This is a genomic window from Altererythrobacter sp. C41, from assembly GCF_016803135.1.
GTDB lineage: Bacteria > Pseudomonadota > Alphaproteobacteria > Sphingomonadales > Sphingomonadaceae > Pelagerythrobacter.
Map to the genome: position 1 here is coordinate 280,739 of NZ_JAEVFE010000002.1, position 55,989 is coordinate 336,727.

54 protein-coding genes and 2 pseudogenes (2 of these 56 only partly in view) are annotated in these 55,989 nt (G+C 64.5%); 31 read left to right on the top strand and 25 right to left on the bottom strand.

Features of this window, described 5'->3' with window-relative positions:
- The 4 genes from JNO53_RS05250 to ftsH all read left to right on the top strand — a co-directional run.
- Positions 1-1,807, top strand: the 3' portion of a protein-coding gene (locus JNO53_RS05250; RefSeq protein ID WP_203108389.1) for a DUF3604 domain-containing protein. 158 nt of this gene lie to the left of the window's left edge; 1,807 of the gene's 1,965 nt are visible here — the last part of the coding sequence; the start codon falls outside the window, past its left edge; it ends in the stop codon at positions 1,805-1,807.
- Complete coding sequence (locus JNO53_RS05255; RefSeq protein ID WP_203108391.1) at positions 1,804-2,607, top strand: peptidyl-prolyl cis-trans isomerase; 804 nt, start codon at positions 1,804-1,806, stop codon at positions 2,605-2,607. Before JNO53_RS05250 ends, JNO53_RS05255 begins: the two co-directional genes overlap by 4 nt.
- Positions 2,604-3,587, top strand: a complete 984-nt coding sequence (locus tag JNO53_RS05260) for a HupE/UreJ family protein (RefSeq protein ID WP_338015301.1) — start codon at positions 2,604-2,606, stop codon at positions 3,585-3,587. Before JNO53_RS05255 ends, JNO53_RS05260 begins: the two co-directional genes overlap by 4 nt.
- Positions 3,588-3,674: 87 nt before the next feature.
- Complete coding sequence (gene ftsH / locus JNO53_RS05265) at positions 3,675-5,630, top strand: ATP-dependent zinc metalloprotease FtsH (protein ID WP_203108393.1); 1,956 nt, start codon at positions 3,675-3,677, stop codon at positions 5,628-5,630.
- Between the two features lie 44 nt (positions 5,631-5,674).
- Here the strand turns inward: ftsH and JNO53_RS05270 are convergent, their stop codons facing one another.
- The 3 genes from JNO53_RS05270 to rpoZ form a co-directional block, all read right to left on the bottom strand.
- Entirely contained in the window at positions 5,675-6,754 is a 1,080-nt protein-coding gene (locus JNO53_RS05270) for a DUF3667 domain-containing protein (RefSeq protein WP_203108395.1), read from the bottom strand.
- Positions 6,755-6,793: 39 nt separating this feature from the next.
- Positions 6,794-7,804, bottom strand: coding sequence for a hypothetical protein (locus tag JNO53_RS05275; RefSeq protein WP_203108397.1), 1,011 nt, complete (start codon positions 7,802-7,804; stop codon positions 6,794-6,796).
- A 184-nt stretch (positions 7,805-7,988) separates the two neighbouring features.
- Positions 7,989-8,333 (bottom strand): DNA-directed RNA polymerase subunit omega, encoded by a 345-nt coding sequence (gene rpoZ, locus JNO53_RS05280; RefSeq protein ID WP_203108399.1) that lies wholly within the window; start codon positions 8,331-8,333, stop codon positions 7,989-7,991.
- 111 nt (positions 8,334-8,444) lie between these two features.
- Between rpoZ and JNO53_RS05285 the strand changes: the two genes are divergently transcribed.
- Complete coding sequence (locus JNO53_RS05285; RefSeq protein ID WP_203108401.1) at positions 8,445-9,635, top strand: phospholipase D-like domain-containing protein; 1,191 nt, start codon at positions 8,445-8,447, stop codon at positions 9,633-9,635.
- Positions 9,636-9,693: 58 nt separating this feature from the next.
- Positions 9,694-10,197 (top strand): hypothetical protein, encoded by a 504-nt coding sequence (locus JNO53_RS05290; protein ID WP_203108403.1) that lies wholly within the window; start codon positions 9,694-9,696, stop codon positions 10,195-10,197.
- A gap of 21 nt (positions 10,198-10,218) precedes the next feature.
- Here JNO53_RS05290 and JNO53_RS05295 read toward each other — a convergent pair whose 3' ends face one another.
- Positions 10,219-11,733 (bottom strand): replicative DNA helicase, encoded by a 1,515-nt coding sequence (locus JNO53_RS05295; RefSeq protein WP_203108404.1) that lies wholly within the window; start codon positions 11,731-11,733, stop codon positions 10,219-10,221.
- Between the two features lie 196 nt (positions 11,734-11,929).
- Here JNO53_RS05295 and JNO53_RS05300 point away from each other — a divergent pair, with 196 nt between their 5' ends.
- From JNO53_RS05300 to JNO53_RS05310, 3 genes are all read left to right on the top strand, one after another.
- Complete coding sequence (locus tag JNO53_RS05300) at positions 11,930-12,424, top strand: UPF0262 family protein (RefSeq protein WP_203108406.1); 495 nt, start codon at positions 11,930-11,932, stop codon at positions 12,422-12,424.
- Positions 12,425-12,434: 10 nt separating this feature from the next.
- A complete protein-coding gene (locus JNO53_RS05305; protein WP_203108408.1) occupies positions 12,435-13,136 on the top strand; it encodes a glycoside hydrolase family 25 protein in 702 nt (233 codons plus the stop codon).
- Between the two features lie 138 nt (positions 13,137-13,274).
- Positions 13,275-13,679, top strand: coding sequence for a cytidine deaminase (locus JNO53_RS05310; RefSeq protein ID WP_203108410.1), 405 nt, complete (start codon positions 13,275-13,277; stop codon positions 13,677-13,679).
- Positions 13,680-13,726: 47 nt separating this feature from the next.
- On the opposite strand, the gene JNO53_RS05315 is transcribed toward JNO53_RS05310, so the two are convergent.
- The 3 genes from JNO53_RS05315 to JNO53_RS05325 all read right to left on the bottom strand — a co-directional run bounded on the left by JNO53_RS05315 (position 13,727) and on the right by JNO53_RS05325 (position 16,206).
- Positions 13,727-14,332 carry an outer membrane protein gene (locus JNO53_RS05315; protein ID WP_203108412.1) on the bottom strand — a complete coding sequence of 202 codons (606 nt, stop codon included), beginning with the start codon at positions 14,330-14,332 and terminating at the stop codon, positions 13,727-13,729.
- Between the two features lie 120 nt (positions 14,333-14,452).
- Positions 14,453-15,589, bottom strand: a complete 1,137-nt coding sequence (locus JNO53_RS05320) for a M14-type cytosolic carboxypeptidase (RefSeq protein WP_203108414.1) — start codon at positions 15,587-15,589, stop codon at positions 14,453-14,455.
- A complete protein-coding gene (locus tag JNO53_RS05325) occupies positions 15,586-16,206 on the bottom strand; it encodes a DUF4136 domain-containing protein (RefSeq protein WP_203108416.1) in 621 nt (206 codons plus the stop codon). Before JNO53_RS05325 ends, JNO53_RS05320 begins: the two co-directional genes overlap by 4 nt.
- Positions 16,207-16,317: 111 nt before the next feature.
- Here JNO53_RS05325 and galE point away from each other — a divergent pair, with 111 nt between their 5' ends.
- The 3 genes from galE (at position 16,318) to JNO53_RS05340 (ending at position 18,283) form a co-directional block, all read left to right on the top strand.
- The gene (gene galE / locus JNO53_RS05330; RefSeq protein WP_203108418.1) at positions 16,318-17,361 is read left to right on the top strand and encodes a UDP-glucose 4-epimerase GalE; all 1,044 of its coding nucleotides are present in this window, start codon (positions 16,318-16,320) and stop codon (positions 17,359-17,361) included.
- A 100-nt stretch (positions 17,362-17,461) separates the two neighbouring features.
- The gene (ykgO, locus tag JNO53_RS05335) at positions 17,462-17,587 is read left to right on the top strand and encodes a type B 50S ribosomal protein L36 (RefSeq protein WP_029941846.1); all 126 of its coding nucleotides are present in this window, start codon (positions 17,462-17,464) and stop codon (positions 17,585-17,587) included.
- Between the two features lie 72 nt (positions 17,588-17,659).
- Positions 17,660-18,283, top strand: a complete 624-nt coding sequence (locus JNO53_RS05340; RefSeq protein WP_203108420.1) for an HAD family hydrolase — start codon at positions 17,660-17,662, stop codon at positions 18,281-18,283.
- A gap of 71 nt (positions 18,284-18,354) precedes the next feature.
- Here the strand turns inward: JNO53_RS05340 and JNO53_RS05345 are convergent, their stop codons facing one another.
- Positions 18,355-18,693, bottom strand: a complete 339-nt coding sequence (locus JNO53_RS05345; RefSeq protein WP_203108422.1) for a CC_3452 family protein — start codon at positions 18,691-18,693, stop codon at positions 18,355-18,357.
- Positions 18,694-18,843: 150 nt separating this feature from the next.
- On the opposite strand from JNO53_RS05345, the gene JNO53_RS05350 reads away from it, so the two are divergent.
- Together JNO53_RS05350 and JNO53_RS05355 are read left to right on the top strand one after the other, a co-directional pair.
- A complete protein-coding gene (locus JNO53_RS05350) occupies positions 18,844-19,389 on the top strand; it encodes a winged helix-turn-helix transcriptional regulator (RefSeq protein WP_203108424.1) in 546 nt (181 codons plus the stop codon).
- Between the two features lie 88 nt (positions 19,390-19,477).
- Positions 19,478-20,770 (top strand): APC family permease, encoded by a 1,293-nt coding sequence (locus JNO53_RS05355; protein WP_203108426.1) that lies wholly within the window; start codon positions 19,478-19,480, stop codon positions 20,768-20,770.
- 13 nt (positions 20,771-20,783) lie between these two features.
- Here JNO53_RS05355 and JNO53_RS05360 read toward each other — a convergent pair.
- Positions 20,784-21,119, bottom strand: a pseudogene (locus JNO53_RS05360) (YifB family Mg chelatase-like AAA ATPase); the annotation flags it as partial.
- Positions 21,120-21,287: 168 nt separating this feature from the next.
- Between JNO53_RS05360 and JNO53_RS05365 the strand changes: the two are divergent.
- From JNO53_RS05365 to JNO53_RS05380, 4 genes are all read left to right on the top strand, one after another.
- The gene (locus JNO53_RS05365) at positions 21,288-22,016 is read left to right on the top strand and encodes a TnsA endonuclease N-terminal domain-containing protein (protein WP_203108428.1); all 729 of its coding nucleotides are present in this window, start codon (positions 21,288-21,290) and stop codon (positions 22,014-22,016) included.
- Between the two features lie 327 nt (positions 22,017-22,343).
- Positions 22,344-24,110 (top strand): Mu transposase C-terminal domain-containing protein, encoded by a 1,767-nt coding sequence (locus tag JNO53_RS05370; RefSeq protein WP_203108430.1) that lies wholly within the window; start codon positions 22,344-22,346, stop codon positions 24,108-24,110.
- Positions 24,107-25,012: a TniB family NTP-binding protein gene (locus tag JNO53_RS05375; protein ID WP_203108432.1), complete on the top strand. Its 906-nt coding sequence runs from the start codon at positions 24,107-24,109 to the stop codon at positions 25,010-25,012. Before JNO53_RS05370 ends, JNO53_RS05375 begins: the two co-directional genes overlap by 4 nt.
- Positions 25,012-26,217: a TniQ family protein gene (locus JNO53_RS05380; RefSeq protein ID WP_203108434.1), complete on the top strand. Its 1,206-nt coding sequence runs from the start codon at positions 25,012-25,014 to the stop codon at positions 26,215-26,217. Before JNO53_RS05375 ends, JNO53_RS05380 begins: the two co-directional genes overlap by 1 nt.
- Here the strand turns inward: JNO53_RS05380 and JNO53_RS05385 are convergent.
- The gene (locus tag JNO53_RS05385; RefSeq protein ID WP_203108436.1) at positions 26,214-27,893 is read right to left on the bottom strand and encodes a hypothetical protein; all 1,680 of its coding nucleotides are present in this window, start codon (positions 27,891-27,893) and stop codon (positions 26,214-26,216) included. The genes JNO53_RS05380 and JNO53_RS05385 overlap by 4 nt on opposite strands.
- 641 nt (positions 27,894-28,534) lie before the next feature.
- Here JNO53_RS05385 and JNO53_RS05390 point away from each other — a divergent pair.
- Entirely contained in the window at positions 28,535-29,995 is a 1,461-nt protein-coding gene (locus tag JNO53_RS05390; RefSeq protein ID WP_338015302.1) for a DUF2235 domain-containing protein, read from the top strand.
- A 286-nt stretch (positions 29,996-30,281) separates the two neighbouring features.
- On the opposite strand, the gene JNO53_RS05395 is transcribed toward JNO53_RS05390, so the two are convergent.
- The 4 genes from JNO53_RS05395 to JNO53_RS05410 all read right to left on the bottom strand — a co-directional run bounded on the left by JNO53_RS05395 (position 30,282) and on the right by JNO53_RS05410 (position 34,340).
- Complete coding sequence (locus tag JNO53_RS05395; RefSeq protein WP_203108438.1) at positions 30,282-30,908, bottom strand: Pycsar system effector family protein; 627 nt, start codon at positions 30,906-30,908, stop codon at positions 30,282-30,284.
- Entirely contained in the window at positions 30,905-31,660 is a 756-nt protein-coding gene (locus tag JNO53_RS05400; RefSeq protein ID WP_203108440.1) for an adenylate/guanylate cyclase domain-containing protein, read from the bottom strand. The genes JNO53_RS05395 and JNO53_RS05400 overlap by 4 nt, the downstream gene beginning before the upstream one ends.
- Complete coding sequence (locus tag JNO53_RS05405) at positions 31,660-32,622, bottom strand: adenylate/guanylate cyclase domain-containing protein (protein WP_203108442.1); 963 nt, start codon at positions 32,620-32,622, stop codon at positions 31,660-31,662. Before JNO53_RS05405 ends, JNO53_RS05400 begins: the two co-directional genes overlap by 1 nt.
- A gap of 479 nt (positions 32,623-33,101) precedes the next feature.
- Complete coding sequence (locus tag JNO53_RS05410) at positions 33,102-34,340, bottom strand: hypothetical protein (protein ID WP_203108444.1); 1,239 nt, start codon at positions 34,338-34,340, stop codon at positions 33,102-33,104.
- 723 nt (positions 34,341-35,063) lie between these two features.
- Between JNO53_RS05410 and JNO53_RS15535 the strand changes: the two genes are divergently transcribed.
- On the top strand, positions 35,064-35,303 hold the full coding sequence (locus tag JNO53_RS15535) for a MerR family DNA-binding protein (RefSeq protein ID WP_203108446.1): 240 nt from the start codon (positions 35,064-35,066) through the stop codon (positions 35,301-35,303).
- 249 nt (positions 35,304-35,552) lie between these two features.
- Here the strand turns inward: JNO53_RS15535 and JNO53_RS05425 are convergent, their stop codons facing one another.
- The 7 genes from JNO53_RS05425 to JNO53_RS05455 all read right to left on the bottom strand — a co-directional run bounded on the left by JNO53_RS05425 (position 35,553) and on the right by JNO53_RS05455 (position 43,811).
- Positions 35,553-36,191: a cation diffusion facilitator family transporter gene (locus JNO53_RS05425; RefSeq protein WP_203108448.1), complete on the bottom strand. Its 639-nt coding sequence runs from the start codon at positions 36,189-36,191 to the stop codon at positions 35,553-35,555.
- Positions 36,188-36,559, bottom strand: a complete 372-nt coding sequence (locus tag JNO53_RS05430) for an STAS/SEC14 domain-containing protein (protein WP_203108450.1) — start codon at positions 36,557-36,559, stop codon at positions 36,188-36,190. Before JNO53_RS05430 ends, JNO53_RS05425 begins: the two co-directional genes overlap by 4 nt.
- Before the next feature lie 22 nt (positions 36,560-36,581).
- Positions 36,582-39,845 carry an efflux RND transporter permease subunit gene (locus tag JNO53_RS05435; protein ID WP_203109041.1) on the bottom strand — a complete coding sequence of 1,088 codons (3,264 nt, stop codon included), beginning with the start codon at positions 39,843-39,845 and terminating at the stop codon, positions 36,582-36,584.
- A gap of 58 nt (positions 39,846-39,903) precedes the next feature.
- Positions 39,904-41,013, bottom strand: coding sequence for an efflux RND transporter periplasmic adaptor subunit (locus JNO53_RS05440; RefSeq protein ID WP_338015303.1), 1,110 nt, complete (start codon positions 41,011-41,013; stop codon positions 39,904-39,906).
- 47 nt (positions 41,014-41,060) lie between these two features.
- On the bottom strand, positions 41,061-42,314 hold the full coding sequence (locus JNO53_RS05445) for a TolC family protein (protein WP_203108454.1): 1,254 nt from the start codon (positions 42,312-42,314) through the stop codon (positions 41,061-41,063).
- 488 nt (positions 42,315-42,802) lie between these two features.
- The gene (locus JNO53_RS05450; protein ID WP_203108456.1) at positions 42,803-43,198 is read right to left on the bottom strand and encodes a DUF3703 domain-containing protein; all 396 of its coding nucleotides are present in this window, start codon (positions 43,196-43,198) and stop codon (positions 42,803-42,805) included.
- A complete protein-coding gene (locus JNO53_RS05455; RefSeq protein WP_203108458.1) occupies positions 43,191-43,811 on the bottom strand; it encodes a cation transporter in 621 nt (206 codons plus the stop codon). The genes JNO53_RS05450 and JNO53_RS05455 overlap by 8 nt, the downstream gene beginning before the upstream one ends.
- 67 nt (positions 43,812-43,878) lie before the next feature.
- On the opposite strand from JNO53_RS05455, the gene JNO53_RS05460 reads away from it, so the two are divergent.
- From JNO53_RS05460 to JNO53_RS15540, 6 genes are all read left to right on the top strand, one after another.
- Complete coding sequence (locus tag JNO53_RS05460; protein ID WP_203108460.1) at positions 43,879-44,274, top strand: MerR family transcriptional regulator; 396 nt, start codon at positions 43,879-43,881, stop codon at positions 44,272-44,274.
- Positions 44,275-44,454: 180 nt separating this feature from the next.
- Positions 44,455-46,353 (top strand): KAP family P-loop NTPase fold protein, encoded by a 1,899-nt coding sequence (locus tag JNO53_RS05465; RefSeq protein WP_203108462.1) that lies wholly within the window; start codon positions 44,455-44,457, stop codon positions 46,351-46,353.
- Positions 46,353-47,249, top strand: a complete 897-nt coding sequence (qatB, locus tag JNO53_RS05470) for a Qat anti-phage system associated protein QatB (RefSeq protein WP_203108464.1) — start codon at positions 46,353-46,355, stop codon at positions 47,247-47,249. Before JNO53_RS05465 ends, qatB begins: the two co-directional genes overlap by 1 nt.
- Complete coding sequence (qatC, locus tag JNO53_RS05475) at positions 47,246-48,526, top strand: Qat anti-phage system QueC-like protein QatC (protein ID WP_203108466.1); 1,281 nt, start codon at positions 47,246-47,248, stop codon at positions 48,524-48,526. The genes qatB and qatC overlap by 4 nt, the downstream gene beginning before the upstream one ends.
- On the top strand, positions 48,523-49,305 hold the full coding sequence (gene qatD / locus JNO53_RS05480; RefSeq protein WP_203108468.1) for a Qat anti-phage system TatD family nuclease QatD: 783 nt from the start codon (positions 48,523-48,525) through the stop codon (positions 49,303-49,305). Before qatC ends, qatD begins: the two co-directional genes overlap by 4 nt.
- Positions 49,306-49,588: 283 nt before the next feature.
- On the top strand, positions 49,589-49,858 hold the full coding sequence (locus JNO53_RS15540) for a helix-turn-helix domain-containing transcriptional regulator (protein WP_443111159.1): 270 nt from the start codon (positions 49,589-49,591) through the stop codon (positions 49,856-49,858).
- Between the two features lie 71 nt (positions 49,859-49,929).
- Here JNO53_RS15540 and JNO53_RS05485 read toward each other — a convergent pair whose 3' ends face one another.
- From JNO53_RS05485 to JNO53_RS05500, 4 genes and pseudogenes are all read right to left on the bottom strand, one after another.
- Positions 49,930-50,325, bottom strand: a complete 396-nt coding sequence (locus JNO53_RS05485) for an MbcA/ParS/Xre antitoxin family protein (RefSeq protein WP_203108470.1) — start codon at positions 50,323-50,325, stop codon at positions 49,930-49,932.
- A gap of 2 nt (positions 50,326-50,327) precedes the next feature.
- Complete coding sequence (locus JNO53_RS05490) at positions 50,328-50,777, bottom strand: MbcA/ParS/Xre antitoxin family protein (protein WP_203108472.1); 450 nt, start codon at positions 50,775-50,777, stop codon at positions 50,328-50,330.
- 24 nt (positions 50,778-50,801) lie between these two features.
- Complete coding sequence (locus JNO53_RS05495; protein WP_203108474.1) at positions 50,802-51,440, bottom strand: hypothetical protein; 639 nt, start codon at positions 51,438-51,440, stop codon at positions 50,802-50,804.
- A 963-nt stretch (positions 51,441-52,403) separates the two neighbouring features.
- Positions 52,404-53,585, bottom strand: a pseudogene (locus tag JNO53_RS05500) (YifB family Mg chelatase-like AAA ATPase); the annotation flags it as partial.
- Positions 53,586-53,742: 157 nt separating this feature from the next.
- Here JNO53_RS05500 and JNO53_RS05505 point away from each other — a divergent pair.
- From JNO53_RS05505 to yidC, 5 genes are all read left to right on the top strand, one after another.
- Positions 53,743-54,453: an alpha/beta hydrolase gene (locus JNO53_RS05505; RefSeq protein ID WP_203108476.1), complete on the top strand. Its 711-nt coding sequence runs from the start codon at positions 53,743-53,745 to the stop codon at positions 54,451-54,453.
- Between the two features lie 66 nt (positions 54,454-54,519).
- Positions 54,520-54,654 carry a 50S ribosomal protein L34 gene (gene rpmH / locus JNO53_RS05510; protein WP_203108478.1) on the top strand — a complete coding sequence of 45 codons (135 nt, stop codon included), beginning with the start codon at positions 54,520-54,522 and terminating at the stop codon, positions 54,652-54,654.
- Positions 54,655-54,798: 144 nt separating this feature from the next.
- The gene (gene rnpA, locus JNO53_RS05515; protein WP_203108480.1) at positions 54,799-55,167 is read left to right on the top strand and encodes a ribonuclease P protein component; all 369 of its coding nucleotides are present in this window, start codon (positions 54,799-54,801) and stop codon (positions 55,165-55,167) included.
- Positions 55,164-55,373: a membrane protein insertion efficiency factor YidD gene (gene yidD, locus JNO53_RS05520; RefSeq protein ID WP_203108482.1), complete on the top strand. Its 210-nt coding sequence runs from the start codon at positions 55,164-55,166 to the stop codon at positions 55,371-55,373. The genes rnpA and yidD overlap by 4 nt, the downstream gene beginning before the upstream one ends.
- 45 nt (positions 55,374-55,418) lie before the next feature.
- Positions 55,419-55,989, top strand: partial view of a membrane protein insertase YidC gene (yidC, locus tag JNO53_RS05525; RefSeq protein ID WP_203108484.1) — the 5' end (the start) only. It continues 1,199 nt past the right edge of the window; 571 of the gene's 1,770 nt are visible here — the first part of the coding sequence; it begins with the start codon at positions 55,419-55,421; the stop codon falls past the right edge of the window.

A 55,989-nucleotide genomic window follows, 5' to 3' on the forward strand; every position in this document is an offset into this window, starting at 1 on the left:
CCACCTTCACACCGACAATTCCATCGACGCCTTCGGCTTCGGCACGCGGCTGGGGCCGGAAGAGGCGCTCAAGTTCGCGCGCGGGGACGAGGTGACCTCGAGCACGGGGACCAAGGCCAGGCTTTCGCGTCCGCTCGACTTCCTCGTCATCGCCGACCATTCGGACGGGCTCGGCGCCATGCGCCGGCTCTACGACGCGCCGCGCCTGCTGATCCGCGATCCCACGCTGCGGCGCTGGCACGACATGATGCACGAGAGCCCCGAGCAGTCGCAGCGCGCCGTCGCCGAGCTGATCGACGCCGCGGCGACCGACTCGCTGCCCGAGGCGTTCCGCGATCCCGAAGGCCGCGAGGAGAACATGCGCGAGATCTGGGACGCGCACTTGCGGCTGATCGACCGCTACTATCAGCCCGGCGAGTTCACGCCGCTCGCCGGCTTCGAATACACGCTGATGCCCGGCGGCAACAATCTCCACCGCGTGGTCATGTTCCGCGACGGCTATGCGCGGACCAGTCAGGTCCTGCCCTATCCGGGCCTGCAGGGGCCGGTCGACGACTTGTGGGACTACATGGATGCCTACGAGGAGGCGACCGGCGGCAGGACGCTCGCGATACCGCACAACTCCAACCTCTCGAACGGCCTGATGTTCGAGCTGACCGATTCGCAGGGCGGGCCGATGAGCGCCGACTACGCCCGGCGCCGCGCGATGCGCGAGCCGGTGGTCGAGGCGACGCAGATCAAGGGCGACAGCGAATCGCACCCGTTCCTCTCGCCCAACGACGAGTTCGCCAGCTTCGGCGACGCCGGGTGGGAACTCGGCAACCTGCCGCTGACCGAGCGCAAGGCCGATACGATGCTGGCTGGCGAATACTTGCGCGAGGCGCTCAAACGCGGCCTCTCGATCGAGCAGCGCACGGGGGTTAATCCGTATGCCTTCGGCATGATCGGCTCGACCGACAGCCACACCTCGCTCGCGACTGCGGACGAGGACAACTTCTTCGGCAAGCACACCGGCAACGAACCGGCGATCGAGGACCGCGCGCTGGAGCCGCAGGACCTCGGCACCGAAGTGGGCCGGTTCGGCTGGCACTACATGGCGGGCGGCTATGCCGCGGTCTGGGCGAAGGCGAACACGCGGGCCGAGATCTTCGACGCGATGATGCGGCGAGAGGTCTACGCCACCACCGGTCCGCGCATGACCGTGCGCCTGTTCGGCGGGTTCGACTTCACAGAGGAGGATTGGAAAGGCGACTGGGTCCGCGCCGGCTACACCCGCGGCGTGCCGATGGGCGGCAAGCTGGTCGACGAAGGCAAGGCGCCGACCTTCATGGTCTCCGCGCTCAAGGACCCGGAAGGCGCGCACCTCGACCGGGTGCAGATCGTGAAGGGCTGGATCACCGCCGATGGCGTGCTGCACGAGAAGGTCCACGACGTCGTCTGGTCGGACATGGGCGAGCGGCCGATGGCGGGCGGCAAGGTGCCCGCGGTCGGCGATACGGTCGACCGCGAGACGGGGACCTATGCCAACACGATCGGCGCGCCGGAACTGCGCGCGGTCTGGACCGATCCCGATTACCGCGAGGGCGAGAGCGCGTTCTACTACGTCCGCGTGCTCGCGATCCCGACACCGCGCTGGACGCTCTACGACGCGGTGCGCTTCGGGATCGAGCTTCTGCCCGAAGCAATGGCGGACGCGGTGGCGCAGGAGCGCGCCTATACCTCGCCGATCTGGCTCGGCCCGGCAGACCCGGCACCCCGCGCCGAGCGGCAGGCCGGCTGGTTCGCGCGCGCGGGGCTTCGCGGATGACCCTGCCGCGCTGGACCCGCGAACCGATGGTGCATTTCCTCGCCGCCGGAGCGGCGCTCTTCGCCCTGTTCGCCTGGCAGGGCGAGCCCGCCGATCCGGCGAGCCGCACGATCGACGTCGGTCTGGAAGACCGCGCCCGGCTCGCGCTGCAGTACGAGCGGACCATGAAGCGCCCGCCGACCGACGCCGAGCTCGATACGCTGACCGAGCAATACGTGCGTGAGGAAGTGCTTTACCGCGAGGCGCTGCGGCTCGGGCTCGACCGCGACGATGCCGTGGTGCGCAAGCGGATGGCGAACAAGATGGACTTCCTCGCGCAGAGCATGGCCGAGACCGTCGAACCTTCGGATGAGGTGCTGGCCAAGTGGCTGACGGATCATCCCGAGCGCTTCGCGCGCGAGGTCCGCTACGGTTTCGACCAGCGCTTCTTCGCCGATCGCGCCGCGGCGGAGGCGGCGCTGGGCCGCTTGCGGGCGGGCGATGTGGTGGAGGGCGAGCCGATCTCGCTCCCGCTCTCGGTCGAAGGCGCCTCGCGAAGCCGCGCGGCCGAGCAATTCGGCGAAGCCTTCGTCGGCGCGCTCGATGCGGTGGAGCCCGGCGACGGCTGGTCGGGCCCGGTGGCCTCGGGCTTTGGCTGGCACGTGGTCCGCCTGCGCACGCGGGAGGCCGGCGAAGTGCCGCCGCTGGCGGAGATCCGCGAGCGGGTCGAGAACGACTGGCGCGCGGAAACGATCGCGCGGCGCCGCGACGAGGCTTATGCGCTGCTGCGCGGCGCCTACCAGGTTACGATCGCGCGGTGAGGTGGCTCGCCGCCCTGCTGCTGGCGCTCTCGGCGCTGATCGCCGCGCCAGCCAGTGCGGACGAGCTGCGTCCCGGCTACCTCGAGTTCACCGAGACCGCTCCCGGCGAGTGGCGCCTCGCGTGGAAGGAGCCGTTCACGGCGCCGCCGCTCGAAGCACCGCCGCCGCCCAACCTGCCTGCGAACTGCGGTTATTCCGGCGCGGTGGCGCAGGGTGTCGCCGGCCTCGCCATCGTCGGTACGGCGGAGGCGCGCTGCGACGGCACGGTGCGCGGCGGCATGATCGGTATGCCGGGGCTGATCGGGCAGGCCGACATGCTCGTGCGCGTCGCCCCGCTCGGCGATCCCGTTCAGGCGCTGCGCCTCACATCGGCCGAACCGCGCGCGACAATCCCCGCGCGGCCCGACCGGATGCAGGTGCTCGAGAGCTATTTCGTGATCGGGGTCGAGCACATCCTGCTCGGCTGGGATCATCTGCTGTTCGTGATCGCGCTGGTCCTGCTGCTGCGCCGCTGGCGGCCGGTGGTCTTCGCCGCGACCGCCTTCACCGTGGCGCATTCGATCACGCTCGCGGGCGCCTCGCTCGGGCTGCTCGGCATGCCGCAGCGCCCGGTCGAGGCGCTGATCGCGCTGTCGATCGTGTTCCTCGCGCTCGAGATCGTGCGGCTGCGCAAGGGGGAGGAAAGCTGGACGCTGCGCTACCCCTGGGCGATCGCGTTCGCTTTCGGGCTGCTGCACGGTTTCGGCTTCGCCGGCGCGCTTGCCTCGATCGGCTTGCCGGAGGGGGAGATCGCCGCTGCGCTGCTCGCTTTCAACCTCGGGGTCGAGGCCGGGCAACTGCTCGTCGTCGCGGCCCTGATGGCGCTGCTCGCCGCGCTCGACCGCCTTGCGCAGCCCGCCATGGCGACCGGTTTGCGAGTCGCCGTCTACGGCATCGGCATCACCGGATCCTACTGGCTGATCGACAGAGTGATCGGCTGACGCGCCGCCCTGCGGCAGACGGGCTCCCGTTATCTTGCCATTCACCCGCCCGCCCCTACATTGTGCGGCGAAAGGATTCCTGTTCCGATGAACGACGACAAGCAGCCTGGCGACCCGGAAGGCAACGGTCCCAATCCCTGGATCAAGAGCCTCATGGTCTGGGGCGGGATTTTCCTCGCGCTCGTGCTCCTGGTGTCGATGTTCGGCAATGCCGGGCAGCCGGCCGGCACGGAGATGGGCTATTCGACCTTCCGCGAGAACGTGGAGGCGGGCCTGGTCAAGAACGTCACGATCTCGCCCGAGCAGATCACCGGCACGCTCGACAACGGCGAGACGTTCAGCACCGTGCCCGTCACCAACGACACGCGGCTGACCGAGCTGCTCGACGCGAACGGCGTCGAATATACCGGCACCGCGCCCGAGCGGATGAACATCCTGCTCGCGGTGCTGATCCAGTCGCTGCCGTTCATCCTGATCCTCGGCATCGCCTTCTTCGCGCTGCGCCAGGTGCAGAAGGGCGGCGGCGGCGGCGCGATGGGCTTCGGCAAGTCGAAGGCCAAGATGCTGACCGAGCGGCAGGGCAAGGTGACCTTCGACGACGTTGCCGGCATCGACGAGGCGCGCGAGGAGCTGGAGGAGATCGTCGAGTTCCTCAAGGATCCGCAGCGCTTTTCCAAGCTCGGCGGCCAGATCCCCAAGGGTGCGCTGCTGGTCGGCTCGCCCGGCACCGGCAAGACCCTGCTCGCCCGCGCCATCGCGGGCGAGGCGGGCGTGCCGTTCTTCACCATCTCCGGCTCCGACTTCGTCGAGATGTTCGTCGGCGTCGGCGCCAGCCGCGTGCGCGACATGTTCGAACAGGCGAAGAAGAACGCGCCGTGCATCGTGTTCATCGACGAGATCGACGCCGTCGGCCGCCATCGCGGCCACGGCCTCGGCAACTCGAACGACGAGCGCGAGCAGACGCTGAACCAGCTCCTCGTCGAGATGGACGGGTTCGAGGCGAACGAGGGCATCATCATCATCGCGGCGACCAACCGCCCCGACGTGCTCGACCCGGCGCTGCTGCGCCCGGGCCGCTTCGACCGGCAGGTCGTGGTGCCGGTGCCCGACGTCGACGGGCGTGAGAAGATCCTCGCCGTGCACATGAAGAAGGTGCCGCTGGCGCCCGACGTCAACCCGCGCACGATCGCGCGCGGCACGCCCGGCTTCTCCGGCGCGGACCTCGCCAACCTCGTCAACGAGGCCGCGCTTCTGGCGGCCCGGCGCAACAAGCGCCTGGTCGCAATGCAGGAGTTCGAGGACGCCAAGGACAAGGTCATGATGGGGAGCGAGCGCCGCTCGATGGTCATGACCGACGACGAGAAGAAGATGACCGCCTATCACGAGGCCGGTCACGCGCTCGTCAGCCTCAACGAGCCGGCGTCGGACCCGATCCACAAGGCCACGATCATCCCGCGCGGCCGCGCGCTGGGCATGGTCATGCGCTTGCCGGAGCGGGACAACTACTCGTATCACCGCGACAAGATGCACGCCGACCTCGCGGTCGCGATGGGCGGGCGCGTGGCGGAGGAGATCATCTTCGGCCACGACAAGGTCTCGAGCGGCGCCTCGTCCGACATCCAGTATGCGACCAAGCTGGCGCGCAACATGGTCACCAAGTGGGGCATGTCCGACAAGCTCGGTCCCTTGCAGTACGAGGAGAGCCAGGAAGGCTATCTCGGCATGGGCCAGACCGCGCGCACGATGGGTTCGAGCGAGACCAACAAGCTGATCGATGCCGAGATCCGCCAGTTGATCGAAGGCGCGCACAACCGCGCGACCGAGATCCTCAAGACGCAGGAGGACAAGCTCCACCTGCTCGCCCAGGCCATGCTCGAATACGAGACGTTGACCGGCGACGAGATTCGCGAACTGCTCGACAGTGGCAAGATCGACCGCCCCGACCAGCCGGTCGGCCGGACCGTTCGGCCGGTCACCGGCTCGGCGATCCCGAAGGCGGGCAAGCGCTTCGGCGGCAACGAGGGCGCCCCGCAAGGCGCCTGACCGTCAGGACTGTCGGATAGCTGGCCGGCCTCGCTCGAGGCCGGTCAGTGTCCGGCCATCCAGCCGATCGCCATCAGGAAGAAGCTGATCGCGATCCAGGCGAACAGGCTCAGCGCCAGCATCCGCCACAGGGCGCCGAAGCGGCTGGTGCCGTAGGCGCCGCGGATCTGCCGGTACATATGGTAGGGCGCGTAGAACAGCAGCAGCCCGCCGATGCCCGGCATGCCGAAATAGAACAGCAGGCTCGACAGCGCGGCCAGGGCGATCATGAAAGCGATCGAATAGGTGGTGAAGACCGTGTGATCGTAGCCCTTGAAGCGGCGCGCAAACGGGAACAGCAGCCAGACGAAGGGCACGCTCAGCGGAATGAGCATCCAGCTGAACTTGTAGGCGTTGGTCTGCAGCTTGTAGATCGTGAGCTGCGGGTTCTCGGTCGCCTTCTTCCACGCGGCGGTGAGGGCGTTGCCTTCGGGAAGCGGGTTGTTCTCGAACCCTTTCCTGAAATTGGTCTCGAACTCGCTGCCGACCCCGCCGATGACCATTTCCAGGCCCTGCTGGTCCTCCTTGAGCTCGGCAATGCGCTCGTCGATCTCGGCCAGGTCGGCTGGGTCGTCCAGGTTCCGCTCGCGCTTCCCCTGCAGTTCGGCGAGCTCTTTCTGATTGGTGGCGTAGGCCGACTTGACCTGCTCCATCCCGCTGACGTCGGGCGCGAACGCGGTCGATCCGCCGAGCGCGCTGAACAGGGCATAGCTCAGGAACACGACGAACAGGAACAGCGCGATCGGGCTGACGTAGCTGGCGCGTTTGCCGTCGATATATTCGCGGGTCAGCTTGCCCGGCTGCCACACGAGCAGCGGCAGGGTGCGCCAGGTCTTGCCTTCGAAGTGGAGCACGCCGTGCAGCAGATCGTGGAAGAAGGCCCGCAGCGTGCGGTGGACGTGCGCCCGCTGGCCGCAGTTGTGGCAGTGCGGCCCGGCCAGCGCTGCGCCGCAGTTGAGACAGGCGCTCTCGTGCGTATGGCCGTTCGCTCCGGGCGACGCCTCCCCGCGGTTCGGTTCGACCGCGCGCGCCGCCAGAGCCCCCGTGGCGATCTCCGCCATCCCCTCGCCGATATCCCCTGTCATGCGCGCGTTCTAGTCCTGCGCGGGCGGTGATGGAAGAGGTCAGTCCAGCTGCCCGATCGCGGCGTCCAGCCATTCCAGGGCCCGGTCGAAGCAAGCGCCGTAGCGTTCTTCGATGAATTCGTCCGCGCGCGCATGGATCGCGGGCTGGAACGGGCTGGACGGGTCCTTCGTGTGACGCTTCATCAGGATGGCGGCGCGTTCCGGCTCGGGCGGGAGCACGGGCAGGCCGAGTTGCTCCTGCGCCTGCTGCACGATGCCTTCGGGATTGGCGACGATGCTCTCGAAATCGATCCGCACGGCATCCGGCCAGCCATTGCGCGCTATGGCATCGTCGAACAGCGTTTCCTGAAGCCAGTGAAGCAGTGCCATGATCCGCGCCATCCGCTCGAACGGATCGGGCGTGTTCCCCATCGCGGATTGCATCAGCGCATTGCCGCCCCTTACGACCGGCGCGATCTGGCTGGCGAGACGAGCGCAGAATGCCAGCCGATCATTGCCGCCGCGGAATGTCGCGCCGAGGTAGCGCCGCCGTTTCATCGAGACGAACACGGCATGCTCGATCCGGCCGGGCGCGCAGAGCTCGGGCAGCAGCGAATTGACCCAGTTGGTCGGCTTGACCACGACCGATATCCCGTTGCCGCCGACTTTACCGAGTTCCGACAGCGCGTAATCCAGCAGGGGTTCGAGCGGGGCGATCGCCTTGCCCGCGGCGATCAGTTCGCGCTGTCCGGCGATGTCGGCGAGGCACTGCGGTTCCTTGAGCGCAGTGACCTGACCTGGCCAGTCGAGCAGCCGCGCCAGCAGCGTCGAGCCGGCAAAGCCGACGTGGAACACGAACCGGGTCGCCTTCTCCGCGCTGGTCGGCCGCAAGTCGAGCGGGCGCAGGGCCTGTTCTCGCCAGAAGGTCTCCCGCCCGTCGAGAAAGCTCGCGCTGGCGAGCCGCGACCGGTCGGTCGACACCACGATCGCTTCGCCTTCGACGCTGTCCATGCGATGGAGAAACGCGATCTCCTCGCCCACGGGCGCTCCGTCGATTCGATGCGAGCTCATGGTTGGGCGCTTGGCAAATCGGCGTCGGCGCGCGAGAGATAATCGTCCAACGGCATTGCAATCCGTCGAAGCCCGTGAGCGAATCGACTAACGACTTCGGCGACCGATTCGCGTTCAGGGACTCGGCGCATACGAAAAGGGCCGCCCCTGCGGACGGCCCTTTCGAAGGTTTCGGGAGAGCGGGTCAGCCCTCGTAGTCGGAGCCGATCGAGGTCGAGCGGGTCGGGGCGGACGCGGTGATGCGCAGCGCCTCGGCCGACTGGCTCAGCGAGCCGATCTCGTCAGCCTCGTCCTCGTCGTCGGGCAGGATTTTCTGCAGGCCGGTGACGAGCGATTCCTTGAGTTCCTTCGGCCGGATCGACTGGTCGGCGATTTCGCGCAGGGCGACGACCGGATTCTTGTCGCGGTCGCGGTCGACGGTCAGCTCCGCACCGCCGGAAATCTCGCGCGCGCGCTGCGCCGACAGCAGTACGAGATCGAAACGGTTGGGGATCTTGTCGACACAATCTTCGACAGTAACGCGCGCCATGTGGCACTCCGATGTTTGCGAATGGGTTGTTCGGAAAGCGCGCGAGCTAGGCGGTTGGGGCGCGAAAGTCAAGGATTTGCGCCCGGGCGCGGCTCGCCCTAAGGCTGGGCGATGGCCGATGCGCAGACCTCGGGCGATATCGCGGATCGTGCCGCTTTCACCGATCCCGATCCCTTCTCGATCCATGCCGGCGGCCAGGACCTGACGTTCTACCCGGCCGGCAAGGACCGGCGCGAGGCGCTGTTCGCGATGGTTCGCACGGCGCGGCGCTCGCTCAAGCTGTGCTTCTACATCTATGCCGAGGACGAGGTCGGAACCGCACTGCGCGACGCGCTCGTCGAAGCCGCGGGGCGCGGGGTCGCCGTCACGCTGATCCTCGACAGTTTCGGCGCGGCGGCGAGCGACGCGTTTCTCGCCCCGCTCCGCGCCGCGGGCGGCACCGTCTATTGTTTCAGCCCGCGCTGGACGCAGCGCTATCTGATCCGCAACCACCAGAAGATCGTCATCGCCGATGACCAATGCGGGATGATCGGCGGCTTCAATATCGAGGATTCCTATTTCGCTCCGCCCGGCGAGGACGGCTGGAACGACCTCGCCATCCGCATCGAGGGACCGGCCGTGCGGGGGCTGGCCGACTGGTTCGCACGCCTGAGCGGCTGGTGCGACGTCGACGACCACAAGTTCCGCTCCATCCGCCGTGCGGTGCGAAGCTGGGACTGGGCGGAGGGCGGCGCGCGCTGGCTGGTGGGCGGGCCGACCAACGGGCTTTCGACCTGGGCGCGCTGCGTCAGCGAGGACCTGCTGGAAGGGCAGCGGCTAGACATGCTGATGGCCTATTTCTCCCCGCCCACGCGGCTGCAGCGGCGCATCGGCCGGATTGCGGCGAAGGGCCAGACGCGGCTGGTCATGGCCGGCAGGAGCGACAATGCCGCCACCGTCGGCGCGACGCGCTCGCTCTACAGCTATCTGCTGCGCAAGGGCGCGCGGATCTGGGAGTTCAAGCCGTGCAAGCTGCACACCAAGCTGATCGTGCTCGACGACGTGGTCTATCTCGGCAGCGCCAACTTCGACATGCGCAGCCTCTATCTCAACCTCGAGCTGATGCTCCAGATCGAGGATGCCGCGCTGGCGGAGCGGATGCGGGACTATATCACCCACCACATCGAAGCTTCGGAGGCGATTACCCCGGCGCTCCACCGCAAGCGCGCGACGCTGTGGAACCGCGTGCGCTGGAACGTCGGCTGGCTGCTCGTCTCGGTGCTCGACTACACGGTAACGCGGCGATTGAACCTCGGTCTCTGACGGCGGTTCGGACCCGCACGACACTCCGGCGCGTTGGTGCGCAAAAGGAGAATCCTCGATGCGAATTGCGATCCTCGCCACCGCGCTCGCGCTGACGGCCTGCGGCGATACCGGCGAACCGGCGGGCGAACCGGCCGCCACCGGGCAGGCGGCGGCGGTCGAGCGGGCCCCGACGCTCGAGGAACTGGGCGAAGCCGACCTCGCGGATACCGCTCTCGAGGGAGAACTCGCCTGCGCCTTCCGCCGCACGGAGGGTGCCGCGCCGATCTTTCTCGGGCGCGGCAACGTGCTCGAAGACGCCGGTGCCGAGGCGGCAGTGAAATATGGCGGTTCGGTGCGGCGGCTCGCGATGGAGGGCACGGGCGGCTACGACGCGATGGCGGATGGCGCGCGCTTCTCCGGCGAAGGCCTGACGCTGACGATCGCCAGGACCGGCGATGCGCCGATCGCGGAAGAACCTCAGGTGGCCATGGAATCGCCGGTTTACCCGGCGACGCTGACCGTCACCGTCCCGGGCGAGACCGGACAGGTGATCGAAGGTCTGTTCGAATGCGGGCCGTAAAGCCCTGGAGCGGAAAGTGCTCTAGTCGTATTCGCCGGTGCGCCGGTCTTCCTCGGCAAGGTCGGAGAAGCGCGTGATCCGCGGCTCGAAGCGCAGGCGCACTTTGCCGGTGGCGCCGTGGCGCTGCTTCGCGACGATCAGCTCGGCGAGGCCGAAGACGCGCTCCATTTCCGCCGCCCAGGCGCTGTGCGCCTCATGCACTTTGGCATCGTCACTCTCGACCGGCCGCTTCGGCTCGCGCGAGGCGACATAGTAGTCCTCGCGGTAGATGAACCAGACCATGTCGGCGTCCTGCTCGATCGAGCCCGATTCGCGCAGGTCGGACAGCATCGGTCGCTTGTCGTCGCGCTGCTCGACCGCGCGGCTGAGCTGCGAGAGCGCGATGACCGGCACGTCGAGTTCCTTGGCCAGCGTCTTGAGGCCGCGGCTGATCTCCGAAATCTCGTTCACGCGGTTGTCGTTTGCGCGCCCGCTGCCTTGCAAGAGCTGCAGGTAGTCGACGATCACCAGCCCGATATCGTGCTTGCGCTTGAGCCGCCGGGCGCGCGTGCGCAGAGCCGCGATGGTGAGCGCCGGCGTGTCGTCGATGAACAGCGGCAGTTCGGCGAGGCGCTGGCTGGCGAAGCTCAGCTTCTGGAAGTCGTCGCGGCTGATCTTGCCCATGCGCAGCGCTTCGGAGCTGATGCTGGCCTGCTCCGCCAGGATACGCGTGGCGAGCTGGTCGGCGCTCATCTCGAGGCTGAACAGCGCTACGCCGGCACCCACCGACTTGCCTTCCCCGATCTCGTCGCGCCGGTCGCGCAGCAGGCGGTCGGCGCAGTTGAAGGCGATGTTGGTCGCGAGCGACGACTTGCCCATGCCGGGGCGCCCGGCGAGGATGATGAGGTCGGAGTTGTGCAGGCCGCCGCACTTGTCGTTGATCGAGGTGAAGCCGGTGGTCTTGCCGGAGATATGCCCGCCCGAGTTGATCGCCAGTTCGATCATGCCGAGCGCCTTGTTGGTCGCCATGCCGAAGCTGGAGGCTTCGCTGGTGCTGGAAGCCCCTTCGGCGACGCGGAACAGGTCGGCCTCGGCCTGCGCGATGCGGTCCATCGGAGCGACGTCCTCGCTCGTGTCGAGCGCGCCTTCGACGAGCGTGCGGCCGACGCTGACCAGCTCGCGCAGCAGCGCCAGATCGTAGATCTGCTGCGCCAGTTCGCGGGGGGCAAGCAGGCCCTGCCCGTCGGCGGTAAGCTGCGCGAGATAAGTGATGCCGCCGAGTTCCTTCAGCGCCTCGTCGGCCTCGAAATAGGGCTTGAGCGTGACCGGCGTGACCACCGCATTGCGGTCGAGCAGGGTCAGCACGCGCTCGTAGATGCGCTGATGGACGGGCTCGAAGAAATGCTCGGGCCGGACCGCGACGGGGAGCTCCTCGATCACCCGATTGTCGATCAGGACCGCGCCGAGGAACGCCGCCTCCGCCTCGATATTGGCCGGCAGCGCACGGCCTTGCGCGGTTTCGGATTCGGGGCGGGTCAGGAGGTCTTGGTCGGCCATCGGCGGCCTTGTGCGCAGGGGTGCGCGGCGATGGCAAGAGCAGCAGTGGCGCGGCCGCTTGTGGATAGCGGGGATGAAGCTCGTAAAGGCGCCCGGTTTCGCGAATCCTTGATGCCTTCGCCCTCTCCGCATCTCGGCGGCCGCCATATTCGATGCTTGCCCCGGCCCCTTCGCATCTGCGAAAGCAGCGCGGATCATGTCTGCTCCCGACAATCCATGGCGCATCGCCCACATCGCGCTCGATCAGGAGACGATCCTGTGGCGCAATGCCGATGTCGAGCAGGAACGGCGCGTCGCGATCTACGATCTGATCGAGGAGAACAGGTTCAAGCCCGTGCGCGCGGCGGCCCGGGGTCACGAAGGGCCCTGGCGCCTCAGGCTCTCGGTGCAGGACGGGCGGCTCGCGCTGGACATTCGCGACATGGGCGAAGCCCCGGTGGAGACGATCGTTCTCGGCCTCGCGCGTTTCCGCCGGCCGATCCGCGAGTACTTCGCGATCTGCGACAGCTATTATCAGGCGATCCGCAAGGCGACGCCGGCTGAGATCGAGACGATCGACATGGCCCGCCGCGGCATCCACAACAACGCGGCCGAGCTTCTGCTCGAGCGGCTCGACGGCAAAGTCGAAACCGATTTTCCCACCGCACGGCGGCTGTTTACCTTGATCTGCGTCCTCCATATCAAGGGGTGACGGGGGGCTAATGGCACGCAAGGCGAGACGAATCGGATGGCGCGCGCGCGCGCTCGGACTGCTGCTGCTCGCGGCGCTGGCGGGCGGCGCGTGGCTGTGGTGGGACCTGCAGCGCTGGCGACCGGATGAAACCGCGTTCCCCGATCAGGGCGCGCGGGTGGGTGCGGGGGACGGCGCGGTCAATTTTCGCACCTTGCGGGCGCTGGGCGCGAGTTTCGTCTACGTCGACGCGAGCGACGGCGCCAAAGGGCGCAGCTCGCGCTTCGGGAGCCAACTTGCCGAAGCGCGCGCGGCGGGGCTGCAGGTCGGAGCGGTCCACCGATTCGATCCCTGCACCATGGCGGACGGGCAGTCTGCCAACTTCGTTACCATGGTGCCGCGCGATCCGGCGCTCCTGCCGCCAGCGATCGAGCTTTCGCGAACCGCCGACGACTGCGCCGATCGCGTGAGCGACGCCGCGGTCGAAAGCGAGCTTATGACGCTGATCAACCAGATCGAGATGCACGCGGGCAAGGCGGTGATCCTCAAGGTCGATCCCGGCTTCGAGAAACGCTACCACCTTGCGGGCATGCTCGAGCGCCACCTCTGGCTCACCCGCACGCGCTTCCAGCCCGAATACGCCGGCCGGCCGTGGCTGCTGTGGACCGCAAGCACCTCATTGCAGACCGAAGCTGCGGAAGGGCCGCTGCGGTGGGTGGTGGTGCAGCCTTGACGCTTTACTGTCGCCCCTGCGAAGGCAGGGGTCTATCCGCGGTGGCGGGACCGCAAGACAACCGTTTTGCCGCGCCGCCGGCCGTATCTGGACCGCTGCTTTCGCAGGGGCGACGATGCTAGGATTCTCGAGATGACAATGACCGACGAAGACCTCATCGCCGCCGCCCGTGCCGCGGCGGACAATGCCTATGCGCCTTATTCGCGCTTTCCGGTGGGCGCTGCGTTGCGCTTTGCCGACGGGAGCGTGGTGACGGGGGCGAATGTCGAGAATGCGAGCTACGGCCTTGCGCTTTGCGCGGAGACGGTTGCGGTGGCGAAGGCGATGGCGGAGGGTGTACGCGGAGGGCTGGTGGCGGTGGCGGTGACCGGGCCGGGCCGCGAGCCGCTTACGCCCTGCGGGCGCTGCCGGCAGGTCCTCAACGAACTCGCGGCGCTCGGCGGGACGGACCCGGAGGTATTGTGCGTCGGCCCGGAAGATGTTCGCCGGACCACGCTCAGCGCGCTTCTGCCCGACGCGTTTGGGCCGGCGAGCCTGGGCTAGTATCGGGAAGAAGAGGCCGCCCGTCGGCGGGCGGCCTCCCGTTTGCGTCAGAAGCGGACGCCGAGGCTTGCCACGGCCTGGTCGGTCGTCGCGTCGCCATAAGTGCCGTCGGCAATGTCCTTGTAGCGCGAGCGGCGATATTCGAGGCGCCCTTCGAACGGGCCGGGCAATTGCACCTGCACGCCGCCGCCGAAGCGCAGGCCGCCGGCATTGTCGTCGAGTTCATCGAGCGAGCCCGAGGAAGTGAACGCCGTCGTGTCGAGCGAGGTGTAGCCGATCTTGCCGTAGGCGGCGATACCCGGCGTCAGGGCGACGCCGGCGCGGGCGCCGATGTAGTACTGGCCGTCGGCATCGAGGCCGTCGCGCGCGCCCGAGAAGCTGTCGGGGAAGGTCGTCGAGCCGCCGCTGGTCGAAAGCTCGCCCTCGACCCCGACGAAGGCGCTGCCGAGGCTGATATCGTAACCCGCCGTGATCCCGTAGACCGCCGAATCCGCGTCGGCGCTGACCGAACCGTCGGCCGCTTCGACGTCGATCCCCTCGTAACCGGCGATGGCGCCGACATAGAGGCCGCCGGGTGCGGTGTTGTCCTGCGCCATTGCGGGGGCGGCGGCAAAGCCGGCCCCGAGGGCGGCGAGGGCGAAAACTCTTTTCATTGCTCGTCCTTTCGCGTGCGTTGAAATGCACGCCGCCGGTTCAGCCCGCGCATCTTGCCCGGGCATGAACCGGCGGACGGCATGAGTGCGCGGCGCGACGGATCGCGGCCGCTCTTTCGGTCAGTCGGCGCCTTCGAGCCACTCCAGCAGAGCGCCCAGACAGTCGCGGCCGAGTTGCTTGCACCGCTCGGGCGACCAGTTCTGATCGGGATCGGGCAGGTCGTCGTTGTCCTTGTAGGGCATCTCCAGCGTCATCGCGGTGCAGCCGAAGCGGTGCGCGACCTGGGTCGTGCTCATGCTCATGTTCGCCTCGCCCGGGCGGGAGACGACATAGCCCTTCTCGGTCTGGAAATCCGGCGTGCGGCGCTCGAGGATCGTGCGGTAGCGGGTAAAGCCGGCGAGGTGCTCGTCGGTCAGGCCCGGAATGCCTTCGTAACCCGCGACGAAGACCGCCGGGATCGCCTCGTCCCCATGCACGTCCATCGCGAAGTCGACCCCGGTCTCGTCCATCGCATTGCGGATGGCGAGCACTTCGGGCGAGTTCTCCGCAGTCGGGTTGTCCCACTCGCGGTTGAGGTTCACGCCCTTGGCATTGGTCCGCAGATGGCCGCGGCGCGATCCGTCGGGGTTGCAGTTGGGCACGACGTGGAACCGGCAGCGAGCACGCAGCGCGCGGGCGATGGGGTCTGCGGGGTCGGTCAGACGTTCGAGCGCGCCTTCCATCCACCATTCGGCCTGGGTCTCGCCGGGGTGCTGACGGGCATAGAGCCACACCTGCTTCTCGCCTTCGCCCAGTTCGAGGCAGTCGATCGGCTGTCCGTCGAGGCTGGTGCCGAGACAGCGGTAGGAGACGCCCTCGCTCACCGCGCATTCGGCGACGAGATCGTGATGCCGCTCCATCGAATAGGGCGCGAAGTAGGCGAACCAGGCAAGGTCGCTGGCGGGCGCATGGCGGATCGTGAGCGTGCCGCCGTCGGCCTGCCTGTCGTAGCTGGTCGAGGCGGTCGCCCAGTAATCGCGGTCCTCGCTCACCCGGCAGTTGTAGTCGGGCCAGCCGAGCGGATAGGCCGAGCCTTCGAGCCCGGTGATCTTCAGCACCAGCTCGCGCCCCGCCGCCCCGCTGACACGGAAATGGAACCACTGCCGGAATTCCGACATGTGATCCTGGCGGATCGTCAGAGTGGCTTCGGCGCCGCCGACCGACAGCACCTCGATGTTGCCGCTGTCGAAATTGCTGTCGATCCGGATGTCGTTCACTCGCTGACCCTTACTTCTATCGTTTCGCCGTTGTTGCCCGGGAAGCCCCGGAACAGCGCGTCGGCAATTGCCGAGGCATTGGCACTGGTATCAGCATAGGGCGAATTGTCACTTACTGAAAATTGCGCGCGACCTTCCCAAAGTGTCGTGCCGCTTTGCTTGTCTTTTATCATGACCCCGATCTGGGTATCGAGCATCTCGCGCGGCCCGCCCCCGCCGAGATTGATGCCCACGCCAAGCCCGACCCCCGAGCCGTAGCTGCCGGTCGAACCGCCGACACCGACGTTGACCGGAGATCGCTCGCGCCCGCCCCGGCCGGTAACGAAGCGCTCCACGCGCACTTGCGCGATGTGCGCCGCTGCAGCGCGCGAGGCTTCGCGGTAGCCGAGTTCCTCCAGCTCGCGTGCGACCGCCTCCTTGTAGGGCGACAGCGCCAGCGAATCGCCTTCGACCCCGGGCGCTCTCTCGACGAAGACGGTGCCCTGCCCGAGCCGCGCCTGTGCGGCGGGGTCGAGGAAACGGGTCACTTCGACCGGACTGGTGACGGCCGGGGTGGCGCATGCGGAAAGCGTCGCCAGCGCGGCAGCGGCGGCGATCGCGGTGGGAAGGGTTCTCATCGGCGGGGCTCCTTCATCGGTCGCGCCATCAACGCGCGGATGCGCCCATCTGTGCCCGGCGCGCGGCAGAAGCAAACGGTTCGTTTACCGTGCATGGCCTAGCACGGTTCGATGGAATCCAAGCCCCCCGTCCTGGTGACCGGCGGCGCCGGCTATATCGGCAGCCACGCGGTGCTCGCGCTGCTCGATGCCGGCTGGCCGGTCGCGGTGATCGACGACCTTTCGACCGGGTTTCGCTTCGCCGTGCCCCCGTCGGTGCCGTTCTACCACGGCGATGTGGCCGACGGTGCGCTGCTGGCGCGCATTTTTGCGGAGCAAGGGACCCGGGCAGTCATGCACTTCGCCGGTTCGGTCGTGGTGCCCGAATCGGTCACCGATCCGCTCAAGTACTACGACAACAACACCGCCCGCAGCCGCGCTCTGATCGCCGCGGCGGTCGCGGCGGGCGTGCCGCACATGATCTTCTCCAGCACCGCGGCGACTTATGGCATGCCCGACATCTCGCCGGTCACCGAGACGACGCCGCAGAACCCCATCAACCCCTACGGCTGGTCGAAGCTGATGACCGAGCGCATGCTCGCCGACGTCGCCGCCGCGCACCCGATCAACTACAGCGCGCTGCGCTATTTCAACGTCGCCGGCGCCGATCCGCAGGCGCGCGCCGGCCAGTCGACCGCCGGCGCCACGCACCTGCTCAAGGTCGCCTGCGAGGCGGCCACCGGCAAGCGCAGCCATGTCGACGTGTTCGGCACCGACTACGCCACGGCCGATGGCACCGGCGTGCGCGACTACATCCATGTCAGCGACCTCGCTGCGGCTCACGTCCTCGCACTGGAGGCGCTGATCGCGCAGCCCGGGCGCTCGCTGGCGATGAATTGCGGCTACGGCCGCGGCTTCTCGGTGTTAGAGGTGCTCGACGCGGTCGACCGGGTCACCGGCGGCGCGATCGAGCGGCGCTTCGGCCCCCGCCGCGCGGGCGACCCGGGCGCGCTGGTCGCCGACCCGACTCTGATCCGCGCCACGCTGGCGTGGGAACCGAAATATGCCGATCTCGAACAGATCGTGTTCCACGCGCTGCAGTGGGAGCGGATGCTGGACGAGGTGCACCGGGAAACGCGCGATGCCGCTCCTCTGCGCGTCATGCCCGCGGCCTGAGCGTGCTTGACTTTGCCGCCTGCCGCCCTTAGGTGCGCGGCTTGATTTTCCGGCATCGGGGGACGATCTCCGGTGCCGATTTCATTCCCGGGAAAGACCAATGAAGATCCGCAACAGCCTCAAGTCGCTCAAGGACCGCCACCGCGATTGCCGCGTCATTCGCCGCCGCGGGCGCACCTATGTGATCAACAAGACCAACCGCCGCTTCAAGGCCCGCCAGGGCTGATGCCGGCCGCGCCGCGAGTCGCTCGCGGCCGCGATGGAGCGAGAGGCCTCCGCGAAAGCGGGGGCTTTTTGCATGTCCGCTAGGCAGGCGAATCGGGTCGACGCCGTCGTGTTCGACGTCGGGCGCGTGCTGATCGAGTGGGATCTGCGCGCGCTGTTCGCCAAGCTGATCGAGGATGCCGAGGAACTCGACTGGTTTCTCGCCAACGTCGTGACCCAGGAATGGCACTTCCAGCACGACGCCGGCCGCCCGCTGGCGGAGATGGTGCCAGAGCGGAAGGCCGAGTTCCCGGAGCATGCCGCGCTGCTCGACGCCTATGCCACGCGCTTCCTCGAAACGATCCCCGGCCGTGTTCCTGGTACCGACGCACTGGTCGAGCGGCTGGCGGAGCGCGGCGTGCCGCTGTTCGCGATAACCAATTTCGGCGCCGAGTTCTGGGCGCAGTTCCGCCCGACCGAAGCCCTGCTCGACCGGTTCGCCGACATCGTGGTCTCGGGCGACGAGCGTATCGCCAAGCCCGAGCCTGCGATTTTCGCGCTCGCGGCCGAGCGCTTCGGCCATGCCCCCGAACGCATGCTGTTCATCGACGACAACCGCGCGAACGTGGATGCGGCCGCGGCGCTCGGCTGGCAGGTCCACCACTTCACCGATGCCGGCAAGCTCGAGCGCGACCTTGCGGCGCGGGGCCTGATCTGAAAAAGGGCCCCCGGCGCGTGCCGGAGGCCCTTGCAGTTGCCACCCTGTGATGGAGAGGACGGGGTGGAGGATTACTTGTTGCAGCGGGCGAGGTCTTCGGCGTCAAGCGCTTCGCCCTTGGCCGTGAAGCCGGTCACTTCGCCGAGCTCGCGCGCGACGCGCTGGCATACGACGAGGGCACGCGAGTTGCTCTTGGCCGCGGCGCAGTTCGTGCCTTCGCACTGCCAGGCGACGCCGCTGATGATGTTGGTCTGCTTGGCCGCGGGTGCCGCGAGCTCGGCAGTGTAGAACGCGGCGCCGTTGGCCTGGGCAGGCACCGGCGTCACGGCGACGCCGAGGGCCAGCGCGCTGCAGACGAGCGCAAGCGAGGCGGTGCCGATGTTGCGGAGGAGGGGAGAGGAGAGATTCATCGATCTTGTCCTTTGCGCGAGGGGCTTTCAAACTGGTTCAGTTTCGATTAGCAACCTAACGAATCGCAAATTAGGTTGCAAGAGAAAACTTAGTTTCAATTTTGTGACGGCGCCCCTTCGCGTTACACAGGGCGCCGGGAGAATGATGCGATGGGCGACCTCAGAGAACCGCTACGCGAACTGACCTCTTGCGGGTTGCCCGAGGCGCTGGAAGTGATGGGTGAGCGCTGGAGTTTCATGATCCTGCGCGCCAGCTTCAACGGCCTGCATCATTTCGAGGAGTTCCTTAGCGAACTCGGCATCGCGCGCAACATCCTCTCCAACCGCCTCGCCAAGCTGGTCGAGCACGGCATCCTCGACCGCCAGCCCTGCCCCGACGACCGTCGGCGGATCGAATATCGCCTGACGGAAAAGGGCTACGACCTGCTCCCCGCGATGGTCGCCCTGCGCCAGTGGGGGCAGAAGTACGGCTCCGAAGTGGTCGAGGACCCGATCCTCGTTGACGCCCTCGACCGCTTGCCGATCGGCCCGACCTCGATCCTCTCCCACGACGGCCGCATTCTCGGCCCGCAGGACCTCCGCCTCGTCAAACCCGACCGCCTCGGCCAACGCGAAGACGGCACCCGCGCGAAGCCGGGCGAGACGCTGGGCCGCGGCGACCTAGCCTACGGCGACCGGGTGCAGGCGGCGGAATAGGGCTGCCGGAAGCACGAAGGCGGCGGTGCCACCGGCGCGGCCCGGGCAGATTGCATCCCCGGGGCAGATTACGTCATTGAGGGCTACCATGAGCCCGACTCGGTCCAATCGCCTCAGGCGCGAACTCGGCCTCGGCGGCGCCACGATGATGGGCCTCGGCTCGATGATCGGCACCGGGGTGTTCGTCAGCATTGGCATCGCTGCCGGTGTGGCCGGGACGGCCCTGGTCCCTGCCATCGTCCTCGCTGCGCTGGTCGCGGCGTGCAACGCGCTATCGAGCGCCCAACTTGCCGCCAGTCACGCCGTCAGCGGCGGGACTTACGAGTACGGCTATCGTTACCTCAACCCGACGCTTGGCTTCACGGCCGGCTGGATGTTCCTTTGCGCGAAGTCGGCATCGGCCGCGACCGCCGCGCTGGGCTTTGCCGGCTACTTCCTAAGGCTGATCGGCGGCAGCCTCGATGCGATGCCGTTCGTGGCAGCCGGAGCGGCGGCGTTGTTCACGCTGCTGATTCTGGGGGGAACCAGGCGGTCGAGCCGGGCCAACGTCGCCATTGTCTCCGTCACCCTGTTGGCCCTCGTTGCCTTTATACTGATCGGCGCGTCGAGAACGTTTGCCGAGGGCGCGGCGAATCCGCTGCTTTCCTTTCTGCCTCGGGAAACGAGTGCTTCGGCTTTCCTCTATGCGACGGCGCTGATGTTTGTCGCGTTCACCGGCTATGCGCGCATCGCGACGCTCGGCGAGGAGGTCCGGGACCCGGAAAGAACGATTCCGAAGGCGATCATCGTCACGCTCATCGTTGCGGCGATACTCTATGTCGGCGTCGGGGCGGTCGCGATTACCGGCATCGGGGTGGATCGGTTCGCGAACGCTCCGGGCGCGAAGGTGACCCCGCTGGAACTCGCGGCACGGGCGATGGAAGCCCCGCTGCTCGCCAGGATCGTGGCCGTCGGCGCGATCACAGCGATGCTCGGGGTTCTACTCAACCTGATTCTCGGCCTCTCGCGCGTCGCTCTCGCCATGGGACGGCAAGGCGATCTCCCGCCGATGTTCGGCCGCGTAACGACGAGCCGAACGACGCCGGCGGCCGCCGTCATCGCGGTCGGCATTCTGATTGCCGGACTTGCCTCTATCGGAAGCATCGAAACAACCTGGGCATTCAGCGCGTTCACGGTCCTGATCTACTACGGGATCACCAACCTCGCTGCCCTGCGTTTGCCGGACGATCAGCGGCTCTATCCAAAGTGGATCGCCATCGCGGGGCTGGGCGCGTGCATCTTCCTCGCCTTCTGGGTTCCGATCCCGATTTGGGGGGCGGGACTGGGGTTGATCCTGGTCGGACTTGTGTGGAAGCGCTTCGCGCCGGTCCTGTGGCGCTAAGGGCCCTTCGCGTTCAGGCGCGCGGGGGCTGGCGTCGATAGGAAAGGGCTTCGGCCACATGAATGCGGCCGATCTGCTCGGCGCCCGACAGGTCCGCGATCGTCCGCGCGACGCGCAGCATTCGTGTGTAGCCGCGCGCCGATAGCCGCATGGCTTCGGCGGCCTGCATCAGCAGCTTTCGGCCCGCCTCGTCCGGCGTGGCGAAGCGTTCGAGGGGATCCCCGTCGAGCTCGGCATTGGTGCGGGCGCCGGTGTCCTTCGCCCGCGCGGTCTGGATGGCGCGGGCGCGGGCGACGCGTGCGGCGACTTCGGCCGAGCCTTCGGACGGGGGCGGAAGCGCGAGGTCGGCTGTGAATCACGAAAGTACACGGGAATTTTGAGCCCCTTATTAGGCCATAATCCGACAAGCTAGATGGAATATCAGCAAAGCTAGCGAGACTAGTTGACATCAAAGGACAAGCTTATGCGACCACTTACACGTGGCGGTAGAGCTGTAATCTATTCTAAGGTCGGACTTATGGTCCTGCGAGAACACTTCCAGCAGCGAAAAATCGAGTCCACCTTCGGATCATTCCGCAGCCTCGTTCCTCTCAACACCCCGTCCGGCCCACAGGAAACGGAATCCGAACTCGAAAGCGAACTGCTCGATCAGCTCGCCTTCGCACCAGGCGTGTACGACCTGCTCACCCAGCCGATCATCGAGTACGAGGTCGACGGCAAGCGGCGCACCTACACGCCAGACATCATCGTCCAGCTTCACGCGTCGGGAGACCTGTCAGCGGCGAGATACATCATCGAGGTGAAGCGGCGCGCCGATCTTATCGCTAATGCGTCCAACTATGCGGCGAAATTCGAGGCCGCTCGCCGAGCTGCCGACAATCTGGGCGCGGCATTCCGTATCATGGACGATATTCGGATCAGGACACCATACCTACGTAATGCCCGAATGCTCAGCCAGCACCTCGAAACAGATCCGGAAATGGTGAGCGTCGACATCCTGCAGGACGCTGTCGGCCATGAGGCGATCAAAGTCGCTGACGCGATTGCACTCATGCGTCAGAACTGCGTCGAGGAGCCCGATGCCAGGGCGAGCATCGAGCAGTGCGTCGCCTGGCGCAGGCTGACCTGTGACCTCTCACTCGAATTCGGTGATCATTCGGTCATCCGGGTCCGCGATCTGGGTGAACGGGTCCTACGTCTCGATGACCCGATCCTGCGGTCCCTGGATGAAGCAGATGCAGCGTGATCGGTAGCTCCGACCAATAGTCGCTGTTTGCCGCCTCCAATAGAACCGTTCGGCGCGTCGAGCGCAGGTGTCCCCCATGGAGATTCTTCGTAAACATTTAGGGAACAAATGCTATAGACTCGGGTCCAGCACGATTTACTGGAGCCGCATCGCTTGCTTATTGGGACGAGAAAAGGGGACAAGGTCAGTTACGGTGGTGCACCGATGCGGGTCATCGGGGCACGCGACATGGACACGCTCGTCGTCGCCAGCGTGGAAGGCGAGATCTTCAACGCGCCGATCAAGGAACTCGAAGCGGAGGCAGCCAACGCGAAGGTGAAGGACGGAGTGACCGTCGATCCCATCCGCGCTTCCAAGATCGACGCCTATCTCTCCGCATTCGGTCCGCTGCTCGACAAGGACCGCAACACGAAAGCATCCGTTCAGCAGGCTGCCGACAGCCTCGGCATATCTATCTCGTCGGCCTACAAGGCGCTGGCGCGCTATCGCGAGACCGGCAGGACCGATCATCTCCCTCCGCCCACCAGGCCGGGAGGCAGGGGCAAGCCACGCATCAATCATCGGGCGCAGCAGATCATCGAGGAGGTGATCGAAAAGGTGGTGCTGACAAGGCAAGGCGCCTCGCCCCGCAAATTCTATCGCGAGGTGAAGCGCCGGCTCGAAAATGCCGGGCTGCAGGTATCGCAATCGACGCTAGCGGACCGCTTGTCCCGGATACCCGAATACAGGTTCACGAAGGCGCGCAAGGGCTATAACGAGACGCGGAAGACCCACGATCCCATCCTCGACCACTACCCGGACGTCCGGCGTCCGCTGGAAGTCGTCCAGATCGACCACTGGAAGGCCGACATCGAAATCCTGTCCGAGGACCGCACCGAGGTCATCGGGCGGGTGTGGATAACACTCGCGATCGATGTCTTCTCGCGGATGGTCTTCGGCATGCATGTCGGACTCGACGCGCCGAGCACGATGACCTTCGGCATGGCCATGATAAACGGCATGACAAGCAAGGACGCGGTCGCGAGCGAACATGGGATCGAGTGGGACAATCCCATCCGAGGAAAACCCGTCAGGCTGGAGGCCGACAACGCCGGTGAATTCACCGGCAAGTCCGCGCGGGCCTCGGCCAAGCACTTCGGCATTCGTCTCAAATGGAGGCCCATCGGCCAACCGCAGTACGGCGCGCACATCGAGCGCCTGAACGGAACCCTCGCGACGAGGTTCAAGGATCTCCCCGGTGCGACAGGAGCGACCGCCGACCAGCGCAAGCAACTCCGTCCCGAGATGACCGCCGCGTTCACCCTGCAGGACGTGACCAAGCACGCCTGGCTCATGGTCGACGAGTATCACAACGAGGTTCACACGGGCATCGGCAAGACGCCGCTGGAGAAGTTCAAGGGCTACTACTTCGGCCCCCACGGTCAGCGTCACCGGCTCCCGCCGGTCTTCGTCGACAATCTCCAGTTCCGGATGCATTGGTTCCCGCTCGTGACCCGGACCATCCAGCGATACGGCATCCGTATCGATCACTTGGACTACTACAGTCCGGCACTTCGGTGGCTGGTGCGGAACCGCAAGAACTACGGCCCCGTCGAAGTCAGGCGGCATCCATTCGACGTGCGAGTCATCTATGTCCGGCATCCCGACCGGAAGACCGAGAGCCCGGACAGCGACGATAGCGACGAGTGGATCGCGGTTCACATCCGCCAATTGAGCTTCCCGCTCGCCAGCATTTACGAACTGCAGCAGGCGCGCCGCGAGGCCCTGAGACGGTCGCGCGAACGCACGCCCGAAGTGCTGGCCAAGATCATTACCGAACAGCAGAAGCACATCGAAGAGGCCAAGAAGAAGACCAAGACCGCCCAACGCGAAGCTGCACGGAAGATGCATCATGACCGGATGAGGGAAGGTGCCTCCACTCCTTCTGTGCCTGTGGTGGACACGGCTACAGGGAGGGATTCCATCCAGACCCCGCCAGACCCGAAACATCTGGGTCCAGCCGCACAGCCGGTTGCCCCGAAATCTGACGAGGGCAGCCTAGCGGCAATCCTCGCCGACATCAGCGATGAGGAACTCGACGAGGTATTCGAATGAGTGGCTACTACGAGAACGGGGCTCTCAGGCCCGAGATGCAGGAATTCCTGGACATCGACGGGCGGGAGCGCCTCTATCGTTGCTGGGACAGGGTATGGGTGCCCACGCCGTCGACGAAGGAGGCGTTCCTCGCTCTCCAGGACTGCATGAACGCGGCTCCGTCGACGAAGCCACGGGGGCTGATCATCGCGGGCGAAGCTGATACGGGCAAGAGCAGAACCCTGACCGCGTTCCGGGATCTCCACCCGCCGCAGATCGATCTGCGAACGGAATATGCCGAGTTCCCGGCAATCTACTTGACCGCACCCGACAACCCGGATCCAGTCATCCTGCTCAAGAAGATCCTGATCGAGCTCGGACATCCCCTGCGCTACAATCCATCTCCTGCCGATCTGCGCAGCCACGTCATCATGATGCTGAAGTCTTGCCGTGTGGGCACGGTGATGATCGACGAGGTCCACGACATCCAGCGTGACAACCGGATGAACTCGAAGCTCGTCGACTTCCTCACGTTCATGAAGAGCCTGATCAACGAAACCGGGCGGCCCTTCGTCGTCGGCGGAACGCATGAGGTCCGCGACCTGATGGCGAGCGACGACCAGATCGCGGGGAGGCTGAATAGGGTCGTGAAGCTGAAACCGTTCACTCTTGCGGAATTCGTGAAGGTGCTACTTTCGTTCGAGCGCATGCTGCCATTGCGCCGAGCATCCGTCTTCCGGTCCAGCGAAGACGTGATCCAGGCCCTCTATTCGCTTTCACAGGGCTACATCGGTCGGCTCAACTACCTGCTGCACGATGCCTGTCAGGTGGCCATCGAAAGCGGTGAGGAGCGGATCACCGCCTTCACGATCGACAAGATAAAGGACCGCAGCATCGTATCAGTCGGTCGCCGGGCCGCCTGATGGTTTCGGAAAGGCTCACTCCACGGCGCAGACATCTCGAGTTGCCGCCCTGGCCATACCAGCCGAAACCGCAACCCGACGAGCTGCTCTCGTCCTATCTCTGCCGTCTCGCGGCCGGTATGGACCTGAAGCCGATCACGTTCCTCAACACGATTTTCGGATCGAGGAAGAACCTGCTCGCCCAAGACCTCGACAACTACGCTCCGGATCGGATCATCGAACGGATCTCGATCGGCACGCAACGCTCGCCGGACGAGATCGCCGCCTGCACGCTGCCATCATTGGTCGGCACCCTGCTCACCACGCACAATCCGAAGGGGAGGAACCCTTGGCTGCTGCCGACCACCATCGACAACAACCTCAGGCACCGTTTTGGCCTCCAGTACTGCGCAGACTGCCTGACCGAGGACGATCGCCCACACTACCGCAAGGTCTGGCGGCTGGCGTTCGTCACGACCTGCACAAGGCACGGAAAGATGCTTCGCGACAGGTGTCCCGAATGCGAATCGCCGCTGCACCCCCATGCTGCCGCTACGGCGATGCACTGCTTCAGGTGCGGAAGCGACGTGCGGGAAGGGAAACAGGCATGGACGAGGCCGGATCACGTTGTATGGCAGTCCCGTCTAGAGCGCAGCCTCCGCACGGGCTGGTTGCAGCTCGGGGACGAAACGCTGAGGTCGCACGTGGGCTTCGCGATCGTCCGGCAGGTCGCCACGCTCTTCGTGAACGGCAGGAAGGCGGATGCATTTCGCAACGCCGTCGCACGCGACTGGGACGGGGATCCGGTTCCGTATGCGAAACCGACTGCCCGTCAGCCGATCGAATACCTCTCGATCGAGGAACGTCATCGCCTGTTCGATCTGGTGGAACGCGTCATGGCCGGTTGGCCCTTCAGGTTCGTCCACTCCTGCGCGGAAGCCGGCATCCAGCGTTCCCATGCCATCAAGGACATGCGTTCACCGCCCTTCGCCTACGAGACCATCCTGCGATCGTATCTGGATTCCAGGCCCTACTACCCTAGCGAGCCCGAAGTCGCCGCCGCTGCCGGTTGGTTGCGGCGGACCAAAGGCAAAGCGACGTACCGTGACCTCAAGATGATCTGCGGCGAGAGCCGCGCGGCGATCTACCGGCACATGGACTACGAGAGGAAGCAGGCCAGACCGTCCAGGTGGCGGGTCGAAGCCATGGCGGATGCGCCGAACTAACGTCGGGCCTTTTCCAGCACCGTTTCCAGCCGACGAATCATCGCGTCCCTGAACGCTCCGGCATCGCCCCACAAATTTTGAGCTCGGTTGACGGACACGATATCAAACACGTCGGACCTACATCTCGGCGAACGCCAACGCCCGCCGATGGCATCGCTGGCCTTGCGAGCGGCATTGGCTAGCACTCGGTCTGGCGTCGAGCCATCTCGTGGGATCAGAATGCCCAAGCTCACCTCATCACCCGACGGAGAGCCGCGATCGACCACCAACAGCCTGATGCCGTCCGAGCGGATCTTGGCCACGAGTGGCTCCCGTTCGAAATCTAGGCCGCCGTAGGGAGAGCTTGCCCCGACAGGATCATGACGTGGCAAGGCAATCATGTTCCAACCCTGCTGTTCGCAAGCGGCTTCGAGGGCCGTCCATGTCTTTCGCAATGCTTCCACCATAGAACGCGATGGCTGATTGTCTTCGATCATCTCACCGCGCCGGGTAACGGCGGACCCGATCTCGGGATCGGCTCCTGGCTGTCGACCACCCGTGCCGAATAGCGCGTCCACACGACGCTGCTCACCGATGATGTTCTCGGTTCCCCGACTTCCGCCACCCACATCAATGTGGGCCACTTGGATTCCAGTAGCGTCGATCTTCCCACTTGTACCGGTCTGGACGGTCAGAGGATGACGGGAAGGAGACGCGGCCCTTCCGGTGGCGAGAGCTGGGCGCATCGCATTCGAGAGGCGCATGCGGCCACCGGCGGCGGGTTGCGAGACATCCGTCACGCGGGATGATCCCGGATAGCGGACCTCGATCCGTTCGAAATCGAAAGGAACCGTTATCTCGTCGATGTGCGACACGACGAACCGTCTCAACCCGTTTGTTCGCCGGATCCACCTGCCCGAGACCCTCATCGGGATTGGGTCCTTCCAAGGCCAGGCCACATTCACGTGAACCGCTTGCGCATCCCTCCATGCAGGATTCACGCTCAGCTGCTGATAGACCTGACGATGCAAGGTGCGCATGGCCTCGTCGAACAGCACCGCCGCAACGACGAGCGCCCTGTCATCCGTCATGTCCTTACTCGACGCGATGATGGCCGTACCGTTCGTATCGATGAACGATCGACCTCGGTCGATCGGGGAGCGGTCGGGCGCAGCCGGCCCTCCGTGCAAACCGTCGAAGAGTTCGAGGAGCACGTCGTTGCCGACGCCGAAGAGGCAGCGGATGAGCTCCATTTTGGGCAGAAGAATCACGCGCCGCTTCGCTACGCGGCCGTCCGCGCCGGCGGCTTCGAGGAGAAAGCAGGGTGCATCGGCGATGCCGAGGGTTGGAAAAGGTCGGCAACCCGGTGGCTGAACACGATCGCCCAAACCGAGGGTCTCGTCCCTAATCTTATGGAACTGACCAGCTTCGGCCCTGGTCGGGCCGCTGCCAGCGTATGCTCCATTCTCCCACCTAGTGCCCGGCACCAGAAGATCTAGCTGTCCACAGCCGACCCATTTCGAGACCGCATCCATATCAGGGTCGAAAGATGGTCGGTCCATATCGATAGCCAGCATCACTTGGCACTCGACTTCCTGGGCACCACCGGTTGGTTGCCGAACACGCCCGAGGCCTACAATCTCACCTACTCCGCCGATATCTTTGAACTCGCCGATCCTCGGCGTCCGAATCGTCATCGGATAACCGTAGCAAAGTCATGGTAAACATTTCGGGGCCGGCATACGCGTCGTAGAAACAGTTGCTTTGCAGGATGGTCGCAAGACGCCCATACGCGATCGGGATCGTCAGCACGTACCTGATCGTCCACGGCACGGCGGACCACGGAAAGGCCAAGCCCAACACCGAAGCGGAAACATCTTCTCGCCGGTCGCTCCGGCATGGTCATCCTCGGCGAGGGGCACAAGACACGGGGGCGCAACCGCCAGGCGCGTCCGAACGCAGCCCCAACAACCTGCTATCCTTCATGACCCACATCGCTGAAGGCACTCGGTACGCGCTGATCGATCAAAGCGAGATACGCCAATGCCCGGGTCGACGACGACACGAACTGGAGCGAGGCGTCGTTCGTCCTCGGATCACGTTGAGAAATTCCTCTCCCGGGGCTGGACGGAAAGATAGAGCGGCAACGTTCGTTACGACCAAGTAATCATATGGTCTCCGGGGATATCTCACCTCGCGCAGCTTGAGACGATCCTTGTTCGCTCTATGTTCAGGTCCGCGGGGTGTTTTCTCTCCCGGGAAGCGTAGTTCTATCCTGAAGCCTCCCGCACCAATGGACGGACCCCCATAAAATGCGCATGGACAGGGGGCTGGATTAGTGGAGGAAAACGTAGATCAGGGCGCCGTAATCGCAGGCAGCGGTGGGAAGAACATCATCATCTTCTCGGACGGCACCGGGCAGTACGGCGGCGTCATGCCCGACCAACGATTGTCCAACATCTACAAGATGTATCGGGCCATGCGACCCGGCACCCAGACCGGCATCAACCCTGCGGAGCAGGTAGCCTACTATGACCCTGGGCTGGGGTCGGGAGAGCTGGGCGGACGCATCCGCAACATCCTTGCCGCCGCGTTCGGAACAGGAATCAGCGAGAACATAGTCGACTGTTACGAGGCGATCCTGCGACACTACGACGAAGGAGACCGGGTCTTCATTTTCGGCTTCAGCCGCGGCGCCTACACCGCGCGCTGCGTGGCCAACGTCATGAATCTCTGCGGCATCCCTCGTCAGAATGCCGATGGAGGACCGCTGCCTGCAGGCGGTGTCGCACTGCGCAGGATCGCCGAAGAAGCGGTCTACAGCGTCTACGAGCACGGATCAGGCCACGACCGCGCCGAATACGAACTCGAACGCGAGGAGAAAGCTAGGCGATTTCGGGCCAAGCACCGCAGCGAGGGCACCGGGACGCGCGGTGAGGCGCAGGGGAATGTCGCACCGACCTTCATCGGCGTATTCGACACCGTGGCTGCCCTCGGCACGGTAATCGTTCGACGGATCCTCGCAGCTCTCGCCGCAATAAGCATCTTCCTGGGCCTCGTCTCGGTCTGGGCGGGCTGGGATGCGCCGTGGTCATTCCTTGCCTGGCTGCCGGGCGGCCTGCTTGTCGCCAGCTTCCTGTGGGCGACCAAGAAGCAGTTCAAGTGCATCACGGACCCGCCACAGGGAGGACGGTTCAGCTGGCATTTCGCCGCGTGGAATCTGAAGAACTACGACCGCTTCCTCGACAGCAGCGTGGGCTATGCGCGGCATGCGATATCGATCGACGAAAACCGCAAACGGTTTCCACGCGTGGGCTGGGGCCACAGCGACGACACGAGCCAACAGAATCGTGGTGATCTGGCATGGCTCAAGCAGGAATGGTTCGCGGGCAACCATTCCGACATCGGCGGAAGTTACCCGGAGAGCGAGTCCCGTCTGTCGGACATAGCACTGCGGTGGATGGTCGACGAACTCATGACCATTCCCGATCCGCCAAAAATCGACGAACGGTTCGCGCGGACCTTCCCTGACCCGCTCGGGCTGCAACACGATGAAGTGAAGGCGAGCCTGGAGCTGTGGCCGAGATGGTGGCCGAAATGGGCGAGGTTCGGATGGGCCGAAACAAGCCGTTCGATCAAACCCGACGCCGAACTGCACGACACGGTCTATCAGCGGCTGTCCGCCTCACGTGTGCCGCAATTCGACAAGCAGAGCCCTTACAGACCGGTCGGCCTTTGCTCGCATTACAAGGCTCAAGCACTTGCCGGCCCGTTCGCAGATGGGAAGGACGTCGACTGATGATTGAAATTGATTTCGGTGAGGCCGCTGACCACAGGCCGTCGCCCAGCCACGTCTGGGTAGGGCGGATCTCGTAGACCACGTCAGGTTCGGTCGCCCCGGACCTCGGATCAGCGCTACACCCGCCACGATGGGATAGCTTCCATGCTCTCGCCACGGCTTTTCAGCCCAGTATGTTATTCAGTCGAGAATCGTGGCGGCCGCTGAGTGCACATGATTGTGGCCCGGAGATCAAAACGGGGCATTCGAGCGTGCTCTTGGCCGTTAGCCGCTAGGCGCCTGCTGGCTAAGCAGCCTGCGTGAGCATGTAAAGCAGCGCGAGTGCGAGCCCGGGCAGGCCAAACCAGATCGATTTTTTGAGAGAAGCGTACTTCTTGGAGCAGACGCTGGACACGTCATAGCAGTGCTTGAGGCGAGCTGCGGTTAAGTCCGCCGGCTTGCGCTGGGCGACCTCGCCAACATAAAGAGCGGCGCTGCCTTTTTCGGCAACCGCACCGAAGAAAACGATGCCTTCGGCCGAGGGCGACGATAGTCGTGGCGCGACAACGCGGAACGCGAAGAAGGCAGATAGACACAATGACAGCACGCTTGCGGCGAGCAGGGCGTAGTCAAGGGACAATGCCGGCGACAACAGCCCTCTGCGTACGTTGGATTGCCCGAAGAGATAGACGAGGACGCCGGATGCGATAGCGAAGGTCCATGCGGCCTTGGTGTCCGCCAAGCCGATGTAATGGCGCACGTAGGATTCCTGGAACTCAGCAAAATTCGCGTGATGCCCATCGAGCGTCATCGCGCCTACCGCGGTCACTTCGGCATGGCCTTTTTCCATCACGCCGATTGTCGGCGCAGCTTTCACGTCGGCAGGGACTGGGCTGAGTACTGTCTCATCGGCTTGGTGGCTGGTATCGTTCATAGGCCTGGAAGGATCCACCTGCCATTATACTGCCAGAACGCATAAGGCATTCCAGTATCCGCGTAGATCCACCCCGTATCGGCAGTCTTTAGTGCGGTGAATTTGGTCTGCCAAGCCAAGGGAAGCCCGGTAACCCCTTTGCTGCCGATCAGGATGGTGTTCGGTTCGGCAAATGCAAGCATCTTGCAAGCTATGTTGGCAGTAGCGCCGATCGCCACTATCCCGTTGAACCCGCGCGCGACACCGACCTGAGCAACGGTGATCGGTCCATGATCTAGACAAACTCGGAAGTCGATAGGTTCAAGGTTCGAGTTGATGATGAGCGGATTTATGATGTTCTGGGCGGCCGCAAACATAGTGAGGGCCGCGGCGATCGCGCGCTGTTGGGGCGATGCGTCATTGCCAGCCTGCTTGGTGAAATAGGCCATCAAGCCATCGCCGGTGTTCTTCTCCACGGCGCCCCCGTAGTCTTCAACAATCCGGATCATCTCTGTAAAGAACAGCGATAAGATCTGGAGTAGATTCTCCTGCTCCGTCTCTGTCCATGAGGGTCTGGCTGAAAACTTGCAGATGTCGAGGAACATGACCGTGGCTTCGATGCGCCTACCGGCATGGATCGGCAGATCTCCGCTAGAAGGGATTACACGCCCCGTGGCGAGCGCACTGCGGGTCCGGATCTTGTCAACGACAGATAAGTTCCGCTCGATCTGCTTCTTGAAATAAGACGAGGTTAGTTGGTCCACGTTCGCCATCAATTTACCTTGTATACTTGGTATCCAAGGATGCCGACTTCCTCGCCATTGAACGCTGTTTCTTTGCAGCGCTCGAGCCATTGCACATGCACAAGCTCGTATAGCCCCCGTCCGATGCGCAACTCGCCGGGCTTAGCACATTGCTCAATCTTGACGGCGCGATTGAGTGCGTCACTTGCGATCTCCACCTGTTCGAACCCCGTGGCCGGAACGGAAATGCGACGGATCGTGGCAGCCCCGCAGTCTGCCCCAACGCGGATCTGCAACTGCGGCAGACCCGCGTTCTCCAGCTCAGGGTTAACGGAGCGGTTCAAGACGGCGAGGAACGTCAGTCCCAGGTCAACCGTGTTGTCGCACTGTGTTGTGAAGCCCTCGCTGTCGATGTACGCAATAAATCCGTCGCCTGTGGTTTTAAGGATGCGGCCATGGAAATGCCCCACCGATGTCGCCAGTTCGCGAAGGAAGATTCCGTAAGCCTTCTCGAAGCCGGCCGGCTCCTTTCGGCGAAGCGCACTGCTCGCGCAGATGTCGACGGAAAGAAAGGTTAAGAAGCGGGTGCCGCCGGCTTCGTTCAAGGGGGCGTGCGGCTTGGCTCTCTCTGCGGGGGGCCGATAGGCCTCGCCGGAAAATTCCGCGTTGAGGGCTTTCTGCCTAGTCTCCGTATATTCATAGGCTGAGCTGATCGAAGGCGGATTGTAGATGATCGGCACGGCTTGCTGTTGCTCCACCATCATCTTGATGATCTCCGCTTCGGGAATGATCTCACTAAGATAACGATCGCGATAGTGGCGCTCGCCCTTCACGGTAATCAAGTCGTATCGCCTGGAGTGCGGCGTGGTTCGGACCACAATCGCCCCTGCCTGCTCATCCGACATCATCGTCTCGAATTCGAAGTCGAACCGGCGGCGCACCTTCCCGTGCTCGTCCTTATCGCGCCAGTCCTGCTGTGCCGGTGCTACCATAGATCAATCTCCGAACCCACAATAGCAGCATGGCCTCGTTCCGCATATGTTCGTCGACTCTATCTCGGCCAGCTTTTCCACATCGATGTGACGCTAAGGGAACGGACAGTTGTAGGAGCAACGATCCGCTGACGGGATGACAACAATTGGCACGAAGCAGCCGAAGGGTGCCTGGTTGGCCTATGTCTGCTTACCGCAATTTCGTTCCGAATTCGGACTGTCACAAAGGTTCAACGAAGTAGTCGTTCGTTGCGCTCAGAGAGTTGGTTTGAACGAAGGGCAGCTTCAGCCACCTGGCAGGTGATTCCGGTCAGTCCCCCTCGTCGGAGACTCCGGAACGTCTCCTCTCAGAACCGCGGCTTGGAATAGCGGACGTTCCTAGCCGGAGTTGGCGAGTCAGCTTCGCGCCCTCATCTCAGCCGTTCATATCAGTTCGATGAAATCCCGAAAGCCGCCGTTCGATTGGGCCGGCGATATGCTCAGGCGCGCTCGGTTTTATCGGAATCGCGCCAATAGGGCCTAGCAAGCGAGGTACGAAACTGCCGTATTAGCCGCTTAGCCTCGGCGTCCTCGACATGAAGGCGAATGCAATGCGAGGTTGAAACATCGATCTCGGCCTTGGTGCCACGCAGTCCTGCCAGGATCGGGGCTTTCGCGGTCGCGAGCGTATTCGCCTTGCCGAACAATTTATGGCCTTCGATGTGCGCGAGATAGGCTTCGATACTCTCGTCCAGGCCGCGTCCGAAGAGCGTGGGCAGCCCCTCAAGAGTTTGCAGCGCGGCGTCGCCCGAGAACTCCGAACCAAGATGTTCAAGGTCCTCGAAAACTTCGTTGGGATCGACCGCAACATGCATCGCCTCGAAGAGCAACTGGTCGAGCCGGGCGACGGCCTTCGTGACCTGGACATTCGACGCATCGGGGCGTTGCCGAACCTCATGATAATAGAGGCCGGCGCCGGCGAACCCGTCGCCCATTGCCGGCTCGTAACGGACCAGGTCCATGAGTTTGGGCACCACGACGCTCCAGACCCCACTGACCGCTGGTCCCTGGTCCTCGGTGAAGAGCGAGGGCACCTTGATCAGCGTTGCCCGACCTGCTGCTGCGAGGGCATGGATTCGTGCCGCATAGGGCTGACGCATGGCAGCGCCATTTTCATCGAGCAGCAGAATATAATGGATCTGGTCTAGGCCTTCGGCCTCGAATCCCTCAACGATCTCGCAGACCGCGCGACCGGAGACGACCGTGTCGATGAACAGGAAGCGCTCACTCTCCATCCGCCATTCGAGCGAGTCATGATGGCCGACCTGACACACCTCATCGCGCACGAAGCGGAAGAAACGGTAGTGCGGATTGTCGACCTGTCGCCGCACGATCGCCGCGACAACGCGCGCCCAAAACCGCCGGATATGCGCGGATTTTAAGCCCTCGACACCGATCCGCCCTGCGTCGGCTGTGAAAGGTACGTCGAGTGCGAGTGTCAGGGGACCAAAGCGTGCCTGCATGCCTTTGGTGAGACGGTCGTCCTGCGGCATGCAGGAGATGACGAGTTGGCGGTAGTATGATTTGGCAACCCGCAGAAAGGGCACCGCGCCGCGGCTCGGCACGATCATGCACTTATAGCCGTCGTCGCTCAGGCGCTGTGCCGCGCGGGCGACGTCGATCCCGGCCTTGGCGTACGCCAGCACGTTCGGCTTGTTGATGATGTCCCGCAATCCCATGACAGGCTTATAGCAAACCGCGTATGGTTGGGCACTACCGGGCGCCGCGTCAGCGGCGGCTATCCAGGCTATGATGTCTTCTTAGCTCCGAGCGAAAGCCCTCGCACCCGCGCAGCGCAAGCGTTCGCCACGCCAACCGTGACTGTGCGCTGAGCGGCCAGGTCGGTTAGAAAGGGGCGGAAGCAGGCGCCCCCTCAGTCATCGGGCGCGGTACCTATGGAAAAGTCGATCAACCCCTTATCAGATTGCAAGAAGAGCCTACGGCATCACCTCGACCGAGGTTGCCGAGCAGACGGACACGATGCCCAACAATACGTCGGTGCACCTGTCGGTCCTGCGCAATGCCGGTCTGGTTTCGTCAACGAAGGAGGGGCGCTCGGTGACCTACAGGGCGGAACGCGGAGCGCTCCGGAACCTGGCCACCTTCCTGTCGGAGGCCGCCAAATAGCACCGCGTAGACAGGATTGCGATCGGTAGCTCTCGGTTCAATCTTATCCCTAGCGAACCTGAGGGGCGATCAGCCTTGGACTTTGTCCGGCGGTCGTCTGGCCAAGGGCTTCCATCGGGGATGTGGAAGGTGAGAAATACTCTCTCGTTTGCTCGTGTCCGCGCACGTCGCGGGTCGGTAGCTCCGGGCGTGATGAGCAACCTTCGGTCAGCCGGACCAGTTGGCAGCCCAGTGCACTGGGCGAAGAGCGCAATCGCCTTGTCGCAGACTGCGCAATGTCCCTCGCAGCAATCGCGCATAAGAAACGCGACGAGACCCCCTGCTCTGAAGCGCGGGATATCGCCGCTTCACATCTGCGATCGGTCCGGTCGAAATTGGCAGAATTGCAAGCACTCGAAGCGTCGCTTGCGGCGTTCGTTGCGACTTGCTCCACCACATGCGCGAGCGGAACCGTCGACGATTGCACCCTCTTCGACGATTTGGACCGAGGGCCGATAGCGAACCGCTGCGGGTGAGGACGCTTCAGCAGCAAAGTTGTGGGGCGGCGCATTCAATTCCGTGCCGAACGTCAGCTTCAGTCTTCGGCGAGAGAAGTGGAGGCGGCTCGCTTGCGGCCAAGCTCACGCGCCATGGATGTACGGCAGCTATCGGCGAGGCAATTTATGCCTGTAAACGGCCGCTTTGTCAGCGAAGCTGGTCGGCAGAAGTGCGCCCTTGAAGCGGCCGTGAGCAGCTGTCGGAAAGCGGACGGCGCTGGGCCTAGTTCAGCGCCAAAACTCATCGCCTCTCTCGTGCTCGGTGCCTTCCTCGTCATGGATGTCCATGTGGGCATCACGCAGGATCTGGATGCCGCCGTAGAAGGCGATACAGGCCACCGCGATGCCCACGAGAAGGTCGGGCCAGTTTGCGCCCGTCAGCATCACGATCATGCCCGCGACGATGATGCCGCCATTGGCGATGAAATCGTTGAAGCTGAAGGTCGTCGCCGCGCGCATGCTGACGTCCTTCTCCTTCGTCCGCTGGAGCATCCGGAGGCAGACCAGATTCACGACTGCGGCGACCGCAGCCATGGCCAGCATCATGAAGCCGCCCGGATCCGACCCTTCCAGGAACCGGCGCACGGCATCGGCGATGACACCCGCGGCGAAGACCAGGAGCATGATGCCGGAGAATCGTGCAGCACCCCGCTGCCAGACGCGCGAGCGGGTCAGCGCCAACAGGCTCAGCGCATAGACGATCGCGTCAGATGAGTTGTCGAGCCCATTCGCCAGAAGCGCATTCGAATCCGCAAAGTAACCGACCACGAAGAACCCGATCGCGATGGCGACGTTCAGCCAGAGGACGATCCACAGTGTCCGGCGCTTACCGGCCGAGCCGAGATCGATGTCGTGGTCCCCGCTCATGTCGTTCCCCTACTGGCCCGGGCCCACTCTTCGGCGTTACGAAGCTCAGAGGACTGGAAGAACTTCATTTCGGCCCGAAAGAGCGGATCGGAGAGTTTGGTGCCCCATTCCTCCCACTTCGCATCGCCGACGATGGAGATCCGGCCGAAGCTGTCCGGGTGACGCGCGTCGAACTTGAGATCGCGCCAGAGTCCGGCGAGATCCCAGCCCGCGAAATCGGGCGCGAGCTCGATTACCATCGGCAGCTTGCCGGGCTCTCGCCCGACAAGCTGTTCGAATCGAGGCACGAAGGCGTCGTAGTCCGACCTTTCGAGTTTGCCACCGGCGCGTATCCGCGCCAGTCCGTCCTCTTCATCTATCTTCAGCATCGTGTTCTCCTTTCCCTGACCATCATGCGATGTCCGTCAGCTCGCGTCGCTCGTCGCTGGTCGCGTTCCGGCGCAGGCGATCCCACCACTTCTCGCGCCAGCCGCGCTCGTCATCCGATCGATGGAGCACGAGCCGCGCAATTGCGGGCAGGACGAAGAGCGTGAGCGCGGTCGCGGTGATCAATCCGCCGATCACGACCGTTGCCAGCGGACGCTGGACCTCGGCGCCGGTGCCGGTGGCGATCGCCATCGGAACAAAGCCGAGCGAGGCGACCAACGCTGTCATCAGCACCGGCCGCAGCCTGGCCAACGCACCGTCGGAGATCGCTTCGTCGAGGGACATGCCCTGGTCCAGCCGCTGGCGTATCGCGGTCATCATCACGAGCCCGTTCAACACGGCGACACCCGAAAGGGCGATGAAGCCCACCGCAGCGGAAACCGAGAACGGCATCCCCCTAAGGGCGAGGGCGAAGACACCGCCCGCCAGCGCCATTGGGATGGCGCTGAATACCGCGAGAGCCGGAACCCAACCGCCGAGCGCCATGAACAGGAGCAGCAGCACCAGCGCGAAACAGACCGGCACGACGAGGGCGAGCCTCGCCTGTGCAGCCTGGAGGTTCTGGTATTGCCCGCCCCATTCGATGAAGGAGGCAGGTGGCAACTCGATGCTCTCGGCGACGCCTGTGCGCGCCTCCTCGACGAACGAACCGAGATCGCGTTCGCGGACGTTCGCCGATACGATCACCAGCCGGCGACCCTGTTCGCGCCGAACCTCGGCGAGACCATCGACGACCCGGAAATCAGCCAGCGTTCGAAGCGGAACCGTGACCCCGCCGTCCAGAACGATGGGAAGGGCGCCGAGCTGATCGAAATCGTTCCGGTTCGCATCCGCGAGCCGGACGACCACTTCGAAACGGCGGTCACCCTCGAACACCAGTCCCGCCGGGCGACCGCCCAGCGCGATGGCCACGGACTGTGCAACGTCCTCTACGGTCAGGCCATAACGTGCGATCGTCGGACGATCGAACGCGATGTCCAATGTGGGGAAGCCCGTAACCTGCTGGACCTTGACGTCCGCAGCGCCCTCGACCCCGCGAAGCACTTCCGCCACTTCTCCGGCAGACCGGGTCAGCGCGGTGAGATCGTCGCCGTAGAGCTTGACCGCGACATCGCCGCGGACACCCGCGATCAGCTCGTTGAAACGAAGTTCGATCGGCTGGCTGAACTCGTAGACGTTCCCGACCAAGCCGCTGAGAGACTCCTCCATCTGCGCGACGAGTTCGTCCTTCGGCAGATCGGGATCAGGCCATTCCGCCCGCGGCTTCAGGATCACGTAGGCGTCGGACGCGTTCGGCGGCATCGGATCGCTCGCGACCTCCGCCGTGCCGGTGCGCGAGAACACCAGTTCGACCTGCGGGAAGGTCTCGAGCCGGTCCTCCACCCGTCTCTGCATGGCGAGCGAGCGTTCGAGCGAAGTCGAGGGTATCCGCAGCGATTGCACCGCAATGTCCTGCTCGTCCAGCTGCGGCGTGAACTCGCTTCCGAGGAAGGTGAACACGAAGGCGGCGATGGCGAAGATGCCGGCACCCGCCCCGATCACCGGCCATGGGCGTGCGATGGCGCGGCGCACTGCCGGGCCATAGCGTTCCTTCGCCATGCGGACAGGCTTGACCTCCTTCTCGGTCAGCTTCCGATTGAGTAGCACCGCGATCATCGCCGGGACGAAGGTCAGCGACAGCACGAAGGCGGAGGCGAGCGCCAGCATGACCGTGATGGCCATCGGCGAGAACGTCTTCCCCTCGACGCCCGTGAAGGTGAGAAGCGGAGCGTAGACCAGCAGGATTATGGCCTGGCCATAGACGGTCGGCTTGATCATTTCCTGCGCGGCCAGGCGGGTCTCTGTCAGCCGCTCACCGAGGCTGAGCAGTCTTCCCTCGCGGTGCTGTCTGGCGGCGAGCCGCGCGACGCTGTTCTCGACGATGATGACCGCGCCATCGACGATAAGCCCGAAGTCCAGCGCCCCCAGGCTCATCAGGTTGCCGGACACACCGAGCCTGTTCATGCCCACGGCCGCCATCAGCATGGATATCGGAATGACCAGCGCTGCGATAATCGCTGCACGGACGTTGCCCAGCATGAAGAACAGGACTGCGATAACGAGGAGCGCACCCTCGACTAGGTTCTTCTCCACCGTCGCGATAGTCGCGTCGACTAGAGACGAGCGGTTGTAGACGATCTCGGCGACCACGCCGGCAGGTAGCGAGGCGCGCACCTCGTCCAGCCGCTCCGCCGCGGCTGCCGCCACGGTGCGACTGTTCTCCCCGCTACGCATCAGAACGGTGCCGACGACCGCCTCCTCACCATTGAGCGAGGCGGCGCCGGTCCGCAGATCGCCGCCGATGCGCACCGAGGCGACATCTCCGGTCCGGATCGGAACGCCCTCGCGGGTCGTGACGACGGCCTGCTCGATGTCCTGCGTGCCACCGAGGCGCGCATCCACGCGAACGAGAAGGGCCTCCCCGGCACGGTCGACGAAGTTGGCACCCTCGGCGAGGTTCGCCGCCTCCAATGCCTCGATCAGGGAGTCGAACGACAGGCCGTAGCCGGTGAGGCGGGCGGGGTCGGGCTGCACGAGGAACTGCTTCTCGTAACCGCCGATCGAATCTACGCCTGCCACGCCATCGATCGAACGCATCAACGGGGCGACGACCCAATCCTGGACCGTGCGCAGGTAGGCTGCCTTGGCGACCTCGGTGTCGAGGCGGTCACCTTGCTCGGTGATGAAGCTCCCGTCCGACTGCCAGCCGGTCCTGCCGCCTACGGGTGCGCCGCGACCTCCAGGATACTCGTATTCGATCGTATACATCAGCACTTCGCCGAGACCGGTCGAGATCGGCCCCATCGCGGGCTCCGCCCCTTCCGGCAGGCTTGCGCCGATCGGGGCAAGCCGTTCGTTCACTTGGCTGCGCGCGAAGTAGATGTCGGTGCCTTCCTCGAAGATCGCGGTGACCTGACTGAAGCCGTTGCGCGAGATTGAGCGCGTCATCTCGAGCCCCTCGATCCCCGCCAGACCCGTCTCGATGGGGAAGGTCACCTGCGTCTCGACCTGCGAGGGCGAGAGCGCCGGGGCGCTGGTGTTGATCTGCACCTGCGTGTTGGTGATGTCCGGCACCGCGTCGATCGGCAGGCGCAGGAGGTTCATGGCCCCGTAGATCGCGGCGCAGACGGTGAGGACGATCACCGCCCAGCGGAACCGCACGGCGATGTCGAGGATCGCCCCGATCAGGCCGTGGCGATGGCTGCCCGTATCGGAGTGGGTCTCCACATGAGGCGTCGGCTCTGTCTTAGTGTCCATGCGACGCGCCCTCCTTCTCGAGTTCCGCCTTGAGCAGGAAGGCGTTGCCAACGGCGATGCGCCATCCCTCCTCGAGACCGGAGAGGATCGTCACCTGCCCGGCGGACCGGGTCCCGACCTCGACCTCGCGAGCCTGGAAACCGCTCTTTGTGCGGACGAACACGACGTCGCGTCCTTCGAGAACCTGGACGGCGTCCTCGGGCACGGTGATGCGGTTGCGATCCACCTCGCCAAAGGGTCTGATCCGTGCTTGGAGGAAGGCGCCGGGCTGGAGGCCCGGAACACCGCGCGAGAGCGACAGAACCGCAGTGGCACTGCGGCTCTCCGGATCGAGCGAGGGAGTGACCGAACGCACCCGAGCTCCGATTTCGCGGCCGTCGCCGACGATCAGCACGGCCTCGTCGCCAGGTTGGATGCGAGAAGCTTCGGCCGAAGGCAGCGCCACCTCGATTTGAAGCCCGTTCGGATCGACGACGCGATAGAGTTCCTCGCCGGCATCCACGAAGGACCCGAGCACGATCGGTGCGGCGGTGACCCTGCCCGACAGGGGTGAGGTGACGGCCAGCGACCGTCCGTCGCCGCTGACGCCGGCCGCTGCGACCGCGGCCTGCGCCCGTTGCAGCTCTGATCGCGCCACACTGAGATTTGCCTGCGCGGCCTCCAGATCCTGCCGGGCCGTCACATTCGCCTCGAACAAGCGCCGTTCGCGATCGTAGGCGGCGGACAGCTCCGTCACCCGGGCGCGCGCCGCGCTGAGCTGCGATGCGAGAGCAGCTGCATCCGCGCTCTCGATGCGGGCGACGGTCTCGCCGCGCGAAACGTGGTCGCCCAGCGTCTTGCCCACCGAGCGGACCACCCCCGAGGCGCGGGCGTCGATACGAGCGGAAGCCGTCGGGCTGGCCGCGACCGTTGCCGGAAAGACGAGTTCCACAGCAGCTCCGGCCCGCACAGCTGCCAGCTGTATCTCGGACTGCCTGATCTGCTCATCGCTCAGCGTGACCGCCCCCTCAGGTGTTTCCGCCTCGGCTTCCTCCTGCGCATGGGTGTCGACCTCGGAGGTCGGCCAGAAGATCAGGGCCAAAGCACCGATCGCGATCACGATACCGACGAGGATCGCCAGCTTTCTGCGTGTCATGGATATGTCCTTCATTGTGCGGCCAGCCCGATGAGTTCGGCGGCGGCCCGGCCCCGTTCCTCGCGGGCGGCGATGAGCGCCTCGCGGATTGTGTCGCGTGCCTCGGCGGCAGCGAGCACCTCGATCAGGGGAAAGCGTCCATTGCGATATCCGATGCGGACGAGGCGCAGCGCCTCCTCCGCCTGCGGGAGCGATGTCTGCGAGAGTGTCTCGACCCGGGCCTCGGCCCCGAGATATCTCGCGCGAGCCGTGGCTACCGATTGCTCGTAATCCGCGAGCGCGACGGCTTCGCGCGCGTTCGCCGCCCGAAGTCGGGCTTCGGCGGCGGCAATGTTGCCCTGGTTCCGGTCGCGAAAGGGCAGAGGGATCGACACCCCGACGAGGAATGCGTTGTCACCGCTCTCCTCGAAGCGCCGCACGCCGGCGGAGACCGTCGGATCCGGTATACGCAGGCTTCGCTGCCGCTCGATCTCCGCCGCTGCGGCCGTGCTCTCGGCGCGTGCGACCCGATAGGTCAGGCTCTCGGTTGCCTGGGACATCAACGACGCGGGCGGGACGATGTTCGGGAACTCGGCCGGAACGAGCGGTGCTTCGCCTCCGGCCCACAACGAGGCGAGCGCCGTGCGAGCTGACAGACTCTCCGCCTCGACCTCCACCAGACGCGCACGCGCCTCGGCGAGGGCCGCATCCGCACGCAACGCCCGCAGAGGCGGCTCGCGGCCGACCTCGACCAGGACACCGGCTATGCGGGCGAGTTCCTCATTGCGCGCGACCACGTCCTGCGCGAGTTCGACCCGGGCGGCTGCGGCAACAGCAAGCAGGTAGCGCTCGCGCACCAATTGGCCGAGTTCGACCGCAGTCAGATCGGCTCTAAGGGAAGCCAGATCCGCCTGGGCCTGGGCCGCACCAACCCGTGCGGAACGCTTTCCGCCCAGCTCCAAGCGCTGGCCGACAGAGAGCGTATACTCGGTCGACTCGAGGCCGGAGAACGCGCCGCTGCCGGCGACGTTCTCGACTTCGAAGGACACCTCCGGATTAGGACTCAGGCGAGCCTGGTCGACCAGAGCCGCAGCCGCGTCGGTTTCCGCGCGGGGTCCCACGAGGCGGGGGTTGGTGACGGGGGTGTCGGCTTGCTCGGCGACCCCGCTGAGTTCGAGCGCATCATCGAGCGTGACGATACGCGGGTCCTGCGCGCTGGCAGGTCCCGAGGACAGGGCGAGTATCAGCCCCCAGAAGGGGGCCGCTCGCCACGATATGGCGAACATGGATGGGAATTCCTCTGCTGACGTTCAGTTCGGCGTCGGAAAAGGGTTCCGACGCGCGGCGAACGTCAGGCGCGAGGAGGGGGTGTGATCAATTCCGCTGGACCGGAGGCGAACCAGGGCTGGTCTGCGGCGTGAAGCACGCTCACAACCGATCTCGGGGCAAAGGGCTCCGAAGACCTGCCAACGGCCTGCGATGCATGATGGCAATGGCCATGAGCACAGGCACCGTGCTTCTCCGGCCCCCTGTCATCATCGCCCGGATCGTCATGCTGCTCGAGCTGGGAGGCTACCGGAGGCTCGTCCGAACATTCGGCCGCTTCCGCCACCGGTGCCCAAAGGAAACCGAGAGCAGTGCACAGCGTGACGAGCTGCAGCACAAGGCAGCGGGCGAAGAGCCGGGTCATCGGCCGTCCGCTAGCAGCAGAAGCTTCGCGGCGAAAGAACAATCTTGAGTAGACGAAATGTGATTTCATAACAAGAAGATCGATCTATGCGACGGTGTTCTTTGACGAGCGATCACTTCGACTTGCCGATAGGCCGAGCACGCGTTTGATCTCCGGCTCTATTTCCATCCGAGCGAAGGCGCTCACATTCGAACGACCGTTGTTTCCAATCGGGAGCCGGCCCGTGACATTGCCCAAGGGGGCGAGGACAAGCCTGAAGATCTGGCCTCGAATCTCCCGCCAGTTCTGCAGTCGCCAGGCAAGCCGAAGCATCCGCAGATGGGAGCCGCAGTGCGGTCCCAAGCGGACCTGTGCCACGATGTGGGCTCGCTCGAGGTGATGCCATGCGCTACCGATATTCCCGGCACGTCTCGCAGCTTCTGACCGATGATATTCCTCGGCAAGGAAGGCGTCCATTCGGGCGATGGCGTCGCTATTCATGAGCCAGCTCCTGACGCGCCTGCCCGAATACCTCGATGCTGCCCCAGAACGCGAGGCCGGCCATGACCGAGGCGACTAGCAGGTCGGGCCAAGCCTGTCCCGTGCCGAAGACGCCGAGAGCAGCCCCCAACACCGCGAGGTTGCCGATCGCGTCGTTGCGCGAGCAGATCCAGACCGATCGCATGTTCGCGTCGCCCTCGCGGAAGCTGAACAGCATCAGTGCGACGATAACATTGGTCGCCAAGGCCAGGACGCCGACCATACCCATCGTCGCCGGCTCCGGATCGGCACCCGCTATCAGGCCATAGACGGCATAGCCGATCACCCAGACACCGAAGGCGAGCATGGTCGCGGCTTTCACCAGGGCAGCTCTGGCTCGCCAGGCGAGCGCCATTCCTGCAACGCCCAAGCTGATCGCGTAGTTCGCGGCATCGCCGAAGAAGTCGAGCGCATCGGCTTGGAGCGAACGGGAATCGGCAGCGACACCGGCCACCATCTCCACCATGAACATGGCCGCATTTGCGCTAAGCGCGATCCAAAGGACGCGGCGCCAGCGCAGATCGTTGTGCGCGGTGGTGTCGGGTTCCGGTGTCTGGCAGCAGGACTTCGCCATGCCACTCTCCTTGCAACGTTCGAGTCGCAGCTACATATGCACCTTGTAGCAACTACAGGGTCAAGCGGTGCGTATCGGAGAGTTGGCGAGAGCCACCGGCATCAAGGCGGAGACGATCCGCTATTACGAGCGTGAAGGGATACTGCCGGCTGCGGATCGCACCGACAGCAACTATCGCGACTATTCGGACAGCCACTTGGCAACACTGACCTTCATTCGTCGCGCCCGCCAGCTAGGGTTCGGCATGGCACAGGTGCAGGAGCTCCTCGCTCTGTCCGATCGTGCCGACAAGCCATGTCAGAATGTCGATGAACTGGTCCGTGACCAGCTGGAGGAGGTGGAACGCAAGATCCTAGACCTTTCGTCACTTCGGGACGAACTGCGGCTCATGCTGCGCTCGTGCGAAGCCAATCGCATAGGCGAGTGCCGAATTGTGGAGAGCCTTGCGCGCCCGCTTATATAGAAATCGATCCGGTCCTGTCAGAAAAGCTCGTATTCGCGCGTTTAGCGATACGGATCAGGCCCCTTCAGCGTGGATAAGTCCCTGCATCCGGTGGGATCGTTGCTCGGTATGCGGGGCCATCGACTTGACGTCGAGTCCACGCCGTAGGAACGTGGCCCCCGGGGGGAGACGTTTCCTGAAATGTGGTCAGATAATGAAACCATTCGCGACCTGGTAAACTTCTCGCAGGTCGCCGACATCGCGGCCGAGAGAATCGTGGGCGCTCGCGGTGAACCCCTGTCCATGGGGATCTCCGGTGACTGGGGCGTCGGCAAGTCCTCGATGATGAAGTTACTGCGAAACTCCCTCGAGGAACGTGACGAAATCGATGTTCGGTTCGTCGAGTTCAACGCTTGGCTCTATCAGAACTACGACGACGCACGCGCCGCGCTCATGGAGGCCATTACGGCAGCGGTCGTCGAGCAGGCGATCGAAAAAAAGGACACTCTGGCCAAGCCAGTGCTGGAAAAAGCCAAGGGGCTGCTCAAGCGCGTGAAAAAGTTGCGACTGCTGGGCCTCGCTGGCTCCGCAGCGGTCGACTATTTCACCATGGGGACGATGACACCCCTGGTAGCTGGCGGCATGGCTGCGTTGAGCGGCTTCACGGACGGAAACGTGACCGGTGAGGACATCAAGCAAGCAAAGGATTTCGTTGCAGAGGGTATCTCAGGCGGGAAATCCCTCATCGATGAGGAAAAAGACGAGGAAGGGGCCGAGCCAGCCGAAGAAACACCACGAAAGGCCATTCAGGCGTTTCGCGATGACCTTGAAGCGACCCTCGAAGAGCTCGGCATCACCTTGGTCGTCCTCATCGACGATCTCGATCGCTGTCTGCCGAAGACCGCCATCGCGACGCTCGAAGCCATGCGGCTGTTCCTGTTCCTCAAGCACACCGCTTTCGTCATAGCGGCCGACGAGGGGATGATCCGCCAGGCTGTGCGCTCCCATTTCGACGGGGCCGACCTCAATGATGATCTGGTCACCAATTATTTCGACAAGCTGATCCAACTCCCCATTCGCGTTCCTCCCCTCGGCACGCAGGAGGTGCGGGCGTACCTGATGATGCTGTTCGTGGAGAACGATACCGAGCTCGATAACGCTAAAAAGGATGAGTTGCGGGCGGCTGTCTGCAAGCGATTGGGGCGATCCTGGGAAGGACAGCGCGTCGACAAGGCCTTCATGGTCAAACAGATCGGCGAATGCCCGACGGGTCTGCTCAATCGGCTGGCGCTCGCCGAGCGAATTGCCCCGATCCTTACGACGTCGCCCAAGATCCAAGGCAATCCAAGGCTGATCAAGCGCTTCCTCAACACGCTCTCGATGCGGATGTCCATGGCTCGTATCCAGGACGTGAACGTCGATGAGGAGGTCCTGGTCAAGCTCCTCCTATTTGAACGGTGCGGTGACAAGGAGGCCTACAGCGAACTGCTACGCGCGGTAAACGAAGCGGAAGACGGTCACCCCATGCTGCTCGCCGACAAGGAGAGGCGGGTGCGAGGTGACGATGAGGTTCCGCCGCTGGAGAAGCCGTGGAGCGATCCCTTCCACTCGAACTGGCTCGCTCTGGACCCGCCTTTAGCCGATCGCGATCTGCGCGGTGCCCTCTACGTCAGCAGGGAAACCCACCCAATCATATCCCGGGCAGACGAATTGTCTTCGGACGCGAAGAACGTGCTCGACATGCTTCTCAAGATGACTTCGGCCAGCACCACCGTCAACGAGGAGGTCGCCAAGCTCTCGACGCAGGAACTAGCCCACGTCACCGATGCTGTCGTCTCGAAAGCGCGTCAGGAGACCGCGTGGGGAACGCCGAATATCCTCAATGCCCTCCAGTCGCTCGCGGGCGCCTCCGCTGCTTCCGCCTCACTCGTGGTGGCGTTTTTCGCCGAGGTACCCACGAGCCAGATCAAGGCGTCGCTCGTGCCACGCCTTGCCAATGCAGAATGGGGGAAGCAGGTCCTTGTCTCGCTCAACGCACGCGACGACCTGAAAGGCCCCCCGCGCAAAGCGATCCAGGCCGCGATGAAGGGAGACGACTGATGGGAACGTCCGCCTCGAGCAAGGGGCCGGGTTCGGGACCCGATATTCCCATCGTTCCGCCTTGGGTGGATGATCCGCCGAAACCAGCGCCTCAACCGGCGGCACCGAATATGCAGCCCACCTCCCCCTTCGGTCCGGGCGGTCCGGGCTCGCCTTCACAACCGGGAACGCCGAACGCTCCTCAGGTTCCACAGCAGCAGCCGCAATCAGATCCATCACCACCAGGGCGCTGGCGCGGCACTCGAACTTCGCTTGGCAAATTCGCCGGCGGTGGCTCCGATCGGGAGCGCCACCTCAAGCGGGGTTTGGGTCACTACTCGAAAGGCGGAATGGGCGGGAGCCGGAATGCCGCGCGGCGTCTACGTGGATCCTCCCGATCAGCCGGCACCCTCCACGCTGCACTGACCTCGCTTTCGTCCGGCGCCCCGCTGCCTCCAGATCTAGGGATCGATGCCCAAGCTCTTGCCGCACTGCCACCGGACCAAGCCGTCGATGCGCTGGTCGATGCCATCAGGCCAATCGATGGCACGCAGGACGCGGAGGCCACACGGGATTCCGCAGCCCGCGCCCTTTCCGAAATACTTGATCAGAACCCGGATCTCACCAACCTCACACCTGCACAGATCGACCAGGTGACGGCCTCACTTCTCGGCCACGATGTCGCACACAGGATCGAGCTCGATGTCGGCAAAGCGGTCATCGACAAGGCGCCCACCAAGGGAGAGGGTCTGGAGAGGCTGCAGGAGATGAAGGACTACGTGCGCGAGGTAGTCGCCGCCGAATACACTGCCGAGCGCGCCAAGGCCGGAACGGTCGGCAAGGCAGCTATCGAGCGCATCTCGAACAATGCCGTCCAGCAGACCTTCGAGGTGTTCGAAGACGAGGCCGAACTATGACAGCCATCGCATGCCTGCCCGAAGACGTGGCAGACCTCCCCGGTTCGGATATCCGGTTCGACCTCTATTCGAATTCGCGCCGCGGTATGCGTGGCCGCGTCGGAGACTTGGTGCCGGCTCACCTGCGACGGCAAGGGCTGCGTCCTTCGGCGCGTGCGTGGGATTTCACCTCCTTCGCGCTTGCCGCCGTAGCGGCAGACGAAGCGGTATCACGCGAACGGAGCCCAGATGGTTGGACGCGAGAGATCGAGCTTACTGTAGCGGTCACGGATCCCGATCTCTGGGATACGCAGCGCGGGCGCCTCATCAATGCGCTTCGGTTCCTGTCGGGTGACATCTGGACCCTCGATTTTGTGGGACACGGCATCGTGCCACCTGGCCGCGGGAAAGAGAGGGTGCGCTCGGAAGATCTCGTCTGCCTCCTCTCCGGGGGCATGGACAGTCTGGTGGGAGCAATCGACGTCGCGGGTGAAGGACGCACGCCGTTGTTTGTCAGTCAGATCGCCAAAGGCGACTCTCCCACGCAGAAGTGGTTCGCGCAGTCGATCTCGCCGACGAGCCTCCATCTCCAGATGAATCATCATGCCCGGCCGCCCGGACCATCGGAGCGATCACAGCGGGCGCGCTCGCTCGCGTTCCTCGGTTTCGGCGTGCTGGCCGCCAGCTGCCTGGCGAAGCACCGCGACGGTAGCCTCGCCGAACTGCGAATTCCCGAGAACGGCTTCATAAGCCAGAACGTCCCCCTGACCCCCATGCGCACCGGAACGCTCAGCACAAGGACAACCCATCCGTATTTCCTGCGCCTGATCCAGGAGACACTCGATGATGTCGGACTGCGGGTTCAGCTCAACAATCCGTACGAGGTCGCCACGAAAGGCGAAATGCTCGGCGGTTGCACGGATCAAGGCCTTCTGTCCCGGTTGGCCGGGGCCTCCACGAGTTGCGGGCGCTTTTCACGCACGGGTTTCCAGCATTGCGGACGCTGCGTGCCTTGTCAGGTGCGACGCGGTGCATACCTCGCCTGGGGCAAACCCGATGATACGACGAAGGGATACAAATACGACGACCTGAGCCTGAGCGACAGGAAACATGCAAGGTTCGATGACGTGCGCTCAGTGGCCATCGCGATCGAAACTGTCCGTGCCGGCGGGATCGACGAGTTAATCGGGGGCGCTATGAACGGTCGCCTCCTTGGCGATGTCCAGCCCTACCGCGACGTTGTCGAGCGTGGCATCGCGGAACTTGCCGCCCTTCACGCTGATCTGCGCGTCCCATGATTGATTTCCATTGTCACCTCGATCTCTATCCGGACCCTCAAGAGGTCCTTCGCGGGATCGATGCCCGCGGCACCTATGTGCTCGCCGTCACTACCACGCCGAAAGCCTGGCGCGGTACCAAGAAGCTCGTCGGTGAACGCAAGCGGGTCAGGGTGGCGCTTGGACTGCACCCGGAGGTCGTGGGGCAACGACACCAGGAAGTAGCGCTGCTCTGCGGCCTGATGCCGGAGAGTCGCTACGTCGGCGAGATCGGTCTCGACGGCAGTCTGCAACACAAGTCGACGCTGGATCTGCAACAGAAGGTGTTCACGCGAATTCTTGCGGAGAGCGCGCGTCTGGGCGGACGCATCATGACGATCCACTCCCGGGGCGCCGCTACCGCAGTGCTCGACGCACTCGAAAGCGAGCCACGCGCCGGGGTCCCGATCCTGCACTGGTTCAGCGGGACAAAGAGCGAGCTCGACCGAGCCATCGCCTTGGGATGCTGGTTTTCCGTGGGCCCGGCCATGATGCGATCGAGCAAGGGGCGGGAGCTTGCGTCGCTCATGCCTCTGGACCGAATGCTCACCGAAACCGACGCGCCATTCACAAAATCCGGTCCGGCTCCCCTGATGCCGTGGCAGGCGTATGACTGCCTTTCCGCAGTCGCAGCGGCAAGAGAGATTGCCGAGCATGACCTCGGCGGGATCATCCGACGCAACCTGCGACGGATCACGCAGATGAACTCTCCGTTCGAATTGTTACACCATGACAAACCCGTTCTCACCCCAAACTATTGACGCTCTCGTTGCGGTGATCTCAGGTGGGAGCGCGAATAGTAGCGAGCCGCCCATCGGTCACCGAGAAATGCCCCGTCCACCGTACTCTCCATACGGGAGCGACGATTGAGACGAAGGGACTCTGCCGCAATCAATCCCTTTACCGGATATCGAAGGCTGGCAGGCCCGCGCTTCGGCAGGTAACCTCGCTGGAGAGGGAAATGGATGATGGCCAAGGCTGACACCACTAGGTTCGGCGCCGCGGATTACCTCAACACCGCCGAGCATGTCGTCGCATACCTCGATGCCCTACCTCGAGGACGGATCGCCTGAGGAAATTCGTGCCGCGCTCGACACTGCCGTCCGTTCGCGTGGCATTTCAGAATTGGCCAAGCGGATCGACATGTCGCGCGCCGGCCTTTCCAAAGCCCTTGGCGCGAACGGAGGTCCGTCCTTCGAAACTGTGCGGAGCATGCTGCACGCGCTTGGTCTGCTGTTGACGGTCAAAGCTATGAAGCAGGCTAGCCGAGTCCCTAGTCTATTCTTCGAACATTCACTCTCGCTAGATAGCTGAACGTCTTCGCGAGAGGTATCAAGAGACTCCCGCGCATCGGTTGTCGAGGAGCGCGAGGCAAGTCCGTCTTCTCAGTTATGAATGCGCCCCAGGAGATACCTCGCGACGCGTTCAAGATCTTCAAGCTCGCCGCTGGTTATCAGGGCCAGCGGAGTTCTGCGCCGGAATGTCGAACCTGTGTTCGGCGCACGCAGCCAAACGGTAGCCTGTTCATCCGGAAAGAGCGTTGCAAGGGATGCGTAGATCGACAGAACGCAGCCGATCCGCACAATCACATCCATCGGGATCGCAAAGGCCTCGTGCGCTCGCACGCGAACTTTCCAATCGGCGAAGGTCACCGGGTCGTGAATACCGAGAACTCGCATCTGCTCCTCGTTGCTCAAGCTCCATTGCTCGGCGATATTGAGAAATGTGCGGAGGCCCGCGCCGCCATGTAGAACAGGGTCCGGTTGGAAAGTGGGTTCCATTGTCAGATGTACACACCAGCTTCGATCGAGCCGATCATGTTGAGGACGAGTTCCAGACCTTCATCGGACTCCTCGGCGCGCTCGATCGGGCTCTGCCCCTCCAGGCACTGATGCGGGCGGTTCATGAAGTAGGCCGTGTCAAGAAGATCGCCTGCGTAAAGGCGGGCGGCTGCCTCGAGCGCAGCTTTCGTGGAGCGGGAGCCCACCGCGGCGGCCAGATGGAAGCCTTCCGCCAACAAATTGACGGCTTCATCTTCCCGGCCTGCGTCGATCAACGCTAGAATATTGCGACGCTCAGTCACACGTCCGCGCCTCCGTCGTGATGCTCTTGCTGCTTCTGCGAGATCGGAGCTCACCATCGCGACCACCTGCGGGATGTCGCTCCACTCGATCACCGATGACGATGTTCGAATTGCCGTCCGCTCGAATTCGGCGCCTGCAACTGTTTGCATTTTCGGACATACTTGACCGAACCATCACCATTCCGACGAATTGGGAGCGAGGATCGCCAATTTCAGCGCCTCAGTGCCCATAAGCTCCAGCATTTCTCGCGGAACGTCGGCGACACCGAAGATCGTGAGAGCTTCTTCCGTCAGGTCAACGGGATAGTAGCCTTCAGCTAAGCTCTGTACGTGTTGATTGCAGTCGAGCCCGAACTCATTGAGCATGCGTCTGTAAGCGAGCAATTGGTCGAAGAGCGCATGGACGGCGCCTACGTTGCTGTGCGCCATGCTTCTCGCGATCGTGTGCGCAATGTCGGCGCCGTCTTCAGATACTGGCAACCGCTTTAGGACGAGGCGCTTGGCTTCCTGCCAGATGCCGCCTGTCTCATGTCTCGTGAAGGTCCATTCCTCCAACTCAGGGATGGGCGGAATGGCATGGGTGAAGGACAGTACCAAACAGCAATCCGCAGGAGGCTTGCAGGCCGCGCCTTTGATGCTCGAATTCCAATCGGCGAGCGAGTTTACCGCGAAGTTCGGCCAGCCAAGCCTGTGCAGGTCGACCGAGGGAACGAAACATTGTTCGGGCACCATGGCGATCGGGATTGGCGCACTTGGCAGTGTGTGGAGGTCGACCAAACGTGAACTGTCCAGCTTAGCAGAGTCCTTGTGCATCCCAATTTCTCCAATAGCGAATCAGGAACAGAAGAAGAACATATTTCAAATGTTCAGTCAAGCAGAATAGATTTCAGGATACGACGCCATAAACAACTGAGTTGTACGAAACTAATCTCAAATGAACCAACCGATTCAGTTTCAGAGCACCCAAATCCTTTATAGAATCGGTGCCGCACGTGGTCGTCGCATATGCGTCTTATCTAATGTCTAATCGATATCTATAGATAGGCATAAATGCCACTTATTCAGCTCTAATGCCGCCACTAATACTGGGGCGTTGGCCGATCGAGGCGTGGCTTCGTGTAGCGAGAGCAGTACAGATGCCATTACGTAGTATTTCGGGTGGCGAACGGTACGCCAGCAGGCGGCAAGCCCCGATTCCGTGCAGATCGCGATGGACAGACTGGCATCGGGGCCCGTCATGCCGAACCCGCCGGACCGGACGTGCGTGGCGTTGGGGCCGAGTGTAGCCGCATGACCGAAAATCTACCCGTCCTCCTACGCCGCCGTTTCAAGAGCTGATCGGGGTCGATCACCAGTCGGAGGTGAGTCAGTGGGCCTGCGCCACCTACAGGCTCGCAGCCTGTTTCGCTCCTGAGCTTTGTAAACCCAGAATCAGTCGAAAAGGCTGGTCACCCAATCGAGCGTAGTCCAGCCCATCGCAATGTAACCTGCGCCTAACACGATCACCACGGCGCATACTTCCAGCCGAAACCCGATTGACTCTTCGTCCTCGTCGTTCGCATTCCAATCGCGCATCGGCACTGATTAGCTTGCATCACATATTCAGGCTACGCCGGATTGGGATGCGGCCATCGCTCCGGAGGCCACGCGCCAGGTTCACCCATTGCAGAACCGCACTGCGAGCAGATGGGCGGTCAGCGCCGGGGTCAGCCTTGTGTGCGGTGCAGATGGATTGATTCTCACTAGCTTCCGCTATTCTCACTAGCTTACGTGTTTGACATCGGCGGCGCTGACGGGATCGACTTCGACGTGGAGGTCGATCCGGTCCAGCATCGGGCCAGAGACTTTCGACTGATAGTCCGCCGCGCAGCGCGGTGCACGGCTGCAGGCGAGGGCCGGATCGCCGAGATGCCCGCAGCGGCAGGGGTTCATCGCGGCGACGAGTTGTACCCGTGCCGGAAAGGTGACGTGCGCATTGGCGCGGGCGACGTCCACCTTGCCCGTCTCGAGCGGCTGGCGCAGCGAATCGAGCACCGCGCGCTGGAACTCGGGCAGTTCGTCGAGGAACAGCACGCCCAGATGCGCCAGGCTGACCTCGCCCGGCTTGACCTTCAACCCGCCTCCGGTGAGCGCGGCCATGCTTGCCGAATGGTGCGGTGCGCGAAACGGACGGGTGCGACTGATCCGTCCGCCCTCAAGCGTGCCCGCGACCGACTGGACCATCGACACCTCGAGCGCCTCGGCCGAAGTGAGCTCCGGCAGCACGCCCGGAAGGCACGAGGCGAGCAGGCTCTTGCCCGCGCCCGGCGGCCCGATCATCAACAGGTTGTGCCCGCCCGCGGCGGCGATCTCGAGCGCGCGCTTGGCGGTTTCCTGTCCCTTCACCTGCTTCAGGTCGGGCCCATGCGGCGCCTGCTCGACGTCGCCCTGAGGCGGGTCAGGTAGCCGCTGCGTGCCTTTCAGGTGATTGAGCAGGCTGATCAAGTCGGGCGCGGCGACCACCGGGACCTCGCTCGCCCAGCGCGCCTCGGAGCCTTGCGCCGCCGGGCAGATCAGCCCGATTTCCTCCTCGCTCGCATGAAGCGCGGCGAGCAGCACGCCGGGCGAGGGAACCACCCGCCCGTCGAGCGCCAGTTCGCCCACGGCGATGAAGTCGGTCAGATGCTCGGCATCGGTCACGCCCATGACGGCCAGCAGCGCGAGCGCGATCGGCAGGTCGTAGTGCGAGCCTTCCTTGGGCAAGTCGGCCGGCGAAAGGTTGATCGTGATCCGCTTGGGCGGCAACGCGAGTCCCATGGCCGAGAGCGCCGCGCGCACCCGCTCCTTGCTCTCGCCCACCGCCTTGTCCGCGAGACCGACGATGTTGAATTTCGGCAGGCCGGGCGCGATCGAGCACTGCACCTCCACCGCGCGCGCCTCCAGCCCGAGATAGGCCACCGTCCTCACCAGTGCGACCACGAAGTCCCCCTGTTCCCCGGGAGGTGTTGTGGCGCGAACGGGTCCGGCTGTCGAGACGGAGGCGAGTGAATGCTCGGAGATGGAGCGAACAAGGTGAATCGCGCGGCAAGCATCTTGCTTCCGATTCGGGCAAGGCCGCCGGCCGCATACCGGCAGGATGCGAAAAGCGCTCCTTGCCCTTGCGAGCCTCCTGACCGCGCTCACCGCGCCGGCGCATGCGCGCGAGCCCGCTGTCGTGGCGGCATCCGAGGCCGGCTCGACGCGGTTCGTTCCATCGCGGATCGCAGCGGAGCGATCGGCGATCGCCAGCTACGGTCCGTTCCGGGTCCTCGACACCGGCCGCGTCGCACTGGTCGGCGTGACCGATTCGGCGACGCCCGCGCAGTTCGCCGCCATGTTGCGCGACTATCCCGCGCTGGCCACGCTCGAACTGGTCGAATGCCCGGGGACCGAGGACGACCGCGCCAACCTGGAGCTCGGGCGCCTCATTCGTGCCGCCGGCCTGGCGACGCATGTTCCGCGCGGCGGCTCGGTGCGCTCGGGCGCGGTCGAGTTGTTCCTGGCCGGCACGACGCGCCGTATCGACGAAGGCGCCGAGTTCGCGGTTCATTCGTGGATCGATGAGGACGGACGCGAGGCGAAGGATTTCGCGCCGGACGCTGCCATCCACCAGCCTTATCTTGTCTATTATCGCGAGATGGGCATGGACGAGGCGCAGGCGCGGGCGTTCTACACCATGACCAATTCCGCCCCCTTCGCTGCGGCGAAATGGCTCGATGCTGCGGAGATGCGCCGCTGGATCGGCGGGGGCGAGGCACGGTCCGCGCCGCGCATCGCCTATCTTGACTTGCAGGGCGCGCTGCCCTAACCGCGCGGCCCATACGGGAGGTCGCCTCACGGGGGCGGCCCTTTTTATTTCGACCCAGAGGTTATCATGAAGCGCACTTTTCAGCCCAGCAACCTGGTCCGCGCCCGCCGCCATGGCTTCTTCGCGCGCAAGGCGACCCCGGGCGGCCGCAAGGTGCTGCGCGCCCGCCGCAAGCGTGGCCGCAAGTCGCTCTGCGCGTAATTTGTTTGCGCACGCCCATCCGAGCGTGCGATTTCCTCGCGCCTGACGGCGCTGCGGGCGGCCGGTCGGCCTTGCGGGCTCCCTTCGGGAGCCCGTTTTCGTGCGTGCTTATCAATGCCCCCGTTTGATCCTATTTCTTCTGCCATGACCATCGGGACGATCCGCAAGCGGGCCGACTTCCTGGCGGCGAATCGCGGGCTGCGTGTGGCGCGGCCAGGGTTCGTGCTGCTGGCGCATCCCAACGGCGGGCAGGGCAAGCGGTTCGGGGTCACGGTAACCAAGAAGATCGGCAACGCGGTGGTGCGCAACCGGATGAAGCGCCGGTTCCGCGAACTGCTGCGCGCCGCACTCCCGGAGGCCGGCCTGGCCGATCACGATCACGTTCTGATCGGACGCGAAGGCGGGATCGAGCGCGATTTCGCCAAGATGCAGGTCGAACTGGCGGAGGCGCTGAGCCGCGCCGCGCAGGGCAAGGCCGATCCGCCTCGCCGCCGCCGAAGCCGCCCGAGATGAAGCGGATCCTGATCCTCGTCGCCCGCGCCTGGCAGCTCGGCCCGTCGCGGATACTTCCGCCGACGTGCCGCTATGCCCCGAGCTGCTCCGAATATGCGATCGAGGCGCTCGGCAAATACGGGGCAATCAAGGGTGGATGGATGGCGGCTAAGCGTATAATGCGCTGCCACCCATGGGGCGGGCACGGCTATGATCCGGTGCCGTAATGCCTATATAACACACCGACTGCGTCAGATTACGGGATCCAAGCCTTGCAAAACCAGCGCAACCTCCTGCTCGCCGTCCTGCTGAGCGGCCTGCTGATTCTCGGCTGGGACGCCGGGATGAGCTGGCTCTACCCCCAGACCGAGAGCACCGCGGTGGAAGGCAAGGTCGATACCCCGACCGAAGTGGCGGAGGTGCGCCACACCCGCGAGGGCGGACTGTCCGATCCGGGCGAGATCGCGCAGGAGAAAGCGGATCTCGCGACCTCGCTCGCGGCGCCGGGCCGCGTGGCGATCGATGCGCCGGACCTCGCCGGATCGATCAACCCCGTGGGCGCGCGCGTCGACGACGTCACGCTCAGGAGCCAGCGCGAATCGGTGAAGGAAGACAGCGGCCCGGTCCGCCTGTTCTCGCCGCAGGGCACCCCTGCGCAGCACTTCGCGCAGTTCGGCTGGGTCGGTGAAGGCATCCAGGTGCCCGGCGCGGACACCGTCTGGCAGGTCGAAGGCGGTCCGCTGGCGCCCGAAACTCCCGTCACCATGCGGTGGGACAACGGCGAGGGGCAGCTCTTCTCGATCCGCCTGACGGTGGACGACAACTTCATGATCACCGCCGAGC

Excerpts from the sequence above, each read along its gene's own strand:
- JNO53_RS05255 (WP_203108391.1), top strand. The coding sequence starts at position 1,804 with ATGACCCTGCCGCGCTGGACCCGCGAACCGATGGTGCATTTCCTCGCC.
- ftsH (WP_203108393.1), top strand. The coding sequence starts at position 3,675 with ATGAACGACGACAAGCAGCCTGGCGACCCGGAAGGCAACGGTCCCAAT.
- JNO53_RS05270 (WP_203108395.1), bottom strand. The coding sequence starts at position 6,754 with ATGACAGGGGATATCGGCGAGGGGATGGCGGAGATCGCCACGGGGGCT.
- JNO53_RS05275 (WP_203108397.1), bottom strand. The coding sequence starts at position 7,804 with ATGAGCTCGCATCGAATCGACGGAGCGCCCGTGGGCGAGGAGATCGCG.
- rpoZ (WP_203108399.1), bottom strand. The coding sequence starts at position 8,333 with ATGGCGCGCGTTACTGTCGAAGATTGTGTCGACAAGATCCCCAACCGT.
- JNO53_RS05285 (WP_203108401.1), top strand. The coding sequence starts at position 8,445 with ATGGCCGATGCGCAGACCTCGGGCGATATCGCGGATCGTGCCGCTTTC.
- JNO53_RS05290 (WP_203108403.1), top strand. The coding sequence starts at position 9,694 with ATGCGAATTGCGATCCTCGCCACCGCGCTCGCGCTGACGGCCTGCGGC.
- JNO53_RS05295 (WP_203108404.1), bottom strand. The coding sequence starts at position 11,733 with ATGGCCGACCAAGACCTCCTGACCCGCCCCGAATCCGAAACCGCGCAA.
- JNO53_RS05300 (WP_203108406.1), top strand. The coding sequence starts at position 11,930 with ATGTCTGCTCCCGACAATCCATGGCGCATCGCCCACATCGCGCTCGAT.
- JNO53_RS05305 (WP_203108408.1), top strand. The coding sequence starts at position 12,435 with ATGGCACGCAAGGCGAGACGAATCGGATGGCGCGCGCGCGCGCTCGGA.
- JNO53_RS05310 (WP_203108410.1), top strand. The coding sequence starts at position 13,275 with ATGACCGACGAAGACCTCATCGCCGCCGCCCGTGCCGCGGCGGACAAT.
- JNO53_RS05315 (WP_203108412.1), bottom strand. The coding sequence starts at position 14,332 with ATGAAAAGAGTTTTCGCCCTCGCCGCCCTCGGGGCCGGCTTTGCCGCC.
- JNO53_RS05325 (WP_203108416.1), bottom strand. The coding sequence starts at position 16,206 with ATGAGAACCCTTCCCACCGCGATCGCCGCCGCTGCCGCGCTGGCGACG.
- galE (WP_203108418.1), top strand. The coding sequence starts at position 16,318 with ATGGAATCCAAGCCCCCCGTCCTGGTGACCGGCGGCGCCGGCTATATC.
- ykgO (WP_029941846.1), top strand. The coding sequence starts at position 17,462 with ATGAAGATCCGCAACAGCCTCAAGTCGCTCAAGGACCGCCACCGCGAT.
- JNO53_RS05340 (WP_203108420.1), top strand. The coding sequence starts at position 17,660 with ATGTCCGCTAGGCAGGCGAATCGGGTCGACGCCGTCGTGTTCGACGTC.
- JNO53_RS05345 (WP_203108422.1), bottom strand. The coding sequence starts at position 18,693 with ATGAATCTCTCCTCTCCCCTCCTCCGCAACATCGGCACCGCCTCGCTT.
- JNO53_RS05350 (WP_203108424.1), top strand. The coding sequence starts at position 18,844 with ATGGGCGACCTCAGAGAACCGCTACGCGAACTGACCTCTTGCGGGTTG.
- JNO53_RS05355 (WP_203108426.1), top strand. The coding sequence starts at position 19,478 with ATGAGCCCGACTCGGTCCAATCGCCTCAGGCGCGAACTCGGCCTCGGC.
- JNO53_RS05365 (WP_203108428.1), top strand. The coding sequence starts at position 21,288 with ATGGTCCTGCGAGAACACTTCCAGCAGCGAAAAATCGAGTCCACCTTC.
- JNO53_RS05375 (WP_203108432.1), top strand. The coding sequence starts at position 24,107 with ATGAGTGGCTACTACGAGAACGGGGCTCTCAGGCCCGAGATGCAGGAA.
- JNO53_RS05380 (WP_203108434.1), top strand. The coding sequence starts at position 25,012 with ATGGTTTCGGAAAGGCTCACTCCACGGCGCAGACATCTCGAGTTGCCG.
- JNO53_RS05385 (WP_203108436.1), bottom strand. The coding sequence starts at position 27,893 with ATGACGATTCGGACGCCGAGGATCGGCGAGTTCAAAGATATCGGCGGA.
- JNO53_RS05395 (WP_203108438.1), bottom strand. The coding sequence starts at position 30,908 with ATGAACGATACCAGCCACCAAGCCGATGAGACAGTACTCAGCCCAGTC.
- JNO53_RS05400 (WP_203108440.1), bottom strand. The coding sequence starts at position 31,660 with ATGGCGAACGTGGACCAACTAACCTCGTCTTATTTCAAGAAGCAGATC.
- JNO53_RS05405 (WP_203108442.1), bottom strand. The coding sequence starts at position 32,622 with ATGGTAGCACCGGCACAGCAGGACTGGCGCGATAAGGACGAGCACGGG.
- JNO53_RS05410 (WP_203108444.1), bottom strand. The coding sequence starts at position 34,340 with ATGGGATTGCGGGACATCATCAACAAGCCGAACGTGCTGGCGTACGCC.
- JNO53_RS15535 (WP_203108446.1), top strand. The coding sequence starts at position 35,064 with ATGTCCCTCGCAGCAATCGCGCATAAGAAACGCGACGAGACCCCCTGC.
- JNO53_RS05425 (WP_203108448.1), bottom strand. The coding sequence starts at position 36,191 with ATGAGCGGGGACCACGACATCGATCTCGGCTCGGCCGGTAAGCGCCGG.
- JNO53_RS05430 (WP_203108450.1), bottom strand. The coding sequence starts at position 36,559 with ATGCTGAAGATAGATGAAGAGGACGGACTGGCGCGGATACGCGCCGGT.
- JNO53_RS05445 (WP_203108454.1), bottom strand. The coding sequence starts at position 42,314 with ATGTTCGCCATATCGTGGCGAGCGGCCCCCTTCTGGGGGCTGATACTC.
- JNO53_RS05450 (WP_203108456.1), bottom strand. The coding sequence starts at position 43,198 with ATGAATAGCGACGCCATCGCCCGAATGGACGCCTTCCTTGCCGAGGAA.
- JNO53_RS05455 (WP_203108458.1), bottom strand. The coding sequence starts at position 43,811 with ATGGCGAAGTCCTGCTGCCAGACACCGGAACCCGACACCACCGCGCAC.
- JNO53_RS05465 (WP_203108462.1), top strand. The coding sequence starts at position 44,455 with ATGTGGTCAGATAATGAAACCATTCGCGACCTGGTAAACTTCTCGCAG.
- qatB (WP_203108464.1), top strand. The coding sequence starts at position 46,353 with ATGGGAACGTCCGCCTCGAGCAAGGGGCCGGGTTCGGGACCCGATATT.
- qatC (WP_203108466.1), top strand. The coding sequence starts at position 47,246 with ATGACAGCCATCGCATGCCTGCCCGAAGACGTGGCAGACCTCCCCGGT.
- qatD (WP_203108468.1), top strand. The coding sequence starts at position 48,523 with ATGATTGATTTCCATTGTCACCTCGATCTCTATCCGGACCCTCAAGAG.
- JNO53_RS15540 (WP_443111159.1), top strand. The coding sequence starts at position 49,589 with ATGCCCTACCTCGAGGACGGATCGCCTGAGGAAATTCGTGCCGCGCTC.
- JNO53_RS05485 (WP_203108470.1), bottom strand. The coding sequence starts at position 50,325 with ATGGAACCCACTTTCCAACCGGACCCTGTTCTACATGGCGGCGCGGGC.
- JNO53_RS05490 (WP_203108472.1), bottom strand. The coding sequence starts at position 50,777 with ATGCAAACAGTTGCAGGCGCCGAATTCGAGCGGACGGCAATTCGAACA.
- JNO53_RS05495 (WP_203108474.1), bottom strand. The coding sequence starts at position 51,440 with ATGCACAAGGACTCTGCTAAGCTGGACAGTTCACGTTTGGTCGACCTC.
- JNO53_RS05505 (WP_203108476.1), top strand. The coding sequence starts at position 53,743 with ATGCGAAAAGCGCTCCTTGCCCTTGCGAGCCTCCTGACCGCGCTCACC.
- rpmH (WP_203108478.1), top strand. The coding sequence starts at position 54,520 with ATGAAGCGCACTTTTCAGCCCAGCAACCTGGTCCGCGCCCGCCGCCAT.
- rnpA (WP_203108480.1), top strand. The coding sequence starts at position 54,799 with ATGACCATCGGGACGATCCGCAAGCGGGCCGACTTCCTGGCGGCGAAT.
- yidD (WP_203108482.1), top strand. The coding sequence starts at position 55,164 with ATGAAGCGGATCCTGATCCTCGTCGCCCGCGCCTGGCAGCTCGGCCCG.